At 68.1% G+C, this 44,662-nt stretch carries 43 protein-coding genes and 1 tRNA gene; 32 read left to right on the top strand and 12 right to left on the bottom strand.

Features of this window, described 5'->3' with window-relative positions:
• The 8 genes from NN2_RS02400 to NN2_RS02365 all read left to right on the top strand — a co-directional run.
• On the top strand, window positions 1-590 hold a 590-nt coding region (locus NN2_RS02400), incomplete at its 5' end, for an MCE family protein (RefSeq protein WP_174554941.1).
• A 2-nt stretch (window positions 591-592) separates the two neighbouring features.
• A complete protein-coding gene (locus NN2_RS02395) occupies window positions 593-1,618 on the top strand; it encodes an MCE family protein (protein ID WP_030518637.1) in 1,026 nt (341 codons plus the stop codon).
• On the top strand, window positions 1,615-2,676 hold the full coding sequence (locus NN2_RS02390) for an MCE family protein (RefSeq protein WP_063009975.1): 1,062 nt from the start codon (window positions 1,615-1,617) through the stop codon (window positions 2,674-2,676). Before NN2_RS02395 ends, NN2_RS02390 begins: the two co-directional genes overlap by 4 nt.
• Entirely contained in the window at window positions 2,673-3,938 is a 1,266-nt protein-coding gene (locus tag NN2_RS02385) for an MCE family protein (protein ID WP_063009957.1), read from the top strand. Before NN2_RS02390 ends, NN2_RS02385 begins: the two co-directional genes overlap by 4 nt.
• Window positions 3,935-5,182 carry an MCE family protein gene (locus NN2_RS02380; protein ID WP_063009955.1) on the top strand — a complete coding sequence of 416 codons (1,248 nt, stop codon included), beginning with the start codon at window positions 3,935-3,937 and terminating at the stop codon, window positions 5,180-5,182. The genes NN2_RS02385 and NN2_RS02380 overlap by 4 nt, the downstream gene beginning before the upstream one ends.
• A complete protein-coding gene (locus NN2_RS02375; RefSeq protein ID WP_063009953.1) occupies window positions 5,179-6,603 on the top strand; it encodes an MCE family protein in 1,425 nt (474 codons plus the stop codon). Before NN2_RS02380 ends, NN2_RS02375 begins: the two co-directional genes overlap by 4 nt.
• Entirely contained in the window at window positions 6,600-7,448 is an 849-nt protein-coding gene (locus NN2_RS02370; RefSeq protein WP_063009951.1) for an Rv1363c family protein, read from the top strand. The genes NN2_RS02375 and NN2_RS02370 overlap by 4 nt, the downstream gene beginning before the upstream one ends.
• On the top strand, window positions 7,445-7,945 hold the full coding sequence (locus NN2_RS02365; protein ID WP_030517392.1) for an Rv1363c family protein: 501 nt from the start codon (window positions 7,445-7,447) through the stop codon (window positions 7,943-7,945). The genes NN2_RS02370 and NN2_RS02365 overlap by 4 nt, the downstream gene beginning before the upstream one ends.
• 358 nt (window positions 7,946-8,303) lie before the next feature.
• On the opposite strand, the gene NN2_RS02360 is transcribed toward NN2_RS02365, so the two are convergent.
• Window positions 8,304-9,851, bottom strand: coding sequence for an alpha,alpha-trehalose-phosphate synthase (UDP-forming) (locus NN2_RS02360; protein WP_063009973.1), 1,548 nt, complete (start codon window positions 9,849-9,851; stop codon window positions 8,304-8,306).
• 99 nt (window positions 9,852-9,950) lie between these two features.
• Window positions 9,951-10,118 carry a hypothetical protein gene (locus NN2_RS37605; RefSeq protein WP_169812365.1) on the bottom strand — a complete coding sequence of 56 codons (168 nt, stop codon included), beginning with the start codon at window positions 10,116-10,118 and terminating at the stop codon, window positions 9,951-9,953.
• Between the two features lie 270 nt (window positions 10,119-10,388).
• On the opposite strand from NN2_RS37605, the gene NN2_RS02350 reads away from it, so the two are divergent.
• The 3 genes from NN2_RS02350 (at window position 10,389) to NN2_RS02340 (ending at window position 11,862) form a co-directional block, all read left to right on the top strand.
• Complete coding sequence (locus NN2_RS02350) at window positions 10,389-11,228, top strand: alpha/beta fold hydrolase (RefSeq protein ID WP_063009949.1); 840 nt, start codon at window positions 10,389-10,391, stop codon at window positions 11,226-11,228.
• Window positions 11,229-11,386: 158 nt separating this feature from the next.
• Window positions 11,387-11,629, top strand: a complete 243-nt coding sequence (locus NN2_RS02345; protein ID WP_011207082.1) for an MbtH family protein — start codon at window positions 11,387-11,389, stop codon at window positions 11,627-11,629.
• Window positions 11,630-11,787: 158 nt separating this feature from the next.
• Window positions 11,788-11,862: transfer RNA gene (locus NN2_RS02340), tRNA-Thr, on the top strand.
• Window positions 11,863-11,905: 43 nt separating this feature from the next.
• Here NN2_RS02340 and NN2_RS02335 read toward each other — a convergent pair.
• Window positions 11,906-12,112 carry a hypothetical protein gene (locus NN2_RS02335; RefSeq protein WP_030517395.1) on the bottom strand — a complete coding sequence of 69 codons (207 nt, stop codon included), beginning with the start codon at window positions 12,110-12,112 and terminating at the stop codon, window positions 11,906-11,908.
• A gap of 304 nt (window positions 12,113-12,416) precedes the next feature.
• Here NN2_RS02335 and NN2_RS02330 point away from each other — a divergent pair, with 304 nt between their 5' ends.
• The 3 genes from NN2_RS02330 (at window position 12,417) to NN2_RS02320 (ending at window position 15,385) form a co-directional block, all read left to right on the top strand.
• Complete coding sequence (locus NN2_RS02330) at window positions 12,417-12,905, top strand: hypothetical protein (RefSeq protein ID WP_146098695.1); 489 nt, start codon at window positions 12,417-12,419, stop codon at window positions 12,903-12,905.
• A 150-nt stretch (window positions 12,906-13,055) separates the two neighbouring features.
• On the top strand, window positions 13,056-13,793 hold the full coding sequence (locus NN2_RS02325) for a response regulator transcription factor (protein ID WP_030517397.1): 738 nt from the start codon (window positions 13,056-13,058) through the stop codon (window positions 13,791-13,793).
• A 188-nt stretch (window positions 13,794-13,981) separates the two neighbouring features.
• Window positions 13,982-15,385, top strand: coding sequence for a sensor histidine kinase (locus tag NN2_RS02320; protein WP_063009971.1), 1,404 nt, complete (start codon window positions 13,982-13,984; stop codon window positions 15,383-15,385).
• 15 nt (window positions 15,386-15,400) lie between these two features.
• Here NN2_RS02320 and NN2_RS02315 read toward each other — a convergent pair whose 3' ends face one another.
• The gene (locus NN2_RS02315; protein WP_063009945.1) at window positions 15,401-15,826 is read right to left on the bottom strand and encodes an HIT family protein; all 426 of its coding nucleotides are present in this window, start codon (window positions 15,824-15,826) and stop codon (window positions 15,401-15,403) included.
• 105 nt (window positions 15,827-15,931) lie between these two features.
• On the opposite strand from NN2_RS02315, the gene purD reads away from it, so the two are divergent.
• Complete coding sequence (purD, locus tag NN2_RS02310) at window positions 15,932-17,224, top strand: phosphoribosylamine--glycine ligase (protein ID WP_063009943.1); 1,293 nt, start codon at window positions 15,932-15,934, stop codon at window positions 17,222-17,224.
• A gap of 62 nt (window positions 17,225-17,286) precedes the next feature.
• On the opposite strand, the gene NN2_RS02305 is transcribed toward purD, so the two are convergent.
• A complete protein-coding gene (locus NN2_RS02305; RefSeq protein WP_063009941.1) occupies window positions 17,287-18,291 on the bottom strand; it encodes a M23 family metallopeptidase in 1,005 nt (334 codons plus the stop codon).
• Between the two features lie 131 nt (window positions 18,292-18,422).
• Here NN2_RS02305 and NN2_RS02300 point away from each other — a divergent pair, with 131 nt between their 5' ends.
• From NN2_RS02300 to NN2_RS02280, 5 genes are all read left to right on the top strand, one after another.
• Entirely contained in the window at window positions 18,423-19,592 is a 1,170-nt protein-coding gene (locus NN2_RS02300; protein ID WP_082856653.1) for a pyridoxal phosphate-dependent aminotransferase, read from the top strand.
• A 247-nt stretch (window positions 19,593-19,839) separates the two neighbouring features.
• Window positions 19,840-20,544 (top strand): TetR/AcrR family transcriptional regulator, encoded by a 705-nt coding sequence (locus NN2_RS02295; protein WP_081879751.1) that lies wholly within the window; start codon window positions 19,840-19,842, stop codon window positions 20,542-20,544.
• A 6-nt stretch (window positions 20,545-20,550) separates the two neighbouring features.
• Entirely contained in the window at window positions 20,551-21,984 is a 1,434-nt protein-coding gene (gene purB / locus NN2_RS02290; protein WP_063009939.1) for an adenylosuccinate lyase, read from the top strand.
• 131 nt (window positions 21,985-22,115) lie between these two features.
• Window positions 22,116-22,586, top strand: a complete 471-nt coding sequence (locus tag NN2_RS02285; protein WP_063009967.1) for an HIT family protein — start codon at window positions 22,116-22,118, stop codon at window positions 22,584-22,586.
• A 118-nt stretch (window positions 22,587-22,704) separates the two neighbouring features.
• Window positions 22,705-23,664: an alpha/beta hydrolase gene (locus tag NN2_RS02280; RefSeq protein ID WP_063009937.1), complete on the top strand. Its 960-nt coding sequence runs from the start codon at window positions 22,705-22,707 to the stop codon at window positions 23,662-23,664.
• Between the two features lie 78 nt (window positions 23,665-23,742).
• Here the strand turns inward: NN2_RS02280 and NN2_RS02275 are convergent, their stop codons facing one another.
• Window positions 23,743-23,967 (bottom strand): DUF397 domain-containing protein, encoded by a 225-nt coding sequence (locus tag NN2_RS02275; RefSeq protein ID WP_223273481.1) that lies wholly within the window; start codon window positions 23,965-23,967, stop codon window positions 23,743-23,745.
• A 310-nt stretch (window positions 23,968-24,277) separates the two neighbouring features.
• Here NN2_RS02275 and NN2_RS02270 point away from each other — a divergent pair, with 310 nt between their 5' ends.
• From NN2_RS02270 to NN2_RS02260, 3 genes are all read left to right on the top strand, one after another.
• The gene (locus NN2_RS02270; RefSeq protein ID WP_063065915.1) at window positions 24,278-24,490 is read left to right on the top strand and encodes a hypothetical protein; all 213 of its coding nucleotides are present in this window, start codon (window positions 24,278-24,280) and stop codon (window positions 24,488-24,490) included.
• Window positions 24,491-24,588: 98 nt separating this feature from the next.
• Entirely contained in the window at window positions 24,589-26,766 is a 2,178-nt protein-coding gene (locus tag NN2_RS02265; RefSeq protein WP_063009965.1) for a S9 family peptidase, read from the top strand.
• A gap of 106 nt (window positions 26,767-26,872) precedes the next feature.
• Entirely contained in the window at window positions 26,873-27,592 is a 720-nt protein-coding gene (locus NN2_RS02260) for a DUF2334 domain-containing protein (protein ID WP_063009935.1), read from the top strand.
• Window positions 27,593-27,604: 12 nt separating this feature from the next.
• Here NN2_RS02260 and gad read toward each other — a convergent pair whose 3' ends face one another.
• A complete protein-coding gene (gene gad, locus NN2_RS02255; RefSeq protein WP_082856651.1) occupies window positions 27,605-29,050 on the bottom strand; it encodes a glutamate decarboxylase in 1,446 nt (481 codons plus the stop codon).
• A gap of 162 nt (window positions 29,051-29,212) precedes the next feature.
• On the opposite strand from gad, the gene NN2_RS02250 reads away from it, so the two are divergent.
• A complete protein-coding gene (locus NN2_RS02250) occupies window positions 29,213-30,583 on the top strand; it encodes a dipeptidase (RefSeq protein WP_063009933.1) in 1,371 nt (456 codons plus the stop codon).
• A gap of 45 nt (window positions 30,584-30,628) precedes the next feature.
• Here the strand turns inward: NN2_RS02250 and NN2_RS02245 are convergent, their stop codons facing one another.
• Window positions 30,629-31,273 (bottom strand): MBL fold metallo-hydrolase, encoded by a 645-nt coding sequence (locus NN2_RS02245; RefSeq protein WP_063009931.1) that lies wholly within the window; start codon window positions 31,271-31,273, stop codon window positions 30,629-30,631.
• A 191-nt stretch (window positions 31,274-31,464) separates the two neighbouring features.
• Here NN2_RS02245 and purS point away from each other — a divergent pair, with 191 nt between their 5' ends.
• A complete protein-coding gene (purS, locus tag NN2_RS02240; protein WP_030517414.1) occupies window positions 31,465-31,701 on the top strand; it encodes a phosphoribosylformylglycinamidine synthase subunit PurS in 237 nt (78 codons plus the stop codon).
• Entirely contained in the window at window positions 31,698-32,384 is a 687-nt protein-coding gene (gene purQ / locus NN2_RS02235) for a phosphoribosylformylglycinamidine synthase subunit PurQ (protein ID WP_062961978.1), read from the top strand. The genes purS and purQ overlap by 4 nt, the downstream gene beginning before the upstream one ends.
• Before the next feature lie 33 nt (window positions 32,385-32,417).
• Here purQ and NN2_RS02230 read toward each other — a convergent pair whose 3' ends face one another.
• On the bottom strand, window positions 32,418-33,662 hold the full coding sequence (locus NN2_RS02230; RefSeq protein ID WP_425437670.1) for a Glu/Leu/Phe/Val dehydrogenase dimerization domain-containing protein: 1,245 nt from the start codon (window positions 33,660-33,662) through the stop codon (window positions 32,418-32,420).
• Window positions 33,663-33,905: 243 nt separating this feature from the next.
• Between NN2_RS02230 and NN2_RS02225 the strand changes: the two genes are divergently transcribed.
• Window positions 33,906-34,904 carry a LysR family transcriptional regulator gene (locus NN2_RS02225; RefSeq protein WP_063009929.1) on the top strand — a complete coding sequence of 333 codons (999 nt, stop codon included), beginning with the start codon at window positions 33,906-33,908 and terminating at the stop codon, window positions 34,902-34,904.
• A gap of 27 nt (window positions 34,905-34,931) precedes the next feature.
• On the opposite strand, the gene NN2_RS02220 is transcribed toward NN2_RS02225, so the two are convergent.
• Window positions 34,932-35,999, bottom strand: a complete 1,068-nt coding sequence (locus NN2_RS02220) for a substrate-binding domain-containing protein (RefSeq protein WP_063009927.1) — start codon at window positions 35,997-35,999, stop codon at window positions 34,932-34,934.
• 45 nt (window positions 36,000-36,044) lie between these two features.
• Here NN2_RS02220 and NN2_RS02215 point away from each other — a divergent pair, with 45 nt between their 5' ends.
• Together NN2_RS02215 and NN2_RS02210 are read left to right on the top strand one after the other, a co-directional pair.
• Complete coding sequence (locus NN2_RS02215) at window positions 36,045-36,479, top strand: MarR family winged helix-turn-helix transcriptional regulator (RefSeq protein WP_030517419.1); 435 nt, start codon at window positions 36,045-36,047, stop codon at window positions 36,477-36,479.
• A 69-nt stretch (window positions 36,480-36,548) separates the two neighbouring features.
• The gene (locus tag NN2_RS02210; protein ID WP_063009925.1) at window positions 36,549-37,853 is read left to right on the top strand and encodes a M18 family aminopeptidase; all 1,305 of its coding nucleotides are present in this window, start codon (window positions 36,549-36,551) and stop codon (window positions 37,851-37,853) included.
• Here NN2_RS02210 and NN2_RS02205 read toward each other — a convergent pair.
• Entirely contained in the window at window positions 37,808-39,118 is a 1,311-nt protein-coding gene (locus NN2_RS02205; protein ID WP_227463204.1) for a glycosyltransferase 87 family protein, read from the bottom strand. The genes NN2_RS02210 and NN2_RS02205 overlap by 46 nt on opposite strands.
• Window positions 39,119-39,278: 160 nt before the next feature.
• Between NN2_RS02205 and purL the strand changes: the two genes are divergently transcribed.
• On the top strand, window positions 39,279-41,573 hold the full coding sequence (gene purL, locus NN2_RS02200) for a phosphoribosylformylglycinamidine synthase subunit PurL (protein ID WP_063009923.1): 2,295 nt from the start codon (window positions 39,279-39,281) through the stop codon (window positions 41,571-41,573).
• A gap of 42 nt (window positions 41,574-41,615) precedes the next feature.
• Here purL and NN2_RS02195 read toward each other — a convergent pair whose 3' ends face one another.
• Complete coding sequence (locus tag NN2_RS02195) at window positions 41,616-41,897, bottom strand: YiaA/YiaB family inner membrane protein (RefSeq protein ID WP_063009921.1); 282 nt, start codon at window positions 41,895-41,897, stop codon at window positions 41,616-41,618.
• A 139-nt stretch (window positions 41,898-42,036) separates the two neighbouring features.
• On the opposite strand from NN2_RS02195, the gene NN2_RS02190 reads away from it, so the two are divergent.
• Together NN2_RS02190 and NN2_RS02185 are read left to right on the top strand one after the other, a co-directional pair.
• Complete coding sequence (locus tag NN2_RS02190) at window positions 42,037-43,794, top strand: alpha/beta hydrolase (RefSeq protein ID WP_063009919.1); 1,758 nt, start codon at window positions 42,037-42,039, stop codon at window positions 43,792-43,794.
• A 58-nt stretch (window positions 43,795-43,852) separates the two neighbouring features.
• Window positions 43,853-44,509, top strand: a complete 657-nt coding sequence (locus NN2_RS02185; RefSeq protein WP_245658513.1) for a CPBP family intramembrane glutamic endopeptidase — start codon at window positions 43,853-43,855, stop codon at window positions 44,507-44,509.
• The last annotated feature ends 153 nt before the right edge of the window (window positions 44,510-44,662 follow it).

The following is a 44,662-nucleotide window of genomic DNA, read 5'->3' as shown; positions in this document are numbered from 1 at the left end:
TGCAACGCGATCTGCAGACGTCGGTGGGAGTCACCAATCTGTACGCCGACACCGCGCCGAACCTGTTGCGCACCACCGACAACGCGGCCGTGACGAGCAAGACCATCGTCGACCACCAGGACAGCCTCGACGCGGTGCTGCTGAATCTGATCGGCCTGGCCGACACCACGGGCGCGGTGCTGAAGGAGAACGAGAACGGCCTGTCGACCGCACTGGATCTGCTGCGCCCGACGGCCGAACTGCTCAACGAATACAACCCGGCGCTGTACTGCCTGGTCGAAGGTGTCGCGGGCGCGATTCCACGAGCCAACGAGATCTTCGGCGGCACCGGACCGTGGGTGACGTTGAACGCCAGTTTCATGCCGGGCGGCACGCCCTACACCTATCCGAAGGATCTGCCGAAGGTGAATGCGACCGGTGGCCCGCACTGCGAGGGCATCCTCGACCGTAAACCCGGTAGTCACGCGAACTATCTGGTCACCGACACCACTGAGGGACGGGTGTACACGCCGGAACTGTCCACCCATCTGAACGGGCCCCGGGTCTTCCAACTGCTGTTCGCGGGGCTGCCGGGGGTGGGTAATCCGTGAGCATCAAACCGCACGCCACCGGCGTCAAACTCGGAATCTTCACGCTCGTGATGGTTCTGGTGCTGGCCCTGTTGGTCGTCATCTTCTCGCAGATGCGCTTCGCCCGGGAGAACGGCTACCACGCGGTGTTCACCAGTTCCTCGGGCATGCTGCCCGGGTCCAAGGTGCGCATCGCGGGTGTCCCGGTCGGATCGGTGAAGAGCGTCAAGGTCGGCAAGGACCATCTGGCCCATGTCGATTTCGACGTCGACCGGCAGTACAAGCTCTATGTCAGCACCCATGCCGCGGTGCGCTACGAGAATCTGGTGGGTGACCGGTATCTGGAACTGATGGACGCCCCGGGCACCGCGCAGGTGCTGCACTCCGGCGGCACCATCGGTCTGGACAAGACCAAGCCGGCGCTGGACCTGGACATGCTGCTGGGTGGTTTCAAGCCGCTGCTGCGCGGCCTGGACCCGCAGCAGGTCAACTCCCTGACCGAGGCGCTGCTGCAGGTCTTCCAGGGCCAGGGCGGCACCCTGGTCGCACTGCTGAACAGCTCCGGCTCGTTCGCCAAAACCCTGGCCGACCGCGACGCCCTCATCGGCAGCGTGATCGAGAATTTGAAGACGGTGCTGGCCACCATCGACGATCACAACAAGGAATTCGACACCACGCTGACCGAATTGCAGCGTCTGGTGAGTGGCCTGGCCGCGGACCGGGATCCGATCGGCGCGGCGCTGCCGCGACTGGCCGGCGCCACCGGAGATCTCACCGATCTGCTGAAGCAGGCGCGCCCGGACCTCAAGGCGACCTTCGACCAGCTGGGCCGGCTCTCGGACAATCTCGACCAGAAGTCCGACGATGTCGAGTGGGTCCTGCAGAACCTGCCCACGACCTACAAGGAGCTGGTGCGGCTCGGTTCGTACGGCTCGTTCCTGAACATGTACGTGTGCGGAACGAATTTCCTCGTGGACGGCCCGGACGGTAAGCCGATGCATGTGAATCTGCCCGGTCTGCAGACGACCGGAAGGTGTTCGACGAAGTGAACCAGACCTCCCCGCTCATCAAACACGGCGTCGTCGGCGTCATCCTGGCGGTCGCGATCGCGTTGTCCGCCCTGCAGTTCGACCGGCTTCCGTTCATTCGCAGCGGCGCCGAATTCACCGCGTATTTCGCCGATGCCGGCGGTCTGGTGACCGGTGACCAGGTTCAGGTCGCCGGTGTCCGCACCGGTCAGGTCGAGGATGTCAGCCTCGACGGCCCCAAGGTGAAGGTCCGGTTCAGCCTCGACGAATCCATCGTCCTGGGGAAGAAGACGACCGCCGCGATCAAGACCAACACCGTGCTCGGGCGCAAATCCCTGGAGGTCGATCCGCAGGGGTCCGGTGCGTTGCGCAGCGATCAGCCGATTCCCTTGGAGCGCACCACTTCTCCGTATTCGCTCAACGACGCCCTGGGCGATCTGAGCAATACCGTGAAGGGGCTGGACACCGACCAGGTCAACAAGACTCTGGACGCCCTGTCGGACGCCTTCGCCGACACCCCCGCGCCGATGCGTTCCGCCCTGGACGGCATCACCCAGCTCTCGCGCAGCCTGAACGCCCGCGACAAGGCGCTGACCGAACTGCTCTCGCACGCGCAGAACGTCACCAAGGTGCTCTCGGATCGGTCGAACCAGATCAACTCCCTGCTGCTGGACGGCAACAACCTGCTCGGCGAGCTGGACGCCCGGCGCACCGCTCTGAGCCAGTTGATCGTCTACGTCAACGGGCTCGCGCAGCAGCTCACCGGCTTCGTCAACGACAACGAACAGAGCCTGAAACCCACACTGGACAAGCTGAATTCGGTGCTGCAACTGCTCGAGCGGAACAAGAACAACCTGAACCAGGCCCTGGACGCCCTCGGACCGTTCGAGGCGGCGCTCGGTGAGCAGGTCGGCAGCGGCCCGTACTTCCAGGCCTACGTCTCCAACGCCACGAGTATGACGTTGCAGCCGCTGGTGGACGCGCTGGTCTGGCCCCAGCATGTACCCGAATCGTTCTGGAAGTACCTGACCACCCCGCCGCCCTCGATCGGGCCCGCGATCCAGGAGCCGCCGCGATGAACGCGATTCGCACGATCACGAAGGTGCCGAAATGGGTCCGCGTCGTGGCCGCCGTCCTTGTGGTGGCGCTGGCGGGCTGGATCGTCTACGGCGCGGTGAGCAATATCGGCAAGACCCACATCACCGCCTATTTCCCGTCCACCACCGGGCTGTACGCCGGTGACGACGTGCGAGTGCTGGGCGTCAAGGTCGGCAGGATCGATTCGATCGAGCCGGGCCGGGACAAGACCAAGGTGACGATGACGGTCGACCGCGGCGTCGACATTCCCGCCGATGCCAAGGCCGTCACGGTCTCGCCGAATCTGGTCTCGGCACGCTTCGTGCAGTTGGCGCCGGTCTACACCGGCGGCCCGAAGATGCACGACGACGGCGTGATTCCGATCGAGCACACCGCCGTGCCGGTGGAATGGGACGACATCAAGGCCGAGCTGACCAAACTGTCCAAGGCCCTGGGGCCGATCGGTGAGGATCAGCAGGGCTCGTTCGGCCGGTTCGTCAACACCGCGTCCGACAATCTCGCAAACGGGAACGCCCAGGCGCTGCGGGACACGCTCCACGAGTTGTCGAGCACGCTGAATACGTTGTCCGACGGTCGCACCGACCTGTTCGGCACCGTCCGCAACCTGCAGCAGTTCGTCGACGTGCTCTCCAAGAGCAACGATCAGATCGTGCAGTTCGGCGGGCGGCTGGCCTCGGTGTCCTCGGTGCTGTCGGGCGTCTCCGACGACCTCGGCGCCGGACTGGACAATCTCGACTCGGCGGTGGCCGACGTCAAACGCTTCCTGGACGAACGCGGCGGCCAGCTCACCGAGAGTGTGCAGAATCTGGCGCAAGTGACCCAGATCCTGGCCGACAAGCGTCCGCAGCTCGAGCAGGTCCTGCACTCCGGCCCGGTCGCGCTGGCGAACTTCTATCAGATCTACAAGCCCGCGCAGGGCACGCTGACCGGCGCCGTGGTGCTGCCGAACTTCCGCAATCCGTTCGCGTTCCTGTGTGGCGCCGTCGAGGCGCTCGAGGACAACGGTTCGCAGCGGACCGCCGACCTGTGCAAACAACAGGTGGCGCCGGTGATCAGCTCACTGATGATGAATTACCCACCGCTGCTGGTGAATCCGGCGTCCGGACAGCAGGCCTTCCCGAGCCAGCTGACCTTCTCGCCCCCGAGCCTGGCCGACCGCGTCGAGTATCCGGCGCCCGGCGAGGCTCCGGCCGAGGTGCCCAGCGGTCTTGCCGGCCTGGCGATTCCGGGAGGAGGACGATGATGCGACGCGGACGGATGCGACTCGCCGGCGCCGCCGTCGGTCTGGTGATCCTGTTGGGCGCCACCGGATGCGAGTGGGACGGTCTGAACACCCTGCCGATGCCCGGTGCGGCCGGAACGGGTGAGGGCGCCTGGCAGATCAAGATCCAGATGCCGAATGTCACCACGCTGACCCGCAATTCGCCGGTGCAGGTGGACGACGTCACGGTCGGCACGGTGAAGAACATCCAGGTCGAGGATTGGCACGCGCTGGTCACGGTGAGCCTCGAGAAGGGTGTGCACCTGCCCGCCAACGCGGTGGCCGCGATCGGGCAGACCAGCCTGCTCGGCAGTAACCACGTCGAGCTGTCGGCGCCGAAAGACGTTGCGCCGGAAGGCCAATTGAAGACCGGCGATGTGATCCCGTTGTCGCGCGCGAGTGTCTATCCCACCACCGAGCAGACGCTGTCGTCGCTGTCGGTGGTGCTCAACGGTGGCGGTATCTCCCAGCTCGAGACCATCACCCACGAGCTGAACAAGACCTTCTCCGGGCGGTCGGATGCCATCCGCGATCTGCTGCCGCAGCTGGCGCAGCTGACCAGCACCCTGGACGGTCAGACCAAGGACATCATCGACGCGATGGGTGGGCTGGACCGTTTCGCCGGACAGCTGAACAACCAGAAGGAACAGGTGACCCGGGCCGTCACGCAGCTGCATCCGGCCCTCACCGTACTGGCCGACCGCCGCGAGAACATCACCAAAACGATTACCGCACTGGGTGATCTCAGCGATGTGGTGAGCCGGGTGATCGCCGAGAGCGGTGACAACCTGAAGGCGGATCTGGCCAATCTCCATCCGGCCCTGGAATCGCTGGCCAGCACCGGAACGAAACTGGCCGACGCCCTGCAGATCCTGCTCACCTTCCCGTTCCCCATGCGGAACTTGAACAAGGCGCTCAAGGGCGACTACCTCAACCTGCTGATGACCGTCGATCTCACCGGCGCGCGGCTGGATTCGAACTTCCTCACCGGTACGCCGCTGGGCGGACGCTTCGGCGGGGTCGAGGGCGCGCTCGGCACGATCGCACCCGATACCGCGATGGGCAAGGGTGACCCGATCACCGGGCCGATGCAGCCGCCGCCACCGCCCGCGCCGAACACGGCGGCGCCGACGCCGAGTCTTCCCGGCCTGCCGCCGATTCCGAATCTGCCCGCCATACCCGGGCTGACGGTGCCCGCGCCGCAACAAGGGGGTGCGGGTCGATGAAACTCAGCAAATTCGTCCGGACGCAGTTGGTGATCTTCTCGATCCTGACCGTGATCGGCCTGGTCGTGATGGCGGGCGTCTACGTCCACCTGCCGGCCATGTTCGGCATCGGCCGCTACGGCGTGACCGTGAAACTGGAGGCCACCGGCGGGCTGTACCCGACCGCGAACGTGGCCTACCGCGGTACCAACGTCGGCAAGGTCGAGGTTGTGAAGCTCACCCCCGAGGGGGTCGACGCCAAGCTGTCGATCAACAGCGACTTCAAGATTCCCGGTGATGTCGATGCCTATGTGAAGAGCGTGTCGGCGATCGGCGAACAGTACGTGGATCTGGTCCCGGCCGAGAATCCGCACGGCGGGAATCTGCACGACGGTTCGGTGATCCCGGTGCAGCGCACCAGACTTCCGCAGGACGTCGGCGATATGCTCGACCAGGCCGACCGGCTGCTCAGCAGTGTCGCCGACACCAAACTGCGCCAGGTGATCGACGATGCCTTCACCGCGTTCAACGGCGCGGGCCCGGATCTGCAGAAGTTCATCGACTCCGCCTCGCTGCTGGTGCAGGAGGCGAAGAAGAACACGAACGAGACCAAGGATCTGCTCGACAAGATCGGCCCGCTGCTCGACACCCAGAACCAGTCCGACGCCGCGATTCGTTCGTGGACAAAGGATTTGGCGACCGTCACCGATCAGTTGCGCCAGCACGACCCCTCGCTGGGGCAGTTGCTCGACCGCACCCCCGCGGCCGCGCAGAAGGTGTCGCAGACCTTCCAGGATCTGCGGCCGACGCTGCCGCTGCTGCTGTCGAATCTGACCAGCGTCGGCCAGGTCGGGGTGACCTACCACGCCGGTGTGGAACAGATCCTGGTGATCTACCCGCAGCTGGTGGCGGCGCTGCTGACATCCATCCGCGGGCCCACGCAATACGGCGCCATGGTCGACTTCATGCTCGGGCTCAACGACCCGCCCGGCTGCACCACCGGCTTCCTGCCGCAGGATCAGCGCCGCTCGCCGGCCCTGAAGGACACCCCGGACACGCCGCCGAATCTCTACTGCAAGGTGGCGCAGAACGCCAAGGAAGCGGTGCGCGGTATCCGCAACACGCCGTGTGCGGACGTGCCGGGCAAGCGGGCTCCGAGTCCGGAGCTCTGCCACGACCCGCAGGGTTATGTGCCCGAGGGCGACAACCCGCCCTTCGGCGATCCGCACCCGGTCACCCCGTCCGGCGAGCCGGCGGCCAACCCCGGCGACGCTCCGGCCGCGCAGAGCCAACCGGCGGCGGCACTGCGCACCTACGACCTGAAGAACCACACCTTCACCGGACCCGACGGCCGGACCTACCGACAGGGGGATGTGGGCGCCGACGGATCGGGCACTGTACCGTCCAGTTGGCAGGCGATGCTCGAGGAGCAACAGAAATGAGCGAATCGAATTCCACACCCACCGGTCGCGTCCGGCGCCGGGCCAGCCGGCAGGCCGGAGCGCCGACCGACGCGATAGCGGTCGAGCGGACCGAGAGTTCGCCCTCCGACGAAGCGACGGTGAAGCTCGGCGCCGCGGGCGCTGCCGACGAGACGGTGCAATCGTCGAGCCCATCGCCGGCGAAGGCGACCGAGTCCTCCTCCGAGGCGGCATCGAAGGTTGTGTCCGGCGCCGACGCGAAGTCCGAGACCACCGTAAAGCTTTCGACGGCGGCCGATGACGACACGACCGTGCGGCTCACCGACTCCGCGGCGGAGACGGCAGCGGCGGACACCTCCGAGCCATCGAAGCGCTCACTCGGACCGCTGGGCTGGGCGGCCGCGGTGGTGGCGGTGCTGTCGTTGATCCTGCTGGTCGGCTCGGGCGGCTTCTTCGCCTACCACCAGCATCAGGTCGGCGCCCAGGCCGACCAGCGCGCGGAATATGTGCAGACCGCCAAGCAGGCGATTCTCAATCTGACCAACATCAAGGACGACACCGCGAAGCAGGACATCGACCGGGTGCTCTCGGTCGCCTCGGGACAGCTCAAGCAGGAGTACTCCGAGCGCAAGGACGCCTACGCGCAGGTCGTGCAGCAGGCCAAGGTGAAGGCCAGCGGCGAGATCATCGAGACCGCGGTCGAAAGCCAGGACGACCACACCGCGAAGGTGCTGGTCGCGGCCAAGCAGACCCTGACCAACGCCGGTGCCAAGGATCCGCAGGAGCGCTACTACCGCTTCCGGGTCACGGTCGACCGCGACGACAACGGTGGTATCACCGCCTCGCAAGTGGAGTTCGTGGCATGAGCAGACAAGGTTCCGGCAAGCTGCGTCCCATCCTGTTCATCGGTGCGGCGGTGCTGTTCGTGGCCGCGGTCGCGATGGCCTCGGTCACCGGCTACAAGTACTGGTCCGACAAACAGGTCGAGCAGGCCCGTACCGACTCGGTACCCGCGGCCCGGCACGCGGTGGAGTCGGTATTCACCTACGACTTCAAGACCGTCGACGCCGAGTTGCCGAAATCGGCCGACAACCTCACCCCGTCGTTCCGCAAGGACTACCTGAAGCTGATCCAGCAGGCGATCGCACCCGGCGCCAAGGAGAAGCAGCTCACCGTGCAGGCCACCACCACGGCGGCCGGTGTGGTGTCCGCGGAGCGCTCGCACGCGGTGGTCCTGCTGTACCTGAACCAGGTGACCACCAGTAAGGACTCCCCGCAGGGCACGGTGACGCCGAGCCGGGTCCGCGTGGCTCTGGACAAGGACGGCGGCCACTGGCTGGTCGACGCGATCACCCCGATCTGATCCCGCGTTAAGCGAATCCCGTTATCCCCGTTAAGGGTTCGTCCCTACCGTCGACGGCACAGCGATTCCGAGGCGGGATCGGTGGTCGATACCGGCTCCGGTCGCGGCGCAGATCTCCCGCCGGTGAAGCGCGCCTGTGCCGCACGGACCGACCGTGTGGTGATCCGGCGGGTGCGGCGGAATCCGGGGTGGCGGGTACGCGGCGACCGCCTGCCCCGGCGGAGGCCAGGACCGAGATTCGGTGTGGGCGGCGCTCTCCGGCTGCCGGACGGTCGGTTCGAAGGGTGTACCCGCCTCGGGTCGCTGTGCAGTCGCCGGAACGTTCGCCCGGCCCCGCCGGGGAGCGTTCGCCGCGGGCCTAGCGCTCGGCGCCGCTCGGATCCACATCCGCATCGGTGAGCAGGGCGCTGCCGGCCACCCGATCCTGGGCCAGTGCGTCGAGGAACGAGCGCGCCCAGCGGTCCACGTCGTGGGCGAGTACCTGGCGGCGCAGCGAACGCATGCGGCGCCGCTTGGTTTCGGGGTCGTCCTCGATCGCGGACATGATCGCGTTCTCGACGCTGTCCAGATCGTGTGGATTACACAGGTAGGCCTGACGCAATTCCGCTGCGGCGCCGGTGAATTCGCTGAGCACGAGGGCGCCGTTGAGGCCGCTGTGCGAGGCTACGTACTCCTTGGCGACCAGATTCATCCCGTCGCGCAGCGGGGTCACCAGCATGACGTCGGCGGCCACGAAGAAGGCGACCAGTTCGTCGCGGGGGATCGGCCGGTGCAGATAGTGCACGAAAGGGTAACCGACGCGGGAGAATTCGCCGTTGATGCGGCCCACCTGACGTTCGATGTCGCCGCGCATCTGGATGTAGCTCTCCACCCGTTCGCGACTCGGCGTGGCCAGCTGCACCATCACCGTCTCGGCCGGGTCCAGCCGGCCCTCGTGCAGGAGTTCCTGCAGCGCCGCCAGGCGGATATCGATGCCCTTGGTGTAGTCCAGGCGGTCCACACCGAGCAGGATGTGCTTGGGGTTGCCCAGCTCCCTGCGGATCTGAGCGGCGCGCTCCCGCACCGAGCGTCTTCGCGACAGCTCGTCGAGTTCGGCGGAGGCGATCGAGATCGGGAAGGCGCCGACCCGCACCGTGCGGAAACCGACCTGCACCACACCGAGTTTCGACCGCACACCGACCGTGCCGCGCGAGGTGGGTTGTCCGGCAAGCCTTCTCGCCAGGTACAGGAAGTTCTGCGCGCCGCCGGGCAGGTGGAAGCCGATCAGGTCGGCGCCGAGCAGCCCCTCCACGATCTCGGTGCGCCACGGCAGCTGCATGAACAGCTCGACCGGGGGGAACGGGATGTGCAGGAAGAATCCGATGGTCAGATCGGGCCGCAGCATGCGCAGCATCTTCGGCACCAGCTGCAGCTGATAGTCCTGTACCCACACCGTCGCGCCCTCGGCGGCCACCTTCGCGGTGTACTCGGCGAAGCGCCGGTTCACGTCCACGTAGGCGGTCCACCAGTCGCGGTGGTACTCCGGCCGCACGATCACGTCGTGATAGAGCGGCCACAGCGTGCCGTTGGAGAATCCCTCGTAGTAGGCGGCGACCTCCTCGGCGGTCAACGGCACCGGATACAACTCCAGGCCGTCCTCGATGATCGGATCGACATCCACATCGGGAACGCCGGCCCAGCCCACCCAGGCGCCGTTGTTGTTGCGCAGCACCGGCTCCAGGGCCGTGACCAGGCCGCCCGGACTGCGCTTCCACCGCTTGGTCCCGTTCGGGAGACGTTCCAGGTCGACCGGGAGCCGGTTGGCGACCACGACGAAACCGGACCCGGCGCCGCCGGGACGGTCCGCTGGTGCGGATTCGGTTTCCGGCGAAGCGTCTCGAGATCGATCGCTGCGTATGTCGCGCATCTGGTCCACTGCTGGATCCTCCGGTCGCCGAAATGGCGGAACTAGGCGTGGGATTTCAGTTGTGATGAGCGCTGCGCATTGCGCTGCGCGGGGCTCGTCCTATTCGCTGCGCGCGCTGGGACCGATTCCGAGCATCGACAGCAGCATCCGGCATTCGTCGGCATCGTTGGCGTAGGCGGCCACGACGCGCTGTGCCTGCCGTGCGGTCTCGTCGGCGAGCGGTTCCAGGTCGTCGTCCGCGATGTCGTTGGCGCTCTTCGCGGCCATCATCGTGTCCTCTCGGCTCGGGGTCGTGGCACGGCGGTGGGGTTCGACCGTCGTGGTGTCGGCGCCGTGCGCTGTCAATGGTATCGGTCGCCGCGCAGGGGCCCGTCGACTCGGTACCGACCGCTGCCGAACCGCAACAGCGCGGGGCGACACCCGCCACACCGGCGAAACGCTGGAGCCTCGGGAACCTATAACGTTGGTAGGGAGGCGAATTTCGCCCACTGCGTGTATCGAGCACCGCACGAATCGAGTGGAAAGGGTCGCAGCACTATGCCGTTGGCCACGGTGAATGGAATCTCGCTGAACTACCAGGTGAAGGGAGACAAGGCCAAAGGCACCGACACCAAGGGGGCTGCCCCGCTGGTCGTGCTGATCATGGGCACCGGGAGCCCCGGCCGGGTGTGGGAGCTGCACCAGGTTCCGGCGCTGGTCGCGGCCGGCTACCGAGTGTGCACGTTCGACAATCGCGGCATCGCTCCGTCCTACGAGGCGCCCGACGGGATGACCATCGACGAATTGGTCGCCGACACCGCGGCGCTGATCGAATTTCTCGACGAGGGCCCGGCCCTGGTCGCCGGCACCTCGATGGGTGCGCGGGTCGCGCAGGAATTGGCCCTGGCGCGGCCCGACCTCGTGCGCAAAGCCGTATTCATGGCCGGACACGCGCGGCTCGACCAATTCCAGAAGACGCTCTCGCTCGGCGAACACGAACTCGACGCCTCCGGCGTGCGACTGCCCGCCAAATACGAGGCCGCCCTGACCGCGGTGATGAATCTTTCGCCCGCCACGATGGCCGATCCGAATTCCGCGCGCGATTGGCTGGATCTGTTCGAATTCACCGGCGGACCGGCATCCCCGGGAATCCGGGCGCAGCGCCGGATGGACCACGATTTCGATCGGTTGCAGGCCTATCGCGCGATCAAGGTGCCGTGCCTGTCGATCGGATTCGCCGACGACCGGATGATTCCCGCGTATCTGACCCGTGAGCTGGCCGAAGCCATTCCCGACGCCCGATACCAGGAGATCCCCGACGCCGGGCATTACGGGTATCTGGAACGTCCCGAGGCGGTCAATAAGATCCTGCTCGATTTCTTCGCGGGCTCGAGGTAACCACCAACGCGTAACGTCGGTCTTGCTAGTGTCGACACATCGCTCGGGGGCTACGGCTCTGGTCGGTCGGCTCAGGTCGGTTTCGGCTCGTGCCCGCGCCCCGCGAGTTCCGTATCCAGCGCGTTCCCGTACACAGCGCCAGCATCCAGTGAGGTGAAATGAGCACCAACCCCTTCGACGACGAGGACGGCCGCTTCTTCGTTCTGGTCAACGACGAGGAGCAGCATTCCCTGTGGCCTGCTTTCGCCGAGGTCCCGGCCGGGTGGCGAGTGGTGTTCGGCGAGGACAGCCGCGCTGCCTGCGTCGAATACGTGGAGAAGAACTGGACGGATATGCGGCCCAAGAGCCTGCGTGACGCGATGGCGGCCGACGACGCGGCTCGCCAGGGCGCCCAGTCCTGATTCCGCGCCGGACGAAACTGCGCGGAGCGACGGTGATCGGCGGCTGCGTGCTGCCCTGAGGGGCACACGCAGCCGCTGCGATCCGCCGCTCCCTCCTACAGTGGTGAACGATTTTTCCGGACGGCCCGCGCCCCGGTTATGATGGCACCGCTTCACCCGCCTCCTTAGCTCAGTGGTAGAGCACCGCTCTTGTAAAGCGAAGGTCGTCAGTTCAATCCTGACAGGGGGCTCCACTCGGGCTCCGGCCTGCGAAAGCAGGTCGGAGCCCTTTTTGCGTCAGGGGAGATGCATCAGCTGCCGGGCCAGCCCGAACAGGCGGCTGCCGAGTTTGATGACGGGGATTCCCAGCGGAATCAACAGGATCGTCACGCACAACACCGCGCCGAGGATCCAGACGACGAGCGCCAACAGGCCGACCACCGTGCCCAGCACGGCCGTCAGGATGCCCAACACCACGTCGAGCAGGCCCCGTATCGCTGCCATGACGACCTTTCCGATGTCCATTCTGCTCTTTTCGGGCGTGGTGTGCTCCGATCCGCGCCGCCGTGATGAAAGTTAAGCGCCTGCCACCCCGCGATGAACGGGCGAGAAGTCGTCAGCAAAACCGTCGCTAAACCTCGCATGCCGACCTGGTGGTTTCCATTTCGGGCCATTGCGCCGCTCCGAACCGTCCCCCTAGCGTCGGGCCCCGTTGCCGCGGCCGCTGTCCGGACAGGACTTCCTGCCCGAGCAGATTCGTGGCAACGCACCTGATGAAACCCACCGAAGTAAGGAGATGACTGTCGATATGACAACAGCCACCCGCCGGATCCTGGCAACGACCGCCTTCGCCGCCCTCTCGGTCTCGATCGCCGGCGCTACCGCCTCCGTCGCCTCGGCTGATACCCCCTCCGCCGCGCCGACGACCAGCAGCGCGCCGTCGGCTCCCAAGCTGTCCACGGGCTCGGCGTTCGGCGCCGACAAGCACAAGGACGACGACGGTGACGACCAGCCGGCCGCGCCCTCCGTGGACGCGATCCAGAAGGTCCTCACCAAGATTCAGGACACCGACAAGCCGGAGGACCTCGAGAAGTCGCTCGACAAGGACATCGACACCCTCACCCACAACGAGGCCGCCGTGCCCGCCAAGGTGAAGGAGGAGTTCAACAAGTTCCGTCAGGAACTGCAGCAGGCCAAGACCAAGGACAGCCTGGACGGCAGCTCCGCCGCCGACACCCTGAAGACGATCAAGGGTGACGCGAAGACGCTCGGCGCCGATCTGAAGGCCGCCGCATAAGAGCGCAGCACCATCGACGACCCGCCGATCCGGGAGGCGCCGCCCGGGTCGGCGGGTCGCCTGTTCTCCGACCTGTCGCGCAGCCGGCTCGCAGGAAACTCCCAGACAACGTTCAGCGCATTCCGGGCTGTAGGAGAGACGATATCCAGCATGAGTGGAGTGGCTGGCGATCGGACCCCCGAGGCTCGGGTGCTGGTGGTCGACGACGAACCGATGATCGTCGAACTGCTGTCGGTGAGTCTGCGCTATCAGGGGTTCGAGGTGGCCACGGCCGCCAACGGCGCCGAAGGGCTGGACCGGGCCAAGCAGTTCCGGCCCGACGCCCTCATCGTCGACGTCATGATGCCCGGTATGGACGGCTTCGGCCTGCTGCGCCGGCTGCGCGCCGACGGCATCGATGCCCCGGTCCTGTTCCTCACTGCGCGGGACGAGGTCGAGGACAAGATCACCGGCCTCACCCTCGGCGCCGACGACTACGTGACCAAACCCTTCTCGCTCGAGGAGGTGGTGGCGCGGCTGCGGGTGATTCTGCGGCGCTCCGGTCACGTGGTGGAGGAGACGAAATCCTCGCGTATCCGCTTCGAGGACATCGAACTCGACGACGACACGCACGAGGTGTGGAAGGCCGGGGAACCGGTCGCGCTCTCGCCGACGGAGTTCACCCTGCTCCGATACTTCATGGTCAATGCCGGAACGGTGCTGAGCAAGCCGCGCATCCTCGATCACGTCTGGCGCTACGACTTCGGCGGCGAGGTGGGCGTGGTGGAAACCTATGTCTCCTACCTGCGCAAGAAGGTCGATACCGGTCCCGACCGGCTGATCCACACCCTGCGCGGTGTCGGCTACGTGATGCGCGCGCCCAGCCGCAGCCGGTCGTCGGCGAAATGAGCGATCCGCGCTCGGTGCGCGAGCGCGCCGACAGCGACACGGCCGGCCCCGAGGCGGTGCTCGCGACGGCCGGTCCGGCCGAGCCGGGCACCGAACCCGGTGACATCGCCGAAACCGGCGCACGCGCCGAGGGCGTCGCCCCGCCGCGGCGCGGACTGCGGCGCCGGATCTCGCGTCGCCTGGCCGCGGTGCCGCTGCGGGTCACCCTGGTGCTCGCGCTGGTGTGCCTGGCGGGTCTCGGACTGCTGGTCTCGGGTGTCGCGGTGACCTCCGCGATGCGAAATGTGCTGATCGACAAGGTCGATCGGCAGTTGTTCGACGCCGCCCACAGCTGGGCCAGCCCCGATGCGCCACCGCCCCAGCACCTTCCGCAACCTCCGGGGCGGGAACGCCCGCCCGCGCTGTTCTACGTGCAGGTGACCGGACCCACCGGAAATCAGCGTCTGCTGCTGAGTTCCGGACCCACCGTTCCGGACACTCCGTCGAATCTGTCGAGACATCCCCAGACCGTGGGATCGGTCGGCGACCCCGACGAACACTGGCGCGCGCTCGAGGTGGTGACTCCGCAGGGATCCAGTGTGGTCGCGCTGCGCCTCACCGAAACCGAGAACATCATCGACCGTCTGATCGGGTTGCAGGTCGCGGTGGGCCTCATCGTGCTCGCCGTACTCGCGGTGGTGGCGCAGTTCGTGATTCGCCGGAGCCTGCGCCCGCTCGGTGAGGTGGAGAAGACCGCCGCGGCCATCGCGAGCGGGGATCTGCATCGGCGAGTTCCGGTGCAGGGCACCAACACCGAGGTCGATCGGCTCTCGCAATCGCTCAACGGCATGCTGTCCCAGATTCAGAGCGCCTTCGCCGCCACCGAGGCATCCGAGGAATCCGCGCGGCGTTCGGAGGCCCGGATGCGGCGGTTCGTCGCCGATGCCAGCCATGAGCTGCGGACCCCGCTGACCACGATCAAGGGTTTCGCGGAGTTGTATCGGCAAGGGGCGCTGGCGGATCCGGCCCTGTTCATGGACCGGATCGAACGCGAGTCCAAGCGGATGAGCCTGCTGGTGGAGGACCTGCTGATGCTGGCTCGCCTCGACGCGCAGCGCCCGGTGGAACGCCGGCCGGTGGATCTGCTGGCACTGGCCAGCGATGCGGTGCACAGTGCCCGCGCCGTCGACGCGGCCCAGCGTCCCGAGGAGCCGCGCCGGCCCATCGACCTCGAAATACGCCCGGGGACGGGGACATTGGAGGTGCGTGGCGACGAAGCGCGGTTGCGTCAGGTGCTGGGCAATCTGGTCAACAACGCGCTGATTCACACCCCGCCCGACGCGGCGGTCACCGTCGCGCTGACACCCGCTCCGGACGAGGTGGTCATCGAGGTCGCCGACACCGGGCCGGGCCTGCCCACCGAGGACGCCGAGCGCATCTTCGAACGCTTCTACCGCACCGACACCTCACGCAGCCGCGACAGCGGTGGCACCGGACTGGGTCTGTCGATCGTGCAGGCGCTGGTCGCCGCGCACGGCGGCACGGTCTCGGTGCACAGCGCGGTGGGGCAGGGCACCACCTTCGCGGTGCGCCTGCCCCGTTCGCAGGAGTGATTCAGGCTCGGTGCGTCAGGCCGGGACGTTCGCGCCGTAGCCGAGATCGCGCAGCGCCTGCTTGATCTTGTCCTGCGCCTCGTCCAGCGATTCCGGGCTCGGATCGGTGTCCGCGCCCGAGATGTTGAAATCGCCCAGCTCGAACGCCGGGAAGACGTGCACGTGCAGGTGCGGCACCTCCAGCCCGGCGATCAGCAGGCCCGCGCGCGGCGCGTCCCACGCCTTGCGCACCGCCTGGCCGACCTTCTGAGCGACCTCGTTGATCCGCGCGAACGTGGCGGGATCCAGATCCTGCCACTGGTCGATCTCCTTGCGAGGAACCACGAGCGTATGACCCTGGGTGACCGGAGCGATGGTCAGGAAGGCGACGAATTCCTCGTCCTCCCACACGAACCGCCCCGGCAGCTGTCCGGCAATGATCGCGCTGAATACAGATGGCATGGGTTTCATACTGCCCCGCCCGGCCGGGAGGCGGTGGCCGGGGCGGCGGGCTGTCCTCCCGGTACCCGCATCTGCTGTTCACCTGCGTCCCCTAAGCTGTCACGCGTGCGCGTACTCGTCATCGGATCCGGAGCCCGTGAACACGCCCTGGTGGAAGCCCTGCGTCGGGATCCCGGTGTCACCGCGATCGCGGCCGCGCCCGGCAATCCGGGGATCGGCCAGGTCGCCGAGGTGCGGGCGGTCGATCCGGCCAGCGCGGAGGCCGTCGTGGGCCTGGCCCGGGATTTCGCCGCCGATCTGGTGGTGATCGGTCCCGAGGTGCCGCTCGTGCTCGGCATCGCCGACGCGGTCCGGGCGGCGGGGATCGCCTGCTTCGGACCGTCGGCCGCCGCCGCGCGGATCGAGGGATCGAAGGCGTTCGCCAAGGACGTGATGGCCGCGGCCGGGGTGCGCACCGCGCACAGCGAGGTCGTCGATCATCCGGGCGAGCTCGACGCCGCACTGGATCGCTTCGGGCCGACCTGGGTCGTCAAGGACGACGGGCTGGCCGCGGGTAAGGGTGTGGTGGTCACCGCCGATCGGTCCGCGGCCCGCGACCACGGGGCCGAACTGCTCGAGCAGGGCCATCCGGTGCTGCTGGAATCGTTCCTCGACGGTCCCGAGGTCTCCCTGTTCTGCCTGGTCGACGGCGAGACCGTGGTGCCGCTGCTGCCCGCGCAGGACCACAAGCGCGTGGGCGACGGCGACACCGGCCCCAACACCGGCGGTATGGGCGCCTACACCCCGCTGCCGTGGCTGCCGCCGGAGACCGTCACCGAAATCGTCGACGATGTGGTGAAACCCGTTGCCGCCGAAATGGTTCGGCGTGGCGTCCCGTTCTCCGGGCTGCTCTACGCGGGTCTGGCGATCGGCCAAGCCGGACCAGCGGTCGTCGAATTCAACTGCCGCTTCGGCGATCCCGAGACCCAGGCCGTGCTCGCGTTGCTCGACAGTCCGCTCGGCGCCCTGCTGCACGCCACCGCGACCGGCACGCTGGCGCAGGCGCAGCCGCCGGTCTGGAAGGACGGCGCGGCGATCACGGTGGTGCTGGCCGCGGAGAACTATCCGGGCCGCCCCCGCACCGGTGACGTCATCTCCGGCACGGAGAGCGCCCCGGCCTCGGAGGGAAGCGCGAATGCCGAAGTGCTGCACGCCGGTACGGCGCTGCGCGCGGACGGCGCACTGCTGTCGGCCGGCGGGCGTGTGCTGAATGTCGTTGCCACAGGCGGGGATCTGACCGAGGCTCGCACGAACGCCTACGCACGCATCGCGGGAATCAAACTGCCCGGCAGCCACTTCCGCACCGATATCGGTCTCGCCGCCGTCGAGGACCGCATCTCGCTTCCCACCCGCGTGTAGCCGAATCGGCTTCGGCCCCACCGGTTTCGAGGCGCACAAAGGCCGAAGCGAGCCCGCCGGGTTCAGCCGACCTGAATGCCGTGCATGGCGAGCCACGGCTGCGGGTCCACATGCTGTCCGCCGATGAGGATCTCGAAGTGCAGGTGCGGGCCGGTGGAATCGCCGCGGTTGCCGATGCGGGCGATCTGCTGACCGGCGCGCACCCGCTCGCCGACCGACACCGAGAAGTCGTACATGTGGCCGTACACCGAGATGGTGCCGTCGTCGTGGCGGATGCGCACCCACAGTCCGAAGCCCTGCGCCGGCCCGGCGTCGATGACGGTGCCGTCGGCGACGGCGTAGATCGGCGAACCGATGGGCGCCGCGATATCGATTCCGTAGTGGAAGGTGCCCCACCGGCCCCCGTACCCGGAGGTGAACACGCCGCGCGCGGGCAGGGCGAAACCGCCGATGCCCGGGGCGATTCCGCCCGGGAGGATGCCGCCGGGAATCGTGGTGGCCGGCCCGGACAGCCAGGGTTGCGGCGTCCCGGCGACCGCCGCGGCGGCTTCGGCCTTCGCGCGTTCCAGGGTGGCCCGCGACGCCGCGGCGACCACCTGCGCCTCGCGCATGCGCTCGCCGTTGTCGATGGCGGTCAGATAGCGCTTGCTGGTTTCGGGTTCGGCCTGCACCTGTAGCGGATAGGCCACCGCGATCCGCTGTGCCGCACCGGGTTTCGGCGTCGAATCGACCGGTTGCGGCGCCACGGTGTCGGCGGCGGCGAACAGTCCGACCACGACCATGCCGATCACCAGCACCCGATGCTCGCCGACCCAGCCGCGCAGCCGCGGCCACAGGGTCTCGAATTCCTCGCGCCAGTGTCGATCCCGCATCATCTGCCACCAGCGCCCCACCCGCGTGCGCCATTCGACCGCCGCGACCTGCCCGAATTCACGCGATCGGCGGGCCGAGGAACGCAGGCGACGCGCGATCGAGGGACGGTCGCGGCGCAGCGTCGTTCGCCAGTCGGGGCGGATCACGGTCCAGCCCCCCTGGTACGACTTCGCGCGGCGTGCCTGGTCAGGCATTCTGCCGACGATAACAGGGGCCCGCCCGGACACGCAGGCAGGCGCGGCGGCGCACAGCAACGTCTCAGGCGCCCGGTGCCCGGGAACGGACTGCGCGCCGGCCTGCCGAGGCGGTGTTCTACCGTCGTCTGGTGCGCAGTGAATCCCGGCGGTCCACCGTTCCGACCTTCTACGTCATGGACGTCTGGAAGGCCGCGGCCGAACGCGCCCGCACCCACGGCGACGTGCTGGTCCTGGCGGCGGGCCAGCCCTCCACGCCCGCCCCGGTGCCGGTGCGCCGCGCCACCCAGGCGGCCCTCGACGCCGAATTACTCGGCTACACCGAGACTTTCGGCATCCCCGAATTGCGCTCGGCCATCGCGGCCCATCATCGTGACACCTACGGCGTCGAGGTCGAGTCCGACGACGTGGTGATCACGACCGGCTCCTCGGGCGCGTTCACGCTGATCTTCCTGGCCGCATTCGACATCGGCGACACCGTCGTGGTCGCTCGCCCGGGTTACCCGGCCTACCGCAACACCCTCACGGCCCTGGGCTGCCGGGTGATCGAACTCGACTGCGGCTCCCACACCCGGTTCCAGCCGACGGTGGCGATGCTGGAGGAGCTGCCCGAACCGCCCGCCGGCCTGATCGTGGCCAGCCCGGCGAACCCGACCGGCACCATGATCGCCCCGGACGAGCTGGCGGCCCTGGCCCGCTGGTGCGACGAGCACGGCACGCTGCTGATCTCCGACGAGATCTATCACGGCATCGCCTATTCGGGCGTCGACGGCGACACCGAACCGGTGAGCTCGGCGTGGGAGACCTCGCGCGAGTCGGTGGTGATCGGTTCGGTGTCGAAGTATTTCTCGATGACGGGCTGGCGGCTGGGCTGGATGCTGGCACCCGCGCGGCTGCGCCCGGCGCTGCAGCGGCTGGCGTCCAATATGACCGTCTGCCCGCCGGCCATTTCGCAATTCGCGGCGGCGCACGCGTTCGGCCCGGAGGCCAAATCCGAACTGGACGGGCACGTCCGCCGCTATGCCCGCAACCGGTCGTTACTGCTCGAGGGGCTGCCCGCCCTCGGCATCAGCGATCTGGCGCCTGCCGACGGCGCCTTCTACGCGTACGCCGATATCGGTCATCTGAGCCAGGATTCGACGCGCTGGTGCGCGGATCTGTTGGCGCACACGGGTGTCGCCCTCGCGCCCGGTATCGATTTCGACACCCGTAACGGACACCGCACGGTCCGATTCTCCTTCGCCGGCGCCACCGCGGATATCGAGGAGGCGCTGGTGCGACTCGGCCGATATCTGAGCTGACGCACAGACTTTCCGTACCGGCCCACCGGAGCGCGTGGATGCGGTACAAATGATTCGGGTTGTGATTTCAACCCTTGCTATTTCGAACCGATCCCGGCTGTCCGCTCGGATCGGATCCCGGAAATTTGCGCGGTCCCATGGTCGATTGCACAGCAACGATTCGGCCGGGATTGCACAGACGCACAGATTTGCACAGATCGCACCGATTTGGCACGGATGAACCGATGATGACTGGCACGATGACACGGTGATCACCGCGACGACCCCGAAAGGCGAAAGGCGTCGCCAAGCGTTGGTTGCGGCTGCCGCGGAGTTGCTACTCGAAGGCGGCTTCGATGCCGTGCGCCACCGTTCGGTGGCGACGCGCGCGGATCTGCCCCTGGCATCCACGACCTACTATTTCGAATCCCTCGAGGATCTGATCGCGCGCGCGGTCGAGTTCAGCGGCAATGCCGAACTCGAGTCGATGCGCCGCCGGATCGGCGAGGTCACCCACCGCAAACGCGGCGCCGAGGCGACCGTCGACCTGATCGTGGATCTGATGGTCGGCACCGACGGCCCCGACGAATTCGCCCGCGGGCGGCTGATCGCCCGCTACGAGCGGTCGGTGGCCTCGGCCCGGCATCCGGAACTACGCGAGGTGCAGCTGCGGTTACGCGCCCAGCTCGAGGACCTATTGGCCGATGTGCTGCGCCGATCCGATCGGATGGTGCGCACCGATCAGTTGCGCCGGCTGGTGGCGGTGGTCGACGGTGCGGTGGTCGCCGCGCTGGCCGAATCCGATCCGCAACCGCGCCGGACCGCCCGCGGCGCGCTGCTGGAATTGATCGATGTGATCGCTCCGCCGGTGCCGCAACCGCTGATGGCGCCGCAGACCGTGCCACCGGCCGCGGCGCAGCACCTGCCCGCGGCCATGCCCCAGCAACCGAGCAGGCATCGAACATTAGACTGACTGTTCGTGAGTCTTGTCCCGAACGTCCTCGCCACCCGGTACGCGAGCCCGCAGCTGGTGCAGTTGTGGTCGCCCGAGAACAAGATCGTGCTGGAGCGCCGGCTGTGGCTCGAGGTGCTGCGGGCCCAGACCGAACTCGGCGCCGCCGGTACCGAGGCGGTCACCCCCGAGGTCCTCGAGGATTACGAGCGGGTGCTGGGCGAGGTCGACCTGGCCTCGATCGCCGAACGCGAGCGGATCACCCGCCACGATGTGAAGGCGCGCATCGAGGAGTTCAACGCCCTCGCCGGGCACGAGCAGATCCACAAGGGCATGACCAGCCGGGATCTGACCGAGAACGTGGAGCAGTTGCAGATCCGGCTCTCGCTGGAACACGTCTACGAACACGGCGTCGCGGTCGCCGCGCGGCTGGCGGAGCGGGCCGCCGAGTACCAGTCGCTGGTGATGGCCGGTCGCTCGCACAACGTGGCGGCACAGGCGACCACCCTGGGCAAGCGTTTCGCCGGTGCGGCCGACGAGGTGCTGATCGCCCTGCACCGGGTGCGCGAGCTGATCGACCGGTATCCGCTTCGCGGGATCAAGGGCCCGATGGGCACCGCGCAGGACATGCTCGATCTGTTCGACGGCGACGCCGCCAAACTCGCCCAGCTGGAGCAGAAGGTCGCCGGGCATCTGGGCTTCGCGACCGTGCTGACCAGTGTCGGCCAGGTCTACCCCCGCTCCCTGGACCACGACGTGATCTCCGCGCTGGTCCAATTGGGCGCGGGCCCTTCGTCGTTCGCGCACACGGTGCGGCTGATGGCGGGGCACGAACTGGTCACCGAGGGTTTCCAGCCCGGGCAGGTCGGCAGTTCGGCGATGCCGCACAAGATGAACACCCGCTCCTGCGAGCGCGTCAACGGTCTGCAGGTGGTGCTGCGCGGTTACGGCTCGATGGCGGCCGAACTGGCGGGCGCGCAGTGGAACGAGGGCGATGTGTTCTGTTCCGTGGTGCGCCGGGTCGCGCTGCCCGACGCGTTCTTCGCCATCGACGGCATGATGGAAACCTTCCTGACCGTCCTCGGCGAATTCGGCGCCTACCCGGCCGTGATCGAGCGTGAGCTCAACCGCTACCTGCCCTTCCTGGCCACCACCCGCATTCTGATGGCGGCCGTGCGGGCCGGGGTCGGGCGCGAGAGTGCGCACGAGGTCATCAAGGAGCACGCGGTCGCGGTGGCGCTGGCCATGCGGGAGCAGGGGCGCGAACCGGATCTGCTGGACCGCCTGGCGGCCGACGACCGGATGCCGCTGGACCGGGCCGGACTCGAGGCTGCCCTGGCGGATCGGACGGCGTTCATCGGGGCCGCCGAGGCACAGGTGGGCGATGTGGTGGCGCAGGTGCAGAAGCTGATCGACGCGAATCCCGAGGCCGCCCGCTACACCCCCTCGCCGATTCTGTAACCGCCGCCGGACCGATGGTCGCGGCACCGCAACCGCCCGGCGCCGCCGTTCGCGCGGTGGTCTCGCGCGTGCTCGGCGCCGTGCGAATGGTGCGGCGGCGCAGGCGAAATCGGCGACTAGGGTTGCCGGATATGGACCCCTATACGATCTTCGCCGATATCGTCGCCGGGCGGGCGCCCTCGTCCAAGGTCTACGAGGACGACGACGTTCTCGCCTTCATGGATATCCGTCCCATGACACCCGGTCATCTGCTGGTGATTCCGAAGATTCCGGCGCGCAGCCTGGCCGAACTCGATCCGGCGATCGGCGGCAAGCTCTTTCAGGTCGCGCAGCGTCTGGCGGCCGCGCTGCGGCAGTCCGAGGTGCGTTGTGACGGGGTGAATCTCTTTCTGGCAGACGGTGTTACGGCCGGGCAGGAGGTCTTCCACGTCCATCTGCACGTCATTCCGCGCACGCCCGGCGACGGCTTCGGTCTGCGCAATCGCGCGACGACCCCGCCGCGTGCGGACCTGGACTATCTGGCCGCATCGATCCGGGGCGCGGTCGGGCGGGCACAACCGAATGCCGCGGGCGGACAGGACGGAAAGTGGTGGCTCACCTGAGTCCTGCTGCGGACCGGGTGATTTGCTGAGGAAGCGCCGGGAGGCCGAAAGCTCCGCGCGGCACCACAGTATGCGTTACTTTAAGTAGCAGTTGTGGTGGGTTGACGGAGGTGGGGACATGCGACGTTCATTCGTTGCTGCGGTTGTGCTGGCAGTCGGACTGGGCGTCTTCGGTCCCTGGATGGGCCCACAGCCACGCGCATCGGCGGCGCGGGTGGTCGGGGAAAACGATATGAGCCCGACCCGGACGGCGCTGTTCATCGACTCCCCAGCCATGGGACGCACCATCCAGGTTCAGGTGCTGCATCCGGCCGGTGGGGGTTCACGGCCCTCCTACTATCTGCTCGACGGGCTCGATCCCGGTGTGCAGCAGAGCACCTGGACCAATGCCACCGATGCCGAACCCTTCTTCCACGGTAAGAACGTCAATGTGGTGCTGCCGATCGGCGGGCAGGCGAGTTACTACACCGACTGGCAGCGCGACGATCCGCACTTCGGCCGCTACCAGTGGGAAACCTTCCTGACGCGCGAACTTCCGCCCATCATCGACGCCACTTTTTCCGGCAACGGCGTGAACGCGGTCGGTGGCCTGTCGATGGGCGGCATCGCGGCGTTCGTCCTGGCCGTTCGCCATCCGGAGTTGTACGAGGCGGTGGCGGGATACAGCGCGTGCCCGGACCTGGGCATCGCGCAGGGGGCGATCATGTTCTCGATCGCCAATCGCGGCGGCAATCCGTTCGATATGTGGGGTGCGCCCGGAAGCCCGGAATGGGGCGCCCACGATCCGGCGCTGCTGGCGAATCGGCTGCGCGGCAAGACCCTCTACCTGTCCACCGGCACCGGAATCCCGGGTCCGCACGAGACCGAGATCAAACCGCAGCTGCCGGAGAACATCGTCCTGGGCGGGCCGATCGAGGCAGGCGTGGACGTCTGCGTCACCGACTTCGAGCAGCGGCTGCGTGGCATGCGAATCCCGGCCCGGGTCGATCACAGTCCGGTGGGGACGCATTCCTGGTCGTATTGGCAGGACTATCTGCACGCGTCCTGGCCGACAATCGGCGCGGCGATCGGGGCCTGATCGCCGGGGCCCGACGTCCGATCGGCGCGGGACACCCCGCGCGACCGGGCGATGCCCCGGAGATCAGGTGCGCTGCGTTCAGTGCGGTTGCGCGCCCGGCCGGTTGAATTCGCCGTCCTTCGCGCCGGCGACGAACGCCCGCCATTCGCCGGGAGTGAAGATCAGCGCAGGCCCGTCCGGATTCTTGGCATCACGCAGCCCGATATTGCCGCTGGCCAGGAAGGCCACCTCGACACCGCCCTCCCCGTCGCCGCTGCGCTGCCAGACCGCCCCGGGTTCGATCTCGCGATTCTTCGCTTCCAACCTGTGCTCCTGCATCGAAGTGATTGCCCGTTGGATCCGTGCGGGCGCTGCCGTCCCCGAGAGTAGGCGGTCGGAAGCCGCCGCACCGGCGTCGTTTCCGAATCCGCGCATACCGGCATGGCCGGGATCACACCGATATGCCGACCTGCGAAATGTGGCATTCGTCTACTCGTCTCGGCAACACCGCTGGTTTACGCCGCAACCTGATCGGAAACCCCATTCACTGTGGCAGTTGGAGGGCGTCGACTGGTCAAGAGACCGAGAGGGCGTGCCCTGCCGCACTGAACGGACGACAAGGATGGAGCACCGCATGGCACCCGTCTTCGACAGTTGCGCGGTGGTGCCCCGGCACCTCACCGTCGAGCAGGCGCACAACATCCTGCACAGTCACAGCAGCTGTCCCACCGACCAATGCCCGCGCCGCAAAGCCGCACTGTTCTTCCTGATGGAATCTCGTCGTTCGGCCCGCGGCAACGGGCGTGACCTGCGCCGGCCCGCACCGCGGACCACCGGCCTGGGGTAACGCGGGCCGAGCTCGCACTCCCGTCCTCGCCGATGCATTCTGTCGGCGGGTGTGGGGGTGCGCGCCCGGAACGGCCTGCCGCGATTACGGTGGTCACCATGGCTCTCGACAGTGGTACCGGAACCATCCAGAACGCCGGCGACGCCGCGGTGGCGGTGACCCCGCCGGTGGCCAAACAGGTCCCGGCCGAACGCGTCCATCACGGTGACACCTTCGTCGATCCCTACGAATGGCTGCGGGACAAGGACGATCCCGAGGTCATAGCCCATCTCGAGGCCGAGAACGCCTATACCGACGCCCAGACCGCGCACTTGGCCCCGCTGCGCGCGCGCATCTTCGACGAGATCAAATCGCGTACCCAGGAGACCGATATGTCGGTCCCGGCGCGGCTGGGCGAGTACTGGTACTACTCGCGCAGTTTCGAAGGCAAGCAGTACGGCGTGCACTGCCGCTGCCCGATCACCGATGTCGACGACTGGACCCCGCCGCAACTCGACGTCGATATCGAGATTCCCGGTGAGGAGATTCTGCTCGACAGCAACGTGCTGGCCGAGGGGCACGATTTCTTCGCCCTCGGCGCCTATTCGATCAGTCACGACGGCACGCTGCTGGCGTACTCCACCGATACCGTCGGTGACGAGCGGTATGTGCTGCGGTTCAAGGATTTACGCAGCGGCGAGCTGCTCGGCGACGAAATTCCGGGCACCGCGCCGGGGGCGACCTGGTCGCTGGACGGAACCCACGTGTTCTATCAGACCGTCGACGAATCCTGGCGGCCCGACACCGTATGGCGCCACCGCCTCGGCACCGCGCAGTCCGACGACGTCAAGGTGTTCCACGAGCCCGACGAGCGCTACTGGGTCAGCATCGGCGCCACCCGCTCCGAGAAGTACCTGATGATCTGGGTCGGGTCGAAGATCACCACCGAGGGCTGGATCCTCGAATCCGACGATCCCGAGGGCGAATTCCGGGTGCTGCTGCCGCGCCGCGAGGGTGTGGAGTATTCGGCCGAACATGCGGTGATCGGCGGGCAGGACCGGCTGCTGATCCTGCACAACGACGTGGTCGACGGTGTGAAGGCCGAGAATTTCGTGCTCACCGAGGCGCCGGTGGACGATCCGGCCGCGATGACCATGCTGATCGGTCATCGCGACGATGTGCGGCTCGAGGACGTCGACTGCTTCCGCGACCATCTCGTCCTCTCGTATCGGCGCGAGGCCCTGCCGCGAGTCGCGGTGTGGCCGTTGACTTCCGACGGCTACGGCGAGCTGCGCGAATTGGAATTCGGCCTGGAACTGTTCTCCGCCGGCGTGGGCTCCAACCCGGAATGGGCGCAGCCGACGCTGCGGCTGGGCGTGACCTCGTTCATCACCCCGATGCAGGTCTTCGACTACGTGCCCGTCACCGGGGAACTGATGCTGCGCAAACAGCAGCAGGTGCTCGGCGGCTATGACCCGGACGACTATGTGCAGCACCGGGATTGGGCGACCGCGGCCGACGGCACCCGGATTCCGATCTCGGTGGTGCGCCGCCGCGACAGCGAGGGTGCGGACCCGAAGCCGTTGCTGCTCTACGGGTACGGCTCCTACGAGGCCAGTATCGATCCGGGTTTCTCGGTGTCGCGGCTGTCGTTGCTCGACCGCGGCATGGTGTTCGCGGTCGCGCATGTGCGCGGCGGTGGCGAGATGGGGCGGCTGTGGTACGAGAACGGCAAGACGCTCACCAAGAAGAACACCTTCACCGACTTCGTCTCCTGCGCACGGCATCTCGTCGATACCGGCGTCACCACGCCGCAGGTGCTGGTGGCCGACGGTGGCAGTGCGGGCGGGCTGCTCATGGGTGCGGTGGCCAATCTGGCGCCCGACCTGTTCGCGGGCATCCTCGCCAATGTGCCGTTCGTGGATCCGCTCACCTCGATTCTGGACCCGTCGCTGCCGCTGACGGTCATCGAATGGGACGAGTGGGGTAATCCGCTGGAGGATCCGGAGGTCTACGCCTATATGAAGTCCTATTCGCCGTACGAGAACGTGGCGGCCGTGGACTATCCGGCGATCCTGGCGATCACCAGCCTCAACGACACCCGCGTGCTCTACGTCGAGCCCGCGAAGTGGGTCGCCGCGCTGCGGGCCACGAAGACCGGTGACTCCCAGCTCCTGCTGAAGACCGAGATGAGCGCCGGGCACGGTGGCGTCAGCGGCCGCTACGAGAAGTGGAAGGAAGTCGCCTTCGAATACGCCTGGGTGCTCGATCGGGTCGGGCTCGGCGAGGTCGGCTGACGGTTGCCGGTTGCCGGATCGTGCGGCCGGGTGGTCGCTCCGGGAATTCGTCGGGGCGTCACTTCGGCTGCACGGGGCCGACACCTGCCGCGCGCACAGTGGAGGCATGAGCGGCAACGACCGGGGGTTCGGGCAGCTGATCGTCTCGGTGTCGGGTATTCGCGACACCACACTGGAACAGGCGCGCGCCTTCGCCGCGGAGATGGACGGCCGCGGGGTACGGCTGTCGCTGCTGGTGGCGCCGCGGTTGAAGGGGAAATACCGGCTCACCGAGGATCGGCGCACCCAGCAGTGGCTGCGGGACCGCCGCGCCGCGGGTGACGCGATCGTGCTGCACGGCTACGACCAGGCCGCGACCAAACGCCGCCGCGCAGAATTCGCCGCGCTGCCCAAGCACGAGGCGCGCCTGCGCCTCACCGCCGCCGACCGGGTGATGGAGCAGATCGGCCTGCGCACCCGGCTGTTCGCCGCCCCGCGCTGGACGGCCTCCGAGGGCGCCGTCGCCGCCCTGCCCGAGGTCGGCTTCCGCCTGGCGCTGGGATTGACCGCCATCCACGACCTGGAACGGGACACGGCACAGCGCTGCTGGGTGCACGGCGTCGGTGAGGGTTTCCGGGCCGAACCGTGGTGGTGCCACGCACTGATCATGAGCGCGGCCCGCATCGCGCGACGCGGGGGAACGCTGCGACTGGCCGTCTCGGCGGCGCAACTGTCCCGGCCCGGTCCCCATCAGGCCATGCTCGACGCGGTCGATCTGGCGCTGTTCCACGAGGCGGTTCCGGACGTCTACCGGTGGGAACCGTACGCCATGCCGCATGCGGCATGAGCGCGCTCGACATCAGCGAATCTGCGCCGGGTCCTCTCCGGCCGCGCGCAGCATGTCCCGCACCTCGGTGACGATAGTCCGGTCCGATACCGCGGCCGTGGCGTCGTGGGTGAAGCCGCCCGCCTCCTTGCGGGTCAGCGAGGTGGACAGCGGATGCTTCTTCAGCTGATCGACGCAGCGGTCGATATCGGCCAGCAGCAGATCGGCCATATCGTGGGTGAAGCCGTGCCGGACGACCGCCCGCATGATCGTCTCGTCCTGCCGGTCGGCCGGTAGCGGATAGGCGGCGATCAGCCAGCCGCGCGAGCGCAGGCGTTCGGACAGGTCGTACAGATTGAAGCCGGGATCTTCGCGCAGCCGCCACGACACCGCGCTGATTCCCCGCGTCGGCGTGCCGTCGTGGATCATCTCGAACAATCCGGTCTCGGTGAGGCCGTGGGCCAGATGTTCGGCGACCCGGTAGATGGCCGATTGCAGCCGGGTATAGCCGGTGCGGCCGAGCCGGATGAAGTCGTAGTACTGGGTGATGGCCTGGCCGCCGGGGCGGGAGAAATTCAGGTTGAAGGTGGCCATACTGCCGCCGAGGTAGTCGACGTTGAACACCAGCTCGTCCGGGAGGTCGGCGGCCGTGCGCCAGAGCGCCCAGCCGGCGCCGAGCGGAGCCAGGCCGGTTTTGTGCCCGGAGGCGTTGATCGACTTCACCCGCTCGAGCCGGAAGTCCCAGACCAGGTCCGGCGCCGTGAACGGGGCGAGGAATCCGCCGCTGGCGGCGTCGACGTGCAGGGGGATGTCCAGGCCGGTGCCGGCCTGCAGGTCGTCGAGGGCCGCGCTCATCGCGGCGACGTCCTCGAACAGTCCGGTGAAGGTCTGACCCATCGTCGCGACGACCATGATCGTATTCGAATCGCAGTGTGCGGCAATATCGTCCGGCTCGAGCGTATAGCGGTCCCCCCGCAGCGGCACCTGCCGGATCTCGACGTCGAAATAGCGCGCGAACTTCTCCCAGCACACCTGCACCGGACCGCAGACGAAATTGGGGACGCCCTGCCCGCCGTTCTTGCGCCAGCGCGTCTTCGCGGCCAGCCCGCCGAGCATCGCCGCCTCACTGGACCCGATGGTGGAGGTGCCGCGCGTCGAGCCGGGATCGGGACAGTGCCACAGGTCCGCGACCATGCGTACGCACCGGCGCTCGAGCTCGGCGGTCTGCGGATACTCGTCCTTGTCGACGATGTTCTTGGCCAGGCTCTGCGCCATCAGCCGGCGAGCGTGATCGTCGATCCAGGTGGTGCAGAAGGTGGCCAGATTCATCCGCGACACACCGTCGAGCATCAGCTCGTCGTGCACGATCTGATAGGCCTCCGGGGCCGGCATCTCGCGATGTGGGAAGTGGGTCTTGGGTGCGCCGCGATCCAGATCGGGCATCGCGAACAGGTCGTCGGATTCCGATGATGCAGACATCTCGTCCTCTCCGGTGGTCGGATCGCGGTCGAGCTCTCCTTCATCATGCCCGCTGCGGTGGCGGGTCGGCCATGAACCGCAGGGAGAAATCGGGCGAATTCCGTCCCGCGCCGCGCCCGACGCCGATGCGGCCGGTCCCGGAAAGAGGGTTAGGTTGGGTGAATGACCGACGATTCTCGGACGGCGGCCCTGCGCGAACAGGTGCGAACGCTGATGCCGCAGGCGAAAGCCGATCTGGCCCAGTTGGTTTCGTATCGGTCCGTGGCCGATGCGCGGCAGTTTCCGCCGGAAGAATGTCATCGGGCGGCGCGATGGGTCGCCGACGCCTTCGCCGACCTCGGTCTCACCGAAGTCGGCCTGCACGAGACGCCCGACGGCAGCGAGGCGGTCGTGGCCCGGTACCCGGCTCCGGCCGGAGCCCCCACGGTGCTGCTGTACAGCCATTACGACGTGCAGCCGCCGGTGGACGAGGCGGCCTGGGAGACTCCGGTGTGGGAGCTCACCGAACGCGACGGCCGGTGGTACGGGCGCGGCGCGGCCGACTGCAAGGGCAATATCGTCGTCCACCTGACCGCTCTGCGGGCACTGCGGAACACGCCGGGAGACAAGGGTTATCCGGTCGGCATCACGCTGGTCTGCGAGGGCTCGGAGGAACAGGGCACCGGCGGTCTGGAGGAGTTCGTTCCGCAGCACGCGGACCTGCTGCGCGCCGACGCGCTGCTGATCGGTGACTGCGGCAACTTCGCGGCGGGCCTGCCGACCTTCACCCAGACCCTGCGCGGAAACGTGAATGTGCTCGTCACGGTCGAAACCCTGTCCGGCCCATTGCATTCCGGCATGTTCGGCGGGGCGGCCCCGGATGCCGTCGCCGCGCTGATCCGGCTGCTCGCGACGCTGCGGGACGAACACGGGAACACGACGGTCGCCGGGTTGCCGGCCGATCAGGTCTGGGACGGCGCGCAATATCCGGTCGAGCAGTTCCGGGTCGATGCCGGCATCCTCGACGGCGTGCAGGTGCTGGGCAGCGGCACCATCTCGGACATGCTCTGGGCTCGGCCGGCGTTGACCGTGCTGGGTATCGATGTCCCGCCGGTGGTGGGGTCGGCGGCAGCCGTCCAGCCCAGCGCGCGGGCCCGGTTGAATCTGCGGATCCCGCCCGGGGTCGATCCGGCTCCGGCCCTGAAAGCCCTTACCGCACATATCGAATCGCATACGCCGTGGGATGCGCGCGTCCGGGTCGAGACGGAGGGCACCGGGGCGCCGTTCCGATCCGGTACCGGCGGCCCGGCGCGGTTGGCGATGGAGGACGCCTTCGCCGCCGCGTACGGACGCACCGCCACCATGCAGGGACAGGGCGGCTCGATTCCGCTGTGCAATGTCTTCGCCGAGACCTATCCCGACGCCGAGATCATGCTGCTCGGCGTCGAGGAGCCGAAATGCCTGATCCACGCCCCGAACGAAAGTGTCGACCCCAGCGAGATCGAGCACGTGGCGCTGGCGGAGGCGTTGTTCCTGTCCTCGTATTCGCGGTGAGGGGCGCGCTCCTCGGTGAGGGCGTGGCTTCGCGGTGCGCGCCCGCTAGAAGGTCTTGTTGTCCTCCGGCTCGATGAGCGCGAATTCGGTATCGGCCGGGCGCATTTCGGACAGGCGGCCGAAGTAGATGCCCTGCGCCTCCGGCGCGATGATGCCGTAGTGGATCGGGACGGCGGTGCGCGGCGCCACGGCGCGCAGATAGTCCACCGCTTCGCTGATCTTCATCCACGGCGCGACCGCGGGCACCGCCAGCACCCCGACCGATACCGGCGGCACCCACAGCGAATCGCCCGGGTGGACGAACTGCGCCGGATCGTCGGCGCTGCCGAGCTGGAAGACGGTGTTGTCGACGACCGGCAGCTCCGGATGGATCACCGCGTGCTTGCCGCCGCCACCGGTGATCTGTAGATCGCCGATGGTGACGATATTGCCCGCGTGCACGGCCTGCCACGGTTCACCGCGCTGCTGTGCGGTCTGCGGATCGCTGAGCAGACGGGCGCTCGGATTCGCGTCGACCAGGGCCTCGATCCGGTTCGGATCGATGTGGTCGGGGTGCTGATGGGTGATCGCGATCGCGTCGAGTCCCGTGATGCCTTCGAATCCGTGCGAGAAAGTGCCCGGATCGAACAGGATCTTCGCGCCGTTCAATTCGACGAGGACGCAGGAATGACCGAAGTGGGCGATGCGCATGAGATCACGCTATCGCCTCCGGCCGCAGCGGGGACCCGGACGCGGCAGCCTGCGTAACCACGGAGGGCCACGCGGAGGCCGGCCGACAGGCGCTGTGACGTCTCTCGCAGGTGCCGCGGCCCGGCGGGGCGCCCGCGAGCAGCCCCGATTAAGCTGTTGTGGTAATCCCCCACCAGCTTGAGGAGCAACGCGTGGCACGAGTTGTGGTCGAGGTGATGCCGAAGGCCGAGATCCTGGATCCGCAGGGTCAGGCCATCGCCGGCGCGCTCGGACGCCTGGGTTTCCCGGGTGTGTCGGATGTGCGGCAGGGCAAGCGGTTCGAACTCGACATCGACGACAGCGTCAGCGATGCGGAGCTCGAGAAGATCGCCGAGGCCCTGCTCGCCAACACGGTGATCGAGGACTGGAAAGTGGTGCGGCTGCCGTGACCAGCTCTGCGCGAATCGGTGTCATCACCTTCCCCGGCACGCTCGACGACGTCGACGCGGCGCGCGCGGTCCGGTTGGCCGGCGCCGAAGCGGTGAGCCTGTGGCACGCCGACGCGGACCTCAAGGGTGTCGACGCGGTGGTGGTGCCGGGTGGATTCTCCTACGGCGACTATCTGCGCGCCGGTGCCATCGCCCGGTTCGCGCCCGTGATGGGCAAGGTCGTCGAGGCCGCCGGTAAGGGTATGCCGGTGCTTGGCATCTGCAACGGCTTCCAGGTGCTGTGCGAGGCCGGACTGCTGCCGGGTGCGCTGACCCGCAACGAGGGCCTGCACTTCGTCTGCCGCGATCAGTGGCTGCGGGTGGAGTCCACCGCGACCGCGTGGTCCTCGCGCTACGAAGCGGGTGCGCAGATCCTGGTCCCGGTGAAGAACGCCGAGGGCCGCTACCAGGCCTCACAGGCCGTGCTCGACGAACTCGAGGGTGAGGGCCGGGTGGTCTTCCGCTACGTGGGCGGCAATCCCAACGGTTCGCAGCGCGATATCGCCGGCATCGCCTCACCGAACGGCCGCGTCGTCGGTCTCATGCCGCACCCCGAACACGCCACCGAACCGCTGACCGGGCCGAGTGACGACGGGCTGGGGATCTTCCTGTCGGTACTCGACAGCCTCGTCACCACCGCCTGATCGGCCGTCATCACGGCCTGAGCGGCCTGTCGCTCAGGGGATCACGACCGCGGCGATGATCGGCGCCGGGGCGTCGGCCCAGCGTCGGCCGGTGTCACGCGGTGTGATGCCGTGGTCGGTCCAGGCGGACAGCAACCGCGCGACCTTGGTGTGCATGGTGGTGCGCAGGCGATCGAAGGAGTTGTCCGGCACGTCGTCGACCTCCCCGAGCAGCAGCCACCACGCCCAGGCGACCGCACCGGCATTGGCGACGAAGTCCGGCAGCACCGGAACACCGCGGGCGGCGAGCATGGCCTCCGCCTCCGGTGTGGTGGCGGCGTTGGCCGCCTCGACGACGACGCGGGCGCGCACGTCGAAGGAATTGTCCGGCGTGATCGCGTACGAAATGGCCGCCGGTACCAGGATGTCGACATCGGCGGACAGCACCGCGGTGCGCGGCAGCTGCTCGACATCCGCCGGCAACCGGGAGCGGTCGATCTCGCCGTAGTCGTCGCGCAATTCCAGCAAAGCCGGGATATCGAGTCCGCCCGCCCGGTACAGGGCGCCGGCGGCATCGGCCACCATGGTCACGCGCATGCCCGCCTCGTGCAGGTAGTAGGCCGCCGCGCCGCCCATCGTGCCGACTCCCTGAATCGCGACCGTGGTCTCGGCCGGCATCCGGCCCCACGAGACGGCCGTGGCGAGGCACGCGTGCGCGACGCCGTAACCGCCGATCACATCGCCCAGCAGGAAACCGCCCTCGACCGCCGCGTTCAGTCCGTCGCGGACCCGTTCCAGGGTGGCGGCCGGATCCGCGGCGCGGCGGATCGCGGCATGATAACTCTGCCCCAGGCCCAGCTTCTCGAAGACCTCGTCGATCAGATGCTGCGGGACCCCCAGGTCCTCCGCGGTCACCCAGTGCGCGTCGATCCACGGGCGCATGGCCTCGCAGAATCGCTCCAGCACCTCGATGGCACGCGGATCCTTCGGATCGAAGTCGATGCCGCCCTTCGCGCCGCCGATCGGCAGGTCGAAGGTGGCGGTCTTGGCGGCCATTCCGCGCGCCAGATCCTCCACCTCGCTCAGCGTGCAGCCGGCCCGCATGCGGGTGCCGCCGGTGGCCAGGCCGCCGCGCAGCGTGTGGACGACGAGATAGCCGACGGCGCCGGTATCCGAATCGGTCCACTGCAGCCGCATATACGGCTCGGGGCGGCGGATCGCGGGGGTGACCGGAACGGTCGCGGGCACCGGCGGGACGGTCGGTGCGGTGTCTTCGGCCGGGTTGTGGATCGTCGTCACGGCGAACTCTCCTTCGCGTTCGGATGGCCGACCACCATCCGCGGGGGAACGACGAGTCGCACGACGATCGGCGTCCGGACCTCGTCGTCCCGGCTGGTGATTCGCTGTCACCAGCCTGCGTCCTGCCCGGTCACACGTCTATTTACGGTTCGTTCACGGCTGTGTTCAGTGTTTCTGCACAGCGGTCCGCACAGCGTTGCCGGCCGCGCGTACGGTTTCCGCGCAGCGCTTACGCTCGATGCCATGGACTTGTCGCTGCCTCGCCTGCGCATGCTGCGCGAGCTGCATCGGCGCGGCACGATCACCGCGGCCGCGGGTGCGCTGCACTACACCGCCTCGGCGGTGTCGCAACAGCTGGCTCAGTTGGAGCGCGACGTGGGGCTGCGGCTGTTCGAGCGGCGCGGGCGCCGGCTGCAACTCACCGATCGCGGAGTTCTGCTCGCCGAGCACGCCGAGGAGATCCTCGCCTCGGTGGAGCGGGCGACCCAGGCGCTCGAGGAGTCCGGTGAGTCGGTGTCGGCGACACTCACCGCCGGAGTGTGGGCCTCGGTCGCCTCGGGGCTGCTGCCCGACGCGCTCACCGCGCTCGCCCGCGCCCATCCGGGCATTCTGGTGCGGACCAGGGAACTCGCACCGGAGGCGACGGCTGCCGCGGTTCGCGACGGGACCCTCGACCTGTCGTTCGTCCTCGACTACTCGAATTACCCGATGACCTGGGACCGCGGTCTGGAACGTGCCGTGATCGCGGTCGAACGGCTCTACGCGGCGGTGCCGGCCGGAGCGGTGCCGGCGCCGACGGTGACGCTGGCCGATCTGACGGAACATCCGTGGATCCTCGCGCCCGCTCGCTCCCATTTCGGTCACGCGGTCCGGCTGGCCTTCCAGTCCGGCGGGGTCGAACCACGCATCGACCACGAAGTGGAGGAGCAGTCGACCGCGATGGCGCTGGTCGCGGCCGGACTGGGTGTCACGCTGGTCTCGGATCTGGGGCTGGCGCTGCGGCCGCCGGGCGTGGATATCGTCGGGCTCGGCGAGGGGCTCACCCGGACCGTCTCGCTGGCTTATCGCACCAATACGGCACGCCGGGCGGCGCTGCTGTTCGTCGTGAATGCGGTCCGGGCCGCCGCCGTCGACAAGGGGCTCGGCCCGGAGCGACCGTTGCTCGCCGCGCCGGGCCCGGAAACCGTTGCGCCACCGAATGATTCGGCCGAAGTCACGCACAAGGGGCTCGGGCTCGACTGAGCCGCGCGAGGTGCCGGTACCGCGGCGTCAATACAAGGTGTCCAGTATCCGCAGGTCCACGCCCTCTGCCCGGGCGATCAGGCTGGGCGGGCGGACCACGTGATTGTCGCGGTACATCCGCGCTCCCGACGGCGTCTCCAGCACCACGCCGTCCTCGAGCGCGGCCCGCATCCGCGGCACCTCGAGGGAGCCGACCGCATGGGCCATCGCCCGCAGCGTATGCAGCGCCTCGTAGGCAGTGTTGCCGAAGTAGGTGAGCTTCGGCGCGAAGCGGCCGTGCATGCGGTGATAGCGCGCCTGCCGGTCGGGATCGGCGTTCACATCGGGGAACAGACTGGAGGCGACATAGAGATCGGTGTTGGCGCCGGGGCCGGCGGCGAGCAGGAGTTGTTCGTCGACGACCGGGCTGACCCGCAGTTGCCTCCCGGCCCGGCCCATCGCGGTGAACTGCTGGTTGAACCGGACCGCGTCCATCCCGACCAGCAACATCACGATGCCGTCGACCCGGTCCAGGCACGGATCGGTGAGGATCGAGCCGAAGTCCCGGGTCCCCAGCGGCACATAGCGCTCGTAGTGGACGGCGTCGCGGTACGCGGCACGGACGTCGCGGCCGGTGGCCACCGGCCAGATGTAGTCGTTGCCGATGATCGCCCAGTGGCGGGTGCCGAATTCCCGGGACAACCACCGCATGGCCGGCAGGATGTGGCCGCTGGGCGCCTCGCCGATCATCACCACCTCGGCCGGTTCGTTCGGCAGCTCCTCGTAGACGTTGGCGAACAGGTACGGAACCCGCCCGCCCGTGACCCGGGCAACCGCCTGGCGGACCGCCGAGATGTGCCAGCCGGTGATGGCGTCGACCATTCCGGTGGCCAGCAGCGCCGAGACCTCGTCGGCCACTTCGGCCGGACTGCGGCCGCCGTCGATGGTCGTCACCCGTACCTGCCGGCCCAGAATTCCTGTGCCGCTGTTGATTTCTTTCGCAGCCAAGGAAATCGCCGCTTCACAGGACGGCGCGACAATTCCGACGGGGCCCTGCAGGGGGACGATATTCAGGACCTCGACCACTTCGTCCGGGCTCTCGCCGAAGGAGAACATTCGGTACCCTTCTTCGTATCCGAGCGAAATGATGGGGCGGAAAATATGTCGACCATTGTAAGTGGCGTCGCCACGCTGCACGGGGCGCTGCGAGCTGCGGAACGCGGTTGGCTCCGCCACCTCGACGCGGCACTGTGTGCCAGGCAGCTGACCGCCGACCAGTGGGCCATGCTGTCGAATCTGTCCGACCGCTCCGGCATCACCATGAGCGAGCTGGCGGTTCGTGCCCAGCTACCGCCCTCGTCGGCCACCCGCCACGCCGACGCCCTGGCCGAACGCGGCCTGATCTTTCGAATTGCGGCCGAGGACGACCGCCGCCGCATTCTCATCGGTTTGACCCATCGCGGCAAGGATCTCGTGGATTCGGTGCGCGAGCAGGAGTCGCTCGCCGAAGAGGAATTGCGTAAACGAATCGGCGCGCGAAATCACGCGGAATTGCTGCGGCTGCTCGAGTTGATGGTCGAGACCCAGTCGGATTGATCCGGTTCGGAACGCGGCCGCCGACTCGGCGATAATCCGGCAATTCCGGCAGCCGATAGGATCGCCGGTATGTCGGTCTCCACCACCGCGACGGCCTCCGGGCTGTGCGCCTTCGTCGATGCCTCGCCGTCCCCGTTTCACGTATGCCGCACGGTGGCAGCCGAATTGACGGCCCACGGATTCACCGAACTGCCCGAGGCCCGGCCGTGGGCCGAGGCGGCGGAGACGAACGGGGGCGTGGGCCGCTACTTCGTGATCCGCGGCGGATCGCTGGTCGCCTGGGCCGCGACGACCACCGATCCGGCGGGTGCGTTCCGGGTGGTCGGCGCGCACACCGACAGCCCGAATCTGCGTGTCAAACAGCATCCCGATCTGGCCGTCGCGGGCTGGCAGTTGATCGGCCTGGAACCCTACGGCGGCGCCTGGCTCAATTCCTGGCTGGACCGTGATCTCGGCATCTCGGGCCGGCTCACCGTGCGCGAGGGCGACGCACTGGGCCAGCGGCTGGTCCGCATCGACGATCCGCTGGTCCGGGTGCCGCAACTGGCCATCCACCTGTCCGAGGATCGGCGCGGGGTGACGCTGGATCCGCAACGCCACGTCAACGGCATCTGGGGATTGGGGGAGCGGCCGCGCTCGTTCATCGCCTACGTCGCCGCGCAGGCCGGCGTCCGCGCCGACGACGTGCTCGGGTGGGAACTGATGACCCACGACCTGGAACCGAGCCGGGTGGTCGGTCGCGACCAGGATCTGGTGAGTGCGCCGCGGCTGGACAACCAGACCACCTGCTATGCCGGATTGCAGGCGTTCCTGACCGCCGCGGACCGGGCCGGCGGCATCACCCCGGTGCTGGCGATGTTCGATCACGAGGAGGTCGGCAGCCAATCCGACCGCGGCGCCCAATCGGATCTGCTGCCCGCGATCCTGGAGCGAATCGTGCTCGCCCGCGGCGGTGGCCGCGCGGATTACCTTGCGGCACTGGCAGGTTCGATCTGTGCCTCCGGTGATATGGCCCATGCCACCCACCCCAACTATCCGGACCGGCACGAGCCCTCGCATCGCATCGAGGTCGGCGGCGGCCCGGTGCTGAAGGTGAATCAGAATCTGCGCTACGCCACCGATGCGGTCGGTGCCGGAGCCTTCGCCTTGGCATGTTCGCAGGCCGGGGTGCCACTGCAGCGGTACGTGCATCGCGCGGATCTGCCGTGCGGTTCCACCATCGGCCCGATGACCGCGGCGCGCACCGGCATGCCGACCGTCGACGTGGGCGCACCACAGCTGGCGATGCATTCGGCGCGCGAACTGATGGGCGCCGCGGACGTGGCCTCCTATTCGGCGGCGCTCGCGGCGTTCCTCACACCGCTCGGGCGGTAGGCGATCGCCGCGATCACCAGAGCGGCGAAGGTCACCAGCACATAGCTGCTGCCGATGATCTGCTGCCACCACGCCCAGCGGAGTTCGCGGTCGGCGTTGTGTGGCAGCACCCACTGCGGCCCGACCATGAACAGCACGGTGATCGCGGCGGTGATCGCGATCCACATCCGCCGCCGCCGAGCCGCGCGTCCCGGCGTATCCGGGGCGTCCGCGGCCGGCATCCGGGCGATCAGGTCGCCCGCGACCAGCAGGGCGGGGGCGACCCACACCCAGTGGTGCGACCACGAGACCGGCGAGACCAGCAGGACCGCCGCCGAGTTCACCAGCAGCGCCGACACCTGGTGACCGGCGTCGAGCAGCCGTTTCATCCACAGGGCGGCGAGTCCGATCGCGATGAGCGACAGCCCGATCCAGACAGCCGTCGCGGCGCCGTCGGAGACGCCCAGGCGGAATGCGAACCCCTTGAGCGACTGGTTGCCCGCGTACTGCGGCGGCCCGATGCGACCGGTATCGATCAGCGTGTGGAACCAGTATTCGGTGGAATCGTGCGGGAACAGCAGGTATGCCAGCGCGATCGCGCCGATCGCCGAGCCGATGAGGGTGAGGCACGCGCGCCAGTCCCGGCGCAGCAGGAAGTAGAGCAGGTAGCCGGCCGGAATCAGCTTCACCGCCACCGTGATTCCGATCAGCATGCCGCGGGGCCAGAACGGCTTGCGGACCAGTGCGTCCAGCGCGACGGCCGCCATCAGGATCAGATTGATCTGGCCGAAGTTGTAGGTCTGGCGCACCGGCTCGGACAGGCCGAGCACGGCCAGCGCCCCGATCAGCAGGATCACCCGGGTGGACCGGTCCATCTCCGGCCGGATCCGGACCAGCACCAGCCACAACGTGACCGCGAGACTCGCCATCGAGGTGAGCAGCACCAGCCATTGGGCGACGGCGAGCGGCATCAGCGCGAGCGGCGCGAAGAACAGTGCGGCCAGCGGCGGATAGGTGAACGGCAGCCCGATGCCGTAGACCTTGGGCATCGGCCCGTACAGGTCGCCGCCGTCGAGCCACGTGCGGGCGCCGTTGCGGTAGACCTGGAGATCGATGTAGCCGGTCCAGATGTGGGCGGCCCAGGAGACGATCGCCGAGACGACGAACAGGGCGATCGCGATCAGGAGTAGCCGTCGCTGCCGAGTCGTCAGCCCCCCGGTGGACCGCGCGGACGACGTGGTCGCGGGCAGTTCGTCCGGATCTGCGACCCTGGATCGATCGTTCACCGGCTCAGCGTACCGGTGAACAGGTGCTGCCTGGTCGGGCTGGGTTTGCCCTCCATTAGACTGGCCTGGATTCCCCATCCGCGTGCATTCCGTCTCTCACTCCAGCGTCGGAGCTCGTAGCTGCACGTTTGCCCGGCCGAAAGGACCTAGGTAGCCCACCGTGACTGTCCACGTCGACACCGTCAGCGCCGCCGCAGCCACCCCGGATACCCCGCAGCCGTACAAGGAGCTGGGTCTCAAGGACGACGAATACGCGCGCATCCGCGACATTCTGGGCCGCCGCCCCACCGATGCCGAGCTGGCGATGTACTCGGTGATGTGGAGCGAACACTGCTCCTACAAATCCTCGAAGGTGCACCTGCGCTACTTCGGCCAGACCACCACCGACGAGATGCGCGCATCCATGCTGGCCGGTATCGGCGAGAACGCGGGCGTGGTGGACATCGGCGACGGCTGGGCGGTCACCTTCAAGGTGGAAAGCCACAACCATCCCTCCTACGTCGAGCCGTACCAGGGCGCGGCCACCGGCGTCGGCGGCATCGTGCGCGACATCATGGCGATGGGCGCGCGGCCGATCGCGGTGATGGACCAGTTGCGCTTCGGCGCGGCCGACCATCCCGACACCCGGCGAGTGGTCGACGGCGTGGTGCGCGGTGTCGGCGGCTACGGCAACTCCCTCGGCCTGCCCAACGTCGGCGGCGAAACCGTCTTCGACGCCTCCTATCAGGGCAATCCGCTGGTGAACGCGCTGTGCGCGGGCGTGATGCGGGTGGAGGACCTGCACCTGGCCTTCGCCTCCGGAACCGGCAACAAGATCGTGCTGTTCGGCGCGCGGACCGGGCTGGACGGTATCGGCGGCGTGTCGGTGCTGGCCTCGGACACCTTCTCGGGTGACGAATCCGGTTCCGGCCGTAAGAAACTGCCCAGCGTGCAGGTGGGCGACCCGTTCGCCGAGAAGGTGCTCATCGAGTGCTGTCTCGAGCTGTACCACGCCGGACTGGTGGTCGGCATCCAGGACCTCGGCGGTGCCGGACTGTCCTGTGCGACATCGGAATTGGCGGCGGCCGGCGACGGCGGAATGCGCATCGACCTGGACAAGGTGCCGCTGCGCGCGGCGAATATGACACCGGCGGAAGTGCTTTCGAGCGAATCGCAGGAACGCATGTGCGCGGTGGTGACGCCCGACAACGTCGAGGCGTTCATGGCCGTCTGCCACAAGTGGGATGTGCTGGCCACCGTGATCGGCGAGGTCACCGACGGCGACCGCCTGGTGGTGAAGTGGCACGGCGAAACCGTGGTGGACGTGCCGCCGCGCACCGTCGCGCACGAAGGCCCCGTCTACGAGCGGCCCGTGCGGCGTCCCGAGGAGCAGGACGCGCTGGTCGCCGACACCGCCGCCGGGCTGGCCCGGCCGAAGTCCGGTGACGAGCTGCGGGCCACGCTGCTGAAGATGATCTCCAGCCCACAGCTGTGCAGCCGCAAGTGGATCGTCGAGCAGTACGACCGCTACGTGCGCGGCAACACGGTGCTGGCCGAACATGCCGACGCGGGCGTGATCCGCATCGACGAGGAGTCCGGCCGCGGCATCGCCCTGGCCACCGACGCCTCGGGCCGCTACACCAAACTCGACCCCTACACCGGCGCGCAGCTGGCGCTGGCCGAGGCCTACCGCAACGTCGCCAGCACCGGCGCGACGCCCAAGGCCGTCACCAACTGCCTCAACTTCGGTTCCCCCGAGGATCCGGGCGTGATGTGGCAGTTCCAGCAGGCCGTGCGCGGCCTCGCGGACGGCTGTGTGGCCCTGGGCATTCCGGTCACCGGCGGTAACGTCAGCTTCTACAACCAGACCGGGCAGACCGCGATCCTGCCGACCCCGGTGGTCGGCGTGCTCGGCGTCATCGACGATGTGCACCGGCGCATCCCGACCGGATTCGGTACCGAGCCCGGAGAGACGCTGATCCTGCTCGGCGAGACCCGTGACGAATTCGACGGATCAATCTGGTCGCAGGTCGAGCACGATCACCTGGGCGGTGTGCCGCCGCGGGTGGACTTCGCCCGCGAGCAGTTGCTCGCCGAGGTGCTGACCGCCGGCTCGCGCGACGGAATGATCAGCGCCGCACACGATCTCAGCGAGGGCGGCCTGGCCCAGGCGGTGGTCGAAGGAGCGCTGGCCGGTGAAACCGGTGTGCGCATCCTGCTGCCCGAGGGGGACGATCCGTTCGTCACGCTGTTCTCGGAATCGGCCGGACGCGTCCTGGTCGCGGTCCCGCGGTCGGAGGAAACGCGTTTCACCAAGATGTGCACCGCGCGCGAACTGCCGTGGGTGCGCATCGGCGTGGTGGATCAGGGCTCGGACTCGGTCGAGGTGCAGGGCCAGTTCTCGATCACGATGGACGAACTGCGCACCGCCCACGAGGGCACGCTGCCCGCGCTGTTCGGCGCCACCGCGGAGTGAGCCGAGGCGGACCGCGGCCGCACCCGGAGCGCTGCGGTCCGCTCACACCCGGAACGGATCGTGTTCGGCCATCAGCTTTTCCACGCGGGCCTCGTCGATGCGCTGATGGACGCGCGCGGACTCGAACTGGTCGCGGATCACCTTGGCAAGGGTGAAGGCGCTCGAGACCATGAACAGCGTTGTCATCAACAGGAATCCGCGCTGCCAGATATCCAGCGGCAGATAGACGATGCCCACGGTGGCGGCGACGAAACTGACGCCGAAGGCGATCGCGGCCTGGGCCAGGAAGGCGGGGCTGCTCTTCGGCTGGGTGGGAGTGCTCATATCGTCGAGTCTGCGGTCCCGGGCCGCGGGGAACGTGCGTAGAACTACTCGAGTACCCCGGGTAATTCCCGCTGTAGGCGTTGTTTGCCTCACGTGGCGAGGTCCCCGATTTCGGCACGCCGACCGCCATACTTGACGGGTGCTCGATACCGCCGAGACTCTCACAACGCTGCGTACGCGCGGCGTTGTGGTCTATCGGCGAGGCCTGCGGCTGCTGCGCCGGCTCGAGGACGACATCATCGCCCTCAACTACGTCGGCCTGGTCACCGCGACAGTGTTTTTCGCCTGGTCGGTGACGCCGTCACTGCTGCCGCGCGACTGGTTGTTCCAAGGTCTGATCAGTGGTCTGAACGCCGCCATCGGTTACGGCGTGGGCTGTCTGCTGGAGTGGGGCTTTCGCAGACTGATCCGGCCGCGCTTGCGTTTTCGCGCACCGTCGCTGCGGATTCGCTATGCGGTGAAGGTGACGATCCTGACGATCTGCCTGCTGACCGCGATCTACATGCTCGTCCTCTCCGCCGACTGGCAACGGCAGATCTACGGCCTGATGGATATGGAAGGCACCACGCGCGCCGCCTATCTGCGCACCGGTGGGCTCAGCGTCGCGGTGGCCGCGCTGGTGGTGGCGATCTACCGGACGGTGCGGTGGATCGTGCGGTTCTTCGCCCGTCTGCTCAGCCGCTGGGTGCGGGTGCCGCCGCAACTGGCCCCGAGCGTCGGCGCGATCGTGCTGGCCGTGGTGGCGGTGCTGCTGTTCAACGGTGTGTTGTCGGAGGCCTTCTTCACCGTCGCCAACTCGGCGTTCAGCGTGCGCAACGACAAGATGACGCCGTACGCCGTGCAGCCGACCGAACCCGAGCGCTCCGGCAGCCCCGCGTCCCTGGCCAAATGGGACACGCTCGGGTCGGAGGGCCGGTGGTTCGTCTCGCACGGACCCGATGCCTTCCGCATCGCCGCGGTGACGGGAAAGCCCGCGCGCGAACCGGTTCGGGTCTACGTCGGTCTCGGATCGGCGGCCGAGGGACAGACCCAGGAACAGCTCGCGGTCGCCGAACTCGAACGCGCGCACGCCTTCGACCGCAAGGTGCTGGTGATCGTCACCACCACCGGAACCGGATGGGTGAATTCCACGACCGCGGGCGCGCTCGAATACATGTACGGCGGTGACACCGCGATCCTCGCCTCGCAGTACTCGTATCTGCCGAGTGTGCTGTCGTTCCTCGCGGACCGGCAGAAGGTCGCGGTGGCGGGGAAGAAGATGTTCGACGCGGTCTACGCCGCCTGGTCGGCGCGACCGGCGCAGTCGAGGCCGAAGCTGCTGGTGTACGGGGAAAGCCTGGGTTCGCAGGGCTCGGAGGCGGCCTTCGACGGCCTGGCCGATCTGCGCGCCAAGGTCGACGGCGCGCTCTGGGTGGGCCCGCCGAATTCCAATCGGCTGTGGAAACAGTTCGTCGAGCGTCGCGACCCCGGCACCCGCGAGGTGGAACCGATCTACGCCGACGGTCTCGTGGTCCGATTCGCTTCCACCGCAGCGGATCTGACGAAACCGTCACCGGAATGGCGGCGTCCGCGCATCGCCTACCTGCAGCATCCCTCCGACCCCATCGTCTGGTGGTCACCGGATCTGATTTTCTCCCAACCGGATTGGCTCTCCGAGCCGCGTGGCTCCGACGTGTCCACGCAGATGCGCTGGTGGCCGCTGGTCACCTTCTGGCAGGTCGCCGCCGATCTGACCAATGCCCAAGGGGTCAGCGACGGGCACGGCCACAACTACGGCACCCTCGTCCTCGACGGCTGGGCCGCGGTACTGCCGCCTCCGGACTGGAATCCGCAACTGCAGGAGAACATCCGGACGCAGCTGGAACTGTCGGAAGCGTTCGAACGCGCGGTGAAATGAGCACAGTGACGAAAACCTCGCGCTACGTCTGGAACGCGCACTGGCGAGGTGCGGGTCGGTGAACATCCGAAGCGTGGCGCGCACCCTATCGGCGTCGTGCATCGCCCTGATGTGGAGCAATCTCGTGCTGCCGAGGCTGGGGTCGGGCATACGGGGTCGCACGGTCGCCGACGCCGCGTTCGCGACCGGGTATGCCGCGGTATTCGACGGCCGGCCGGAGTGGCTTTCTCGACGCGGTTGGGCTTGGGGCGCAGCGGCATTCGGTGCGATCGGTACTGCTTACGGTGTCGGGCTCGCCGTACCGGGGATCCGGGATCGAATGGCGGAGTTCGCCGAGCGCGAGCCGGAGGTGAGTACGGCCGAATGGGTCGGCATCCACATTCCGGTGGGCACCGTCTACAGCGAGGAGCTGATCTTCCGGGGGACGCTGGACCGGCTCTTCGACGACGCGGGGTACGTGCGGACGTATGGCGGCGCAGTGGTTTTCGGCCTGTGGCACATTCATCCGGCACGGTCCGCGGGTGACAGCATCCCAGCCACTGTCGCCTTCACCGCCGCGGGCGGGCTGCTCTTCTCCTGGCTGCGTCGCCGCACGGGCAGTGCGACGGCACCGGCGCTCGTTCACCTCGCCCTGAATGCCGGTGGCGCGCTGGCGCCGCGAGTAGCGGTGGCGCTGCGTGACCGGCGCATCGGCCGGGGTGTATCGCACCGCTGAGTCCGTTCGGCTCGCTACGCTCGGTGGAATGGCGCGACGTTCGGCTGTGGACCCTGCTCAGGTGCGTGATTCGGTGGCGGCGCTCGGCGCGTGGCTGCGCGACGAGTCGGCGGCCCAGCCGGCACGGTCCGAGCTCGCGGCGGCCGTGCGCGG

The sequence above is a fragment of the Nocardia nova NBRC 15556 genome, from assembly GCF_001613005.1.
GTDB classification, from domain to species: domain Bacteria; phylum Actinomycetota; class Actinomycetes; order Mycobacteriales; family Mycobacteriaceae; genus Nocardia; species Nocardia nova.
This window is presented reverse-complemented; position numbering and strand designations above follow the sequence as displayed.

Excerpts from the sequence above, each read along its gene's own strand:
- NN2_RS02385 (WP_063009957.1), top strand. The coding sequence starts at position 2,673 with ATGAACGCGATTCGCACGATCACGAAGGTGCCGAAATGGGTCCGCGTC.
- NN2_RS02380 (WP_063009955.1), top strand. The coding sequence starts at position 3,935 with ATGATGCGACGCGGACGGATGCGACTCGCCGGCGCCGCCGTCGGTCTG.
- NN2_RS02375 (WP_063009953.1), top strand. The coding sequence starts at position 5,179 with ATGAAACTCAGCAAATTCGTCCGGACGCAGTTGGTGATCTTCTCGATC.
- NN2_RS02370 (WP_063009951.1), top strand. The coding sequence starts at position 6,600 with ATGAGCGAATCGAATTCCACACCCACCGGTCGCGTCCGGCGCCGGGCC.
- NN2_RS02365 (WP_030517392.1), top strand. The coding sequence starts at position 7,445 with ATGAGCAGACAAGGTTCCGGCAAGCTGCGTCCCATCCTGTTCATCGGT.
- NN2_RS02360 (WP_063009973.1), bottom strand. The coding sequence starts at position 9,851 with ATGCGCGACATACGCAGCGATCGATCTCGAGACGCTTCGCCGGAAACC.
- NN2_RS37605 (WP_169812365.1), bottom strand. The coding sequence starts at position 10,118 with ATGGCCGCGAAGAGCGCCAACGACATCGCGGACGACGACCTGGAACCG.
- NN2_RS02350 (WP_063009949.1), top strand. The coding sequence starts at position 10,389 with ATGCCGTTGGCCACGGTGAATGGAATCTCGCTGAACTACCAGGTGAAG.
- NN2_RS02345 (WP_011207082.1), top strand. The coding sequence starts at position 11,387 with ATGAGCACCAACCCCTTCGACGACGAGGACGGCCGCTTCTTCGTTCTG.
- NN2_RS02335 (WP_030517395.1), bottom strand. The coding sequence starts at position 12,112 with ATGGCAGCGATACGGGGCCTGCTCGACGTGGTGTTGGGCATCCTGACG.
- NN2_RS02330 (WP_146098695.1), top strand. The coding sequence starts at position 12,417 with ATGACAACAGCCACCCGCCGGATCCTGGCAACGACCGCCTTCGCCGCC.
- NN2_RS02325 (WP_030517397.1), top strand. The coding sequence starts at position 13,056 with ATGAGTGGAGTGGCTGGCGATCGGACCCCCGAGGCTCGGGTGCTGGTG.
- NN2_RS02315 (WP_063009945.1), bottom strand. The coding sequence starts at position 15,826 with ATGCCATCTGTATTCAGCGCGATCATTGCCGGACAGCTGCCGGGGCGG.
- NN2_RS02305 (WP_063009941.1), bottom strand. The coding sequence starts at position 18,291 with ATGCCTGACCAGGCACGCCGCGCGAAGTCGTACCAGGGGGGCTGGACC.
- NN2_RS02285 (WP_063009967.1), top strand. The coding sequence starts at position 22,116 with ATGGACCCCTATACGATCTTCGCCGATATCGTCGCCGGGCGGGCGCCC.
- NN2_RS02280 (WP_063009937.1), top strand. The coding sequence starts at position 22,705 with ATGCGACGTTCATTCGTTGCTGCGGTTGTGCTGGCAGTCGGACTGGGC.
- NN2_RS02270 (WP_063065915.1), top strand. The coding sequence starts at position 24,278 with ATGGCACCCGTCTTCGACAGTTGCGCGGTGGTGCCCCGGCACCTCACC.
- NN2_RS02265 (WP_063009965.1), top strand. The coding sequence starts at position 24,589 with ATGGCTCTCGACAGTGGTACCGGAACCATCCAGAACGCCGGCGACGCC.
- NN2_RS02260 (WP_063009935.1), top strand. The coding sequence starts at position 26,873 with ATGAGCGGCAACGACCGGGGGTTCGGGCAGCTGATCGTCTCGGTGTCG.
- gad (WP_082856651.1), bottom strand. The coding sequence starts at position 29,050 with ATGTCTGCATCATCGGAATCCGACGACCTGTTCGCGATGCCCGATCTG.
- NN2_RS02250 (WP_063009933.1), top strand. The coding sequence starts at position 29,213 with ATGACCGACGATTCTCGGACGGCGGCCCTGCGCGAACAGGTGCGAACG.
- NN2_RS02245 (WP_063009931.1), bottom strand. The coding sequence starts at position 31,273 with ATGCGCATCGCCCACTTCGGTCATTCCTGCGTCCTCGTCGAATTGAAC.
- NN2_RS02225 (WP_063009929.1), top strand. The coding sequence starts at position 33,906 with ATGGACTTGTCGCTGCCTCGCCTGCGCATGCTGCGCGAGCTGCATCGG.
- NN2_RS02220 (WP_063009927.1), bottom strand. The coding sequence starts at position 35,999 with ATGTTCTCCTTCGGCGAGAGCCCGGACGAAGTGGTCGAGGTCCTGAAT.
- NN2_RS02215 (WP_030517419.1), top strand. The coding sequence starts at position 36,045 with ATGTCGACCATTGTAAGTGGCGTCGCCACGCTGCACGGGGCGCTGCGA.
- NN2_RS02210 (WP_063009925.1), top strand. The coding sequence starts at position 36,549 with ATGTCGGTCTCCACCACCGCGACGGCCTCCGGGCTGTGCGCCTTCGTC.
- NN2_RS02195 (WP_063009921.1), bottom strand. The coding sequence starts at position 41,897 with ATGAGCACTCCCACCCAGCCGAAGAGCAGCCCCGCCTTCCTGGCCCAG.